The sequence below is a fragment of the Bradyrhizobium ferriligni genome (assembly GCF_056837965.1).
This window is the reverse complement of sequence record NZ_JBXEJO010000003.1, coordinates 55,507-113,177: the sequence shown is the minus strand read 5'-3', so window position 1 is coordinate 113,177 and position 57,671 is coordinate 55,507. Positions and strand designations below refer to the sequence as shown.

44 protein-coding genes and 1 pseudogene (1 of these 45 running past the window's edge) are annotated in these 57,671 nt (G+C 65.2%); 26 read left to right on the top strand and 19 right to left on the bottom strand.

Features of this window, described 5'->3' with window-relative positions:
* Nucleotides 1-933, bottom strand: partial view of a PrkA family serine protein kinase gene (locus AC1VNY_RS02510; protein WP_028342433.1) — the beginning only. It extends 1,011 nt beyond the left edge of the window; 933 of the gene's 1,944 nt are visible here — the first part of the coding sequence; its start codon is at nt 931-933; its stop codon lies off the left edge, out of view.
* 468 nt (nt 934-1,401) lie between these two features.
* Between AC1VNY_RS02510 and AC1VNY_RS02505 the strand changes: the two genes are divergently transcribed.
* The 8 genes and pseudogenes from AC1VNY_RS02505 to AC1VNY_RS02470 all read left to right on the top strand — a co-directional run bounded on the left by AC1VNY_RS02505 (nt 1,402) and on the right by AC1VNY_RS02470 (nt 10,293).
* On the top strand, nt 1,402-2,049 hold the full coding sequence (locus tag AC1VNY_RS02505) for a hypothetical protein (RefSeq protein WP_482403975.1): 648 nt from the start codon (nt 1,402-1,404) through the stop codon (nt 2,047-2,049).
* 54 nt (nt 2,050-2,103) lie between these two features.
* Nucleotides 2,104-2,549 (top strand): annotated as a pseudogene (locus tag AC1VNY_RS02500) (DsrE family protein).
* 216 nt (nt 2,550-2,765) lie between these two features.
* Nucleotides 2,766-5,612 (top strand): bifunctional transaldolase/phosoglucose isomerase, encoded by a 2,847-nt coding sequence (locus AC1VNY_RS02495; protein WP_482403974.1) that lies wholly within the window; start codon nt 2,766-2,768, stop codon nt 5,610-5,612.
* A 12-nt stretch (nt 5,613-5,624) separates the two neighbouring features.
* Complete coding sequence (gene gnd / locus AC1VNY_RS02490; protein WP_482403973.1) at nt 5,625-6,608, top strand: phosphogluconate dehydrogenase (NAD(+)-dependent, decarboxylating); 984 nt, start codon at nt 5,625-5,627, stop codon at nt 6,606-6,608.
* A gap of 120 nt (nt 6,609-6,728) precedes the next feature.
* Nucleotides 6,729-8,222, top strand: a complete 1,494-nt coding sequence (gene zwf, locus AC1VNY_RS02485) for a glucose-6-phosphate dehydrogenase (RefSeq protein WP_482403972.1) — start codon at nt 6,729-6,731, stop codon at nt 8,220-8,222.
* A 1-nt stretch (nt 8,223) separates the two neighbouring features.
* On the top strand, nt 8,224-8,976 hold the full coding sequence (gene pgl / locus AC1VNY_RS02480; RefSeq protein WP_028342438.1) for a 6-phosphogluconolactonase: 753 nt from the start codon (nt 8,224-8,226) through the stop codon (nt 8,974-8,976).
* Between the two features lie 28 nt (nt 8,977-9,004).
* Nucleotides 9,005-9,493 carry a gluconokinase gene (locus tag AC1VNY_RS02475; RefSeq protein WP_482404027.1) on the top strand — a complete coding sequence of 163 codons (489 nt, stop codon included), beginning with the start codon at nt 9,005-9,007 and terminating at the stop codon, nt 9,491-9,493.
* Complete coding sequence (locus AC1VNY_RS02470; RefSeq protein ID WP_482403971.1) at nt 9,490-10,293, top strand: Cof-type HAD-IIB family hydrolase; 804 nt, start codon at nt 9,490-9,492, stop codon at nt 10,291-10,293. The genes AC1VNY_RS02475 and AC1VNY_RS02470 overlap by 4 nt, the downstream gene beginning before the upstream one ends.
* A gap of 254 nt (nt 10,294-10,547) precedes the next feature.
* On the opposite strand, the gene AC1VNY_RS02465 is transcribed toward AC1VNY_RS02470, so the two are convergent.
* Nucleotides 10,548-12,356 carry a glycoside hydrolase family 15 protein gene (locus AC1VNY_RS02465; protein WP_482403970.1) on the bottom strand — a complete coding sequence of 603 codons (1,809 nt, stop codon included), beginning with the start codon at nt 12,354-12,356 and terminating at the stop codon, nt 10,548-10,550.
* Between the two features lie 15 nt (nt 12,357-12,371).
* Nucleotides 12,372-14,324: a 4-alpha-glucanotransferase gene (gene malQ, locus AC1VNY_RS02460; RefSeq protein WP_482403969.1), complete on the bottom strand. Its 1,953-nt coding sequence runs from the start codon at nt 14,322-14,324 to the stop codon at nt 12,372-12,374.
* A 203-nt stretch (nt 14,325-14,527) separates the two neighbouring features.
* Between malQ and AC1VNY_RS02455 the strand changes: the two genes are divergently transcribed.
* The 6 genes from AC1VNY_RS02455 to treY are packed head-to-tail and all read left to right on the top strand — an operon-like array spanning nt 14,528 to nt 28,570.
* Entirely contained in the window at nt 14,528-16,477 is a 1,950-nt protein-coding gene (locus AC1VNY_RS02455) for an alpha-1,4-glucan--maltose-1-phosphate maltosyltransferase (RefSeq protein WP_482403968.1), read from the top strand.
* A 10-nt stretch (nt 16,478-16,487) separates the two neighbouring features.
* Nucleotides 16,488-19,793 carry a maltose alpha-D-glucosyltransferase gene (gene treS, locus AC1VNY_RS02450; RefSeq protein ID WP_482403967.1) on the top strand — a complete coding sequence of 1,102 codons (3,306 nt, stop codon included), beginning with the start codon at nt 16,488-16,490 and terminating at the stop codon, nt 19,791-19,793.
* Nucleotides 19,790-21,937 carry a 1,4-alpha-glucan branching protein GlgB gene (glgB, locus tag AC1VNY_RS02445; protein WP_482403966.1) on the top strand — a complete coding sequence of 716 codons (2,148 nt, stop codon included), beginning with the start codon at nt 19,790-19,792 and terminating at the stop codon, nt 21,935-21,937. The genes treS and glgB overlap by 4 nt, the downstream gene beginning before the upstream one ends.
* 3 nt (nt 21,938-21,940) lie before the next feature.
* The gene (gene glgX, locus AC1VNY_RS02440; RefSeq protein ID WP_482403965.1) at nt 21,941-24,013 is read left to right on the top strand and encodes a glycogen debranching protein GlgX; all 2,073 of its coding nucleotides are present in this window, start codon (nt 21,941-21,943) and stop codon (nt 24,011-24,013) included.
* Nucleotides 24,010-25,782, top strand: a complete 1,773-nt coding sequence (gene treZ, locus AC1VNY_RS02435) for a malto-oligosyltrehalose trehalohydrolase (RefSeq protein ID WP_482403964.1) — start codon at nt 24,010-24,012, stop codon at nt 25,780-25,782. Before glgX ends, treZ begins: the two co-directional genes overlap by 4 nt.
* Nucleotides 25,783-25,786: 4 nt before the next feature.
* Nucleotides 25,787-28,570: a malto-oligosyltrehalose synthase gene (gene treY / locus AC1VNY_RS02430; RefSeq protein ID WP_482403963.1), complete on the top strand. Its 2,784-nt coding sequence runs from the start codon at nt 25,787-25,789 to the stop codon at nt 28,568-28,570.
* Nucleotides 28,571-28,677: 107 nt separating this feature from the next.
* Here the strand turns inward: treY and AC1VNY_RS02425 are convergent, their stop codons facing one another.
* Nucleotides 28,678-28,986: a polyhydroxyalkanoic acid system family protein gene (locus tag AC1VNY_RS02425; RefSeq protein WP_482403962.1), complete on the bottom strand. Its 309-nt coding sequence runs from the start codon at nt 28,984-28,986 to the stop codon at nt 28,678-28,680.
* A 168-nt stretch (nt 28,987-29,154) separates the two neighbouring features.
* Here AC1VNY_RS02425 and AC1VNY_RS02420 point away from each other — a divergent pair, with 168 nt between their 5' ends.
* Nucleotides 29,155-29,319 carry a DUF3309 family protein gene (locus tag AC1VNY_RS02420; RefSeq protein WP_076823921.1) on the top strand — a complete coding sequence of 55 codons (165 nt, stop codon included), beginning with the start codon at nt 29,155-29,157 and terminating at the stop codon, nt 29,317-29,319.
* Nucleotides 29,320-29,494: 175 nt separating this feature from the next.
* Here the strand turns inward: AC1VNY_RS02420 and ligD are convergent, their stop codons facing one another.
* Nucleotides 29,495-32,137 (bottom strand): DNA ligase D, encoded by a 2,643-nt coding sequence (gene ligD / locus AC1VNY_RS02415; RefSeq protein ID WP_482403961.1) that lies wholly within the window; start codon nt 32,135-32,137, stop codon nt 29,495-29,497.
* 116 nt (nt 32,138-32,253) lie between these two features.
* Here ligD and ku point away from each other — a divergent pair, with 116 nt between their 5' ends.
* Nucleotides 32,254-33,141: a non-homologous end joining protein Ku gene (gene ku, locus AC1VNY_RS02410; protein ID WP_482403960.1), complete on the top strand. Its 888-nt coding sequence runs from the start codon at nt 32,254-32,256 to the stop codon at nt 33,139-33,141.
* Between the two features lie 113 nt (nt 33,142-33,254).
* Here the strand turns inward: ku and AC1VNY_RS02405 are convergent, their stop codons facing one another.
* From AC1VNY_RS02405 to AC1VNY_RS02375, 7 genes are all read right to left on the bottom strand, one after another.
* On the bottom strand, nt 33,255-33,506 hold the full coding sequence (locus AC1VNY_RS02405; protein ID WP_482403959.1) for a DUF6496 domain-containing protein: 252 nt from the start codon (nt 33,504-33,506) through the stop codon (nt 33,255-33,257).
* A gap of 148 nt (nt 33,507-33,654) precedes the next feature.
* The gene (locus AC1VNY_RS02400) at nt 33,655-34,344 is read right to left on the bottom strand and encodes a response regulator (RefSeq protein WP_456782147.1); all 690 of its coding nucleotides are present in this window, start codon (nt 34,342-34,344) and stop codon (nt 33,655-33,657) included.
* Nucleotides 34,341-37,052, bottom strand: a complete 2,712-nt coding sequence (locus tag AC1VNY_RS02395; RefSeq protein WP_482403958.1) for a DUF4118 domain-containing protein — start codon at nt 37,050-37,052, stop codon at nt 34,341-34,343. Before AC1VNY_RS02395 ends, AC1VNY_RS02400 begins: the two co-directional genes overlap by 4 nt.
* Nucleotides 37,053-37,091: 39 nt before the next feature.
* On the bottom strand, nt 37,092-37,697 hold the full coding sequence (locus AC1VNY_RS02390; RefSeq protein WP_482403957.1) for a K(+)-transporting ATPase subunit C: 606 nt from the start codon (nt 37,695-37,697) through the stop codon (nt 37,092-37,094).
* A gap of 12 nt (nt 37,698-37,709) precedes the next feature.
* On the bottom strand, nt 37,710-39,821 hold the full coding sequence (kdpB, locus tag AC1VNY_RS02385; protein WP_482403956.1) for a potassium-transporting ATPase subunit KdpB: 2,112 nt from the start codon (nt 39,819-39,821) through the stop codon (nt 37,710-37,712).
* A 23-nt stretch (nt 39,822-39,844) separates the two neighbouring features.
* Complete coding sequence (kdpA, locus tag AC1VNY_RS02380; RefSeq protein WP_482403955.1) at nt 39,845-41,548, bottom strand: potassium-transporting ATPase subunit KdpA; 1,704 nt, start codon at nt 41,546-41,548, stop codon at nt 39,845-39,847.
* 119 nt (nt 41,549-41,667) lie between these two features.
* Nucleotides 41,668-41,757, bottom strand: a complete 90-nt coding sequence (locus AC1VNY_RS02375) for a K(+)-transporting ATPase subunit F (RefSeq protein WP_016846764.1) — start codon at nt 41,755-41,757, stop codon at nt 41,668-41,670.
* Between the two features lie 503 nt (nt 41,758-42,260).
* Between AC1VNY_RS02375 and AC1VNY_RS02370 the strand changes: the two genes are divergently transcribed.
* The 6 genes from AC1VNY_RS02370 (at nt 42,261) to AC1VNY_RS02345 (ending at nt 46,662) form a co-directional block, all read left to right on the top strand.
* Nucleotides 42,261-42,725 carry a hypothetical protein gene (locus tag AC1VNY_RS02370; RefSeq protein WP_482403954.1) on the top strand — a complete coding sequence of 155 codons (465 nt, stop codon included), beginning with the start codon at nt 42,261-42,263 and terminating at the stop codon, nt 42,723-42,725.
* Between the two features lie 13 nt (nt 42,726-42,738).
* On the top strand, nt 42,739-43,014 hold the full coding sequence (locus tag AC1VNY_RS02365; protein WP_482403953.1) for a hypothetical protein: 276 nt from the start codon (nt 42,739-42,741) through the stop codon (nt 43,012-43,014).
* Nucleotides 43,015-43,187: 173 nt separating this feature from the next.
* Nucleotides 43,188-43,442: a hypothetical protein gene (locus AC1VNY_RS02360; protein WP_069278093.1), complete on the top strand. Its 255-nt coding sequence runs from the start codon at nt 43,188-43,190 to the stop codon at nt 43,440-43,442.
* Between the two features lie 7 nt (nt 43,443-43,449).
* Nucleotides 43,450-44,379 carry a 4-hydroxy-tetrahydrodipicolinate synthase gene (dapA, locus tag AC1VNY_RS02355; protein ID WP_482403952.1) on the top strand — a complete coding sequence of 310 codons (930 nt, stop codon included), beginning with the start codon at nt 43,450-43,452 and terminating at the stop codon, nt 44,377-44,379.
* A gap of 115 nt (nt 44,380-44,494) precedes the next feature.
* On the top strand, nt 44,495-45,904 hold the full coding sequence (locus AC1VNY_RS02350) for an NfeD family protein (protein ID WP_411783518.1): 1,410 nt from the start codon (nt 44,495-44,497) through the stop codon (nt 45,902-45,904).
* Nucleotides 45,901-46,662 carry a slipin family protein gene (locus tag AC1VNY_RS02345; RefSeq protein WP_028332707.1) on the top strand — a complete coding sequence of 254 codons (762 nt, stop codon included), beginning with the start codon at nt 45,901-45,903 and terminating at the stop codon, nt 46,660-46,662. Before AC1VNY_RS02350 ends, AC1VNY_RS02345 begins: the two co-directional genes overlap by 4 nt.
* A 9-nt stretch (nt 46,663-46,671) precedes the next feature.
* Here AC1VNY_RS02345 and AC1VNY_RS02340 read toward each other — a convergent pair whose 3' ends face one another.
* Both AC1VNY_RS02340 and AC1VNY_RS02335 read right to left on the bottom strand, forming a co-directional pair.
* Nucleotides 46,672-46,836, bottom strand: a complete 165-nt coding sequence (locus tag AC1VNY_RS02340) for a hypothetical protein (protein WP_482403951.1) — start codon at nt 46,834-46,836, stop codon at nt 46,672-46,674.
* Nucleotide 46,837: 1 nt separating this feature from the next.
* On the bottom strand, nt 46,838-47,113 hold the full coding sequence (locus AC1VNY_RS02335) for a hypothetical protein (RefSeq protein WP_482403950.1): 276 nt from the start codon (nt 47,111-47,113) through the stop codon (nt 46,838-46,840).
* Between the two features lie 262 nt (nt 47,114-47,375).
* Here AC1VNY_RS02335 and AC1VNY_RS02330 point away from each other — a divergent pair, with 262 nt between their 5' ends.
* Both AC1VNY_RS02330 and lon read left to right on the top strand, forming a co-directional pair.
* Entirely contained in the window at nt 47,376-47,783 is a 408-nt protein-coding gene (locus AC1VNY_RS02330) for an Hsp20/alpha crystallin family protein (protein ID WP_028332710.1), read from the top strand.
* Between the two features lie 11 nt (nt 47,784-47,794).
* Nucleotides 47,795-50,173: an endopeptidase La gene (lon, locus tag AC1VNY_RS02325; protein WP_482403949.1), complete on the top strand. Its 2,379-nt coding sequence runs from the start codon at nt 47,795-47,797 to the stop codon at nt 50,171-50,173.
* A gap of 81 nt (nt 50,174-50,254) precedes the next feature.
* Here lon and AC1VNY_RS02320 read toward each other — a convergent pair whose 3' ends face one another.
* The 5 genes from AC1VNY_RS02320 to AC1VNY_RS02300 form a co-directional block, all read right to left on the bottom strand.
* Complete coding sequence (locus AC1VNY_RS02320; protein ID WP_028342462.1) at nt 50,255-50,503, bottom strand: hypothetical protein; 249 nt, start codon at nt 50,501-50,503, stop codon at nt 50,255-50,257.
* 153 nt (nt 50,504-50,656) lie between these two features.
* On the bottom strand, nt 50,657-52,312 hold the full coding sequence (locus AC1VNY_RS02315) for an OFA family MFS transporter (protein ID WP_482403948.1): 1,656 nt from the start codon (nt 52,310-52,312) through the stop codon (nt 50,657-50,659).
* Between the two features lie 325 nt (nt 52,313-52,637).
* A complete protein-coding gene (locus AC1VNY_RS02310) occupies nt 52,638-52,907 on the bottom strand; it encodes a sulfurtransferase TusA family protein (protein ID WP_028332714.1) in 270 nt (89 codons plus the stop codon).
* Between the two features lie 54 nt (nt 52,908-52,961).
* Nucleotides 52,962-53,507 carry a molybdopterin-guanine dinucleotide biosynthesis protein B gene (gene mobB / locus AC1VNY_RS02305; protein ID WP_482403947.1) on the bottom strand — a complete coding sequence of 182 codons (546 nt, stop codon included), beginning with the start codon at nt 53,505-53,507 and terminating at the stop codon, nt 52,962-52,964.
* A 158-nt stretch (nt 53,508-53,665) separates the two neighbouring features.
* The gene (locus AC1VNY_RS02300) at nt 53,666-53,968 is read right to left on the bottom strand and encodes a hypothetical protein (RefSeq protein ID WP_482403946.1); all 303 of its coding nucleotides are present in this window, start codon (nt 53,966-53,968) and stop codon (nt 53,666-53,668) included.
* A gap of 581 nt (nt 53,969-54,549) precedes the next feature.
* On the opposite strand from AC1VNY_RS02300, the gene AC1VNY_RS02295 reads away from it, so the two are divergent.
* Complete coding sequence (locus AC1VNY_RS02295) at nt 54,550-54,807, top strand: hypothetical protein (protein ID WP_311988559.1); 258 nt, start codon at nt 54,550-54,552, stop codon at nt 54,805-54,807.
* Between the two features lie 184 nt (nt 54,808-54,991).
* A complete protein-coding gene (locus AC1VNY_RS02290) occupies nt 54,992-57,553 on the top strand; it encodes a fused MFS/spermidine synthase (protein ID WP_482403945.1) in 2,562 nt (853 codons plus the stop codon).
* The last annotated feature ends 118 nt before the right edge of the window (nt 57,554-57,671 follow it).

The following is a 57,671-nucleotide window of genomic DNA, read 5'->3' as shown; positions in this document are numbered from 1 at the left end:
CCACTCCGCCTCGTTGGAGTGCGCGAGGATGATGCCGGTGAACGGGATCGCGCCGATGTTCTCGGTGCCGATGTAGTTGCCCTCCTGCGTCGCGGTCAGCAGCGGGTGCAGCATCTTGATCGGTGCCTTGAACATTTCGACGAACTCGAGCACGCCCTGGTTGGCGCGGTTGAGGCCGCCGGAATAGCTGTAGGCGTCGGGATCGTTCTGGGCGTAGGTCTCGAGCTTGCGGATGTCGACCTTGCCGACCAGCGAGGAGATGTCCTGGTTGTTCTCGTCACCGGGCTCGGTCTTGGCGACCGCGATCTGGCGCAGCCTTGAAGGCTGGATGCGCGCGACGCGGAATTGCGAGATGTCACCACCGAAGGCTTCGAGCCGCTTGTAGGCCCAGGGCGACATCAGCCCGCTCAGCCGGCGGCGCGGAATGCCGTACTTCTCCTCGATCATCGGGCCAAGCGTCTCGGGATCAAACAGCCCAAGCGGACTCTCGAACACCGGCGACAGCTCGTCGCCCGCCTTCAGCACGTAGATCGGATGAATCTCCATCAGCGCCTTGATGCGCTCGGCGAGCGACGACTTGCCGCCGCCGACCGGCCCGAGCAGGTAGAGGATCTGCTTGCGCTCTTCGAGGCCCTGCGCGGCGTGACGGAAGAAGCCGACGAGGCGCTCGATCGTATCCTCCATGCCGTAGAAGCCGGCGAAGGCCGGATACGACCTGATCGTACGGTTCAAAAAGATACGGCCAAGGCGTGGGTCCTTGGCCGTGTCGATCATCTGGGGCTCACCGATTGCCGCCAATAACCGCTCGGCCGCATTTGCATATCGCATCGGATCACTTCGACACGACTCCAAATACTCGGCCATCGACATGTCGGTCTGGCTTCGCGCTTCAAACGACCTTGCGAAGGCGTTGAACAAAGAATCGTTGTACATGATCCCTCTCTCCACGATATGTATCGCCGCACGACTGACACGAGTCGTAACAAGAGCGTCCTAGGATCGAATCAGCGTCGGCACGCTGGGTCTATTGGACACTCGACCGACTCAGTTCGGCAATGCACGGCGCGTGCAGCCTCTGCCTTATCAACAGGCAGGAAGCTTAATGGTTCATCAATATCCCCTTGTTTTTGGGGGTTGTAACCCCTTCGCCACATCCGTGGTTTACCGGGGCCCCGGCCTCCGAAGCGGATATCCGAGCGGGGCGACTTCCCCGTCCGGCGATGAACGTTGGGCTTCCCTGAAAAGGTGTGGCCGTCCACCCGTCGCGTCAAGATGCGCAGCTCACAGGCTGCATGAACAAACATTCAGACACCGTTGAACGTGCCTTCGTGTCGCCGCGACTAAGGCAACGAGCCCGCGCAGTTCCGCGCGGCACCATTGCCGCGCTTTAAAGATGACACCTTGGAGGCGCTGGCTATTCCCGAGGCGGTCGTGAAGCAGGCGTTCCTTGTTGTCGCACTCGCGGCCGCGGCCTGTACCGGCGCGCCGTTAACCGTCCAGGCGCAGGAAGGCGTCGACAAGGCAGCTGCGGCGGCCTTCGACAACAGGATGTTCGCCGGCCCGCCCGGCGCGAAAGCCTATGCCTGCTTTGTGCGGCGGTACGATGCAAATCATCTGGCGCACCATCCAAAGCAGAAGGTCAGCGCGATGAAGCTTCTGGTGGCAGCGGAAGACGCGCCGGAGGACAAGGCCACCAACTATTCATTCCGGCTCGGCGTCACATACCGCCACCGCTCCGGCAATTTCGACTCCAGCGGCTACTGCAATCACGTCATCGCGACCGAATCCGGACACGAAATACGCTTCGAATGCAGCGTGGATTGCGAGGGCGGCGGCATCACCGTGGCGTTATCCAGGGACAATAAGTCCGCCATTGCGCGCCTTGGCCGCATCTTGGTGTGGAATCGCAACAAGCCCGACGACGATGCGGGCGAAGCGCTGTTGGCCGGCGCCGACGACAAGATCTTTCGCGTCGATCGCGTGGACTTAGGCGAATGCGCCGAACTTGTGACCGACCGCAAGGAACTCGCCGCGCTCCGGCACAAATGATAGGTTTGCCCAAAGGGACAACACTGGGTCAACAATAGTTGCGCGAGGGACGCCATGCACCGACGCAGCATCCTGCGGGGCACCGTGTCGGCGATCGGCGCCGTCTTCGCAGCGTCACGAGCCGACGCCGCCACCGAAGCGCCGCCGCAAAAGCTGAAGGTGGTCTATCACTCGATGACCTCAACAAGGTCAATTTCGTGATCGGCAACATCCAGAACCATCTCGACGGCGTCGGCGGCCCCGGCAATGTCACGATTGCGCTGGTGGTGCACGGCCAGGCGCTGAAGGCTTTTCATTCAGCCGCCGCCAATCCCGACCTGTCAAAACATGTCAGGCAATTCACCAGGGATGGGATCGAGTTCGCCGCCTGCGGCAACACCATGAAATCGCAGAACATCGGCCTCGCCGACTTGCTCCCCGGCTTCGTCGCCGCCGTGCGCGGCGGGGTGGTCCGCCTCGCCGAGCTGCAATCCCAGGGTTACCTCTACCTGCGGCCTTGACCCGCGGTCCTGCGCCGCAACGCGTCATAAAAATGTGCCGAGATCAGGGTCTGCTCGGACCGCGTCCGAGGGGATCGAACTGTTGTGAATGGCGTTATCCCTTGGAAATGCTGATATTCCGCCCGGGGCTCCAGCCATGTTGACAATCCCCCTCCGCCCCCGAAAGCTGCCCGGGAACCCAAAAATCGACCGTCGATCGAACGAGAACAGGCACCCATGAACCCCGTCAAAGCACTCGAAAATCACCGCCAGGCCGTCTGGCTGGACTTCCTCGCCCGCGGCTTCGTCGCCAACGGCGACCTGAAGCGGCTGATCGAGACCGACGGCGTCAAAGGCGTGACGTCCAACCCCTCGATCTTCGAGAAGGCGATCGGCAGCTCGGACGAATATGACGGGGCGATCGGCAAGGCCCTCAAGAACGGCGACCGCTCGGTCGCCGACCTGTTCGAGCACCTCGCGGTCGAGGACATCCAGCACGCCGCCGACGTACTGCGCCCGGTCTACGACCAGAGCCACGGCGGCGACGGCTTCGTCAGCCTCGAGGTGTCGCCCTATCTCGCGATGGACACCAAGGGCACGATCGCGGAAGCCGAACGGCTCTGGAAGGACGTCCACCGCAAGAACCTGATGGTCAAGGTGCCGGCGACGCCCGAGGGCCTGCCGGCGATCGAGTACCTGATCGGCGAAGGCATCAGCATCAACATCACGCTGCTGTTCTCGCAGAAGGTCTATCGCCAGGTCGCCGAGGCCTATCTCAAGGGCCTGGAGAAATACGTCGGCAAGGGCGGCGATCCCTCCCATGTCGCGAGCGTCGCGAGCTTCTTCGTCAGCCGCATCGACAGCGCGGTCGACAAGCAGCTCGACGAGAAGATCGCGCGCGCCAACGATCCCTCCGAAAAGGAGCGACTTGCGGCCTTGAAGGGCAAGGTCGCGATCGCCAATGCAAAGCTCGCCTATCAGGACTACAAGCGGCTGTTCGCCGGCAGCCGTTGGGACAAGCTGACGGCCAAGGGCGCCAAGCCGCAGCGGCTGTTGTGGGCTTCGACCGGCACCAAGAACAAGGACTATAGCGACGTGCTCTATGTCGAGGAGCTGATCGGCCCCGACACCGTCAACACCGTGCCGCCGGCAACGCTCGATGCCTTCCGCGACCACGGCAAGGTCCGCGACAGCCTCGAGGAGAATGTCGAGGACGCCCGCCATGTGCTGGAGGAGCTGGAGAAGTCCGGCATCTCGCTCGATGCGATCACCGAGGAGCTGGTCAAGGACGGCGTCAAGCTGTTCGCCGACGCCGCCGACAAGCTCTACGGCGCGGTCGCCCACAAGCGCGCCACCTCGCTCGGCGGCGGCATCGACCGCCAGAAGCTCGCGCTCGGCGCCGCCATCGAGAAGGCGGTCGAGAAGAGCACCGAGGAATGGCGCGCCTCCGCCAGGATCCGAAGGCTCTGGCACAAGGACAAATCGGTCTGGACCGGCGACGACGAGGACAAATGGCTGGGCTGGCTCACCAGCGCGGCCACCGCGAACGTCGCCGACTACGAGGACTTCGCCCAGCGCGTGAAGGGGCAGAACTTCACCGACGCCGTCGTGCTCGGCATGGGCGGATCGAGCCTCGGGCCGGAGGTGCTGGCCCAGACCTTCCCGCACCGGTCCGGTTTCCCGCGGCTCCACGTGCTCGACTCCACCGATCCGGCGCAGGTGCGCGCGATGGAGGAGTATGTCGACATCGCAAGGACGCTGTTCATCGTCTCCTCCAAATCCGGCGGCACCACCGAGCCGAACGTGATGAAGGACTATTTCTTCGATCGGGTGGCGAAGGCGATCGGCAAGGATAAGGCCGGCCACCGCTTCATCGCGGTGACCGATCCAGGCTCATCGCTGCAGAAGGTTGCGATCAAGCAGGGCTTTGCCCGCATCTTCTACGGCGATCCGGCGATCGGCGGCCGCTATTCCGTGCTGTCGCCGTTCGGCCTGGTGCCGGCGGCCGCCGCCGGCATCGACGTCCGCAGCCTGCTCGGCCATACGCTCGCCATGGTGCGCTCCTGCGGTGCCGACGTGCCGCCGCAGGAGAACCCGGGCGTGCAGCTCGGGCTCGCGATGGGCATCGCGGGGCTCGAAGGCCGCGACAAGGTGACGATCTTCGCCTCGCCGGACGTTGCCGATTTCGGCGCCTGGGCCGAGCAGCTGATCGCGGAATCGACCGGCAAGGACGGCAAGGGCCTGATCCCGATCGAGGGCGAGACGATTGGCGAGGCGGCAGTCTACGACAACGACCGCTTCTTCATCGATCTGCGCACCGATAGCGAGAACGATGCCGCGCATGAGGCCAAACTCGCGGCGCTCGAGGCCGCCGGCCATCCCGTGGTTCGGATCGTGATGAAGTCGATCGACCATATCGGCCAGGAGTTCTTCCGCTTCGAGATCGCGACCGCGGTGGCCGGCTCGATCCTCGGCATCAACCCGTTCAACCAGCCCGATGTCGAAGCCGCCAAGATCAAGACCCGCGAACTGACGGCGGCGTTCGAGAAGACCGGATCGCTGCCGGCCGAACAGCCGGTGGTATCGGCGGACGGGGTCGATCTCTACACCGACGCGCAGAACGCGGAGGAGCTGCGCAAGGCCGGTGCGAACGGCGATCTCAATTCCTGGATCAAGGCGCACCTCTCGCGGTCCGGCCGCGGCGACTATGTCGCCCTGCTCGCCTATATCGAGCGCGACGGCGACACCATAGACGCGATGCAGGCGATGCGGCTGAAGCTGCGCGACGCAAGACACCTTGCGACCTGTGCCGAGTTCGGTCCGCGCTTCCTGCATTCGACCGGGCAGGCCTACAAGGGCGGGCCCGACAGCGGCGTGTTCCTGCAGGTCACGACCGACGATACGGAGGACCTGCCGGTGCCCGGCCAGAAGGCGAGCTTCGGTGTGATCAAGGCGGCGCAGGCGCGCGGCGATTTCGACGTGCTCACCGAGCGCGGCCGGCGGGCGCTGCGCGTGCACCTCAAGGGCGATCTCACCTCCGGGCTCGCGGCGCTCGATGCCGCGATCTCGGCTGCACTGAACTGACGGAGGCGAGGGATGCAACTCGGCATGATCGGCCTCGGGCGGATGGGCGGCAACATCGTCCGCCGCCTGATGACCCAGGGCCACACCACCGTGGTCTACGACAAGGATCCGAAGGCTGTCGCGGCGCTCGTCGCCGACAATGCCACCGGGTCCTCGTCGCTGGAGGATTTCGTCCTCAAGCTGGAGGCGCCGCGCACCGCCTGGGTGATGCTGCCGGCCGGCAAGATCACCGAAGCCACCATCGAGGCGCTGTCGAAGCTGATGCAGCCCGGCGACGTCATCATCGATGGCGGCAACACCTTCTGGCAGGACGACGTCCGCCGCGGCAAGGCGCTCAGGGAGCGCGGGCTGCATTACGTCGATGTCGGCACCAGCGGCGGCATCTGGGGCATCGAGCGCGGCTACTGCATGATGATCGGCGGCGACAAGAAGGTGGTCGACCGGCTCGACCCGATCTTCAAGACGCTGGCGCCCGGCATCGGCGACATTCCGCGCACCTCCGGCCGCGAGGGCCGCGATCCGCGCATTGAACAGGGCTACATCCACGCCGGTCCAATCGGAGCCGGGCATTTCGTCAAGATGATCCATAACGGCATCGAATACGGCCTGATGCAGGCCTATGCCGAAGGCTTCGACATCCTGAAGAACGCCAATATCGAGGCGCTGCCGCCGGAGCATCGCTTCGACCTCGACATCGCCGACATCGCGGAAGTCTGGCGGCGCGGCAGCGTGATCCCGTCCTGGCTGCTCGACCTCACCGCATCGGCACTGGCTCAGAACCACACGCTCGACAACTATTCCGGCTTTGTCGAGGATTCCGGCGAAGGCCGCTGGACCGTCAATGCCGCGGTCGACGAAGCCGTGCCGGCCGAGGTGCTGACGGCCGCGCTCTACACGCGCTTCCGCTCGCGCAAGGATCACACCTTCGCGGAGAAGATCCTCTCGGCGATGCGCGCAGGTTTCGGCGGCCACAAGGAGCCGCCGAAAAAAGCTTAAAAAGCGTTTTCAAGCGAAGTGGGCACCGGTTCGCGTAAAGAAAACGCGTCAAAACAAGAATCGAGAGCTCCGTTCCGATACAATCGGAACGGAGCTCTCGAGATAACCGCGGAAGGTCACGTGCAGAAGAAACCCGATCCTTGCTCCTTCATCATCTTCGGCGCCACCGGTGATCTGACGCACCGGCTGGTCGTCCCGGCGCTCTACAATCTCGCCGCCGGCAATCTGCTGCCGGACAAGTTCTGCGTCGTCGGCATCGCCCGCAAGGGCATGTCGAGCGACCAGATGAAGGACAGCCTGATGCAAGGGCTGCGCAAGTTCGCGACCCGGCCGCTCGATGAGGCGGTCGTCACGCGGCTGTTCGAATGCGTCACCTCGATCGAGGCCGATCCGAGCGATCCGCCCTCCTTCGATGCCATGAACGAACGGCTCGACAAGCTCGAGAAGGCGCGCGGCACCGGAGGCAACCGGCTGTTCTATCTCGCGACCCCGCCGAGAGCGTTCCTGCCGATCAGCCAGCAGCTCGGGCGCACCGGCATGCTGGAGGAGAACGGCGCCTGGCGCCGGCTGATCGTCGAAAAACCGTTCGGCACTGATCTGGCATCGGCCAAGGCGCTGAATTCAGCGCTGCTGAAGCTGATGGACGAGCACCAGATCTACCGGATCGATCACTATCTCGGCAAGGAAACCGTCCAGAACATCCTGGTGCTGCGCTTCGCCAACGGCATGTTCGAGCCGATCTGGAACCGCAACCACATCGACCACATCCAGATCACCGTGGACGAGAAGCTCGGCGTCGGTCATCGCGGCAGCTTCTACGACGCCACCGGCGCGTTGCGCGACATGGTGCCGAACCATCTGTTCCAGCTGCTGTCGCTGGTGACGATGGAGCCGCCGGCGCGCTTCGACGCCCATGCGGTGCGCTCCGAAAAAGCCGAGGTGCTGAGCGCGATCCAGACCCAGAGCGAACAGGAAGCGCTGCACAATTCGGTGCGCGGCCAGTATCGCGCCGGCCGGATCGGCGACACCGAGATCGAGGACTTTCTCAAGACGCCCGACGTCAGGCCCAACAGCTCGACCGAGACCTACGCCGCGCTGAAGCTAACCATCGACAATTGGCGCTGGGCCGGCGTGCCGTTCTACCTGCGCACCGGCAAGGCGCTCACCACCAAGCGCACCGAGATCGCGATCAAGTTCAAGCAGGCGCCGTTCGCGATGTTCCGCGATACCGCGGTCGACCGCCTGTCGCAGAACTACCTCGTCATCTCCACCGAGCCGACCGAGGGCATCGAGCTGCAGTTCAACACCAAGGTACCCGGCCCGACCATCAACATCGACGGCGTCGAGATGAAGTTCCGCTACAAGGACTACTTCAAGGCCGAGCCGTCGACCGGCTACGAGACGCTGATCTATGACTGCATGATCGGCGACAACATCCTGTTTCAGCGAGCCGACAGCGTCGAGGCCGGGTGGCAGGCGGTGCAGCCTTTCCTCGACGCCTGGAAGAGCGCCGGCAGCCGCGGCCTGCAGCCCTACAAGGCCGGCACCGAAGGCCCGGAGGCCGCCAACGCGCTGCTCACCCGCGACGGCCGCAGCTGGCGGAAGCTGGGCTGACATGACCGCGAGCCGCGAGCGCCAGATCATCACGGTCGCCGATCCGGCGGCACTGGCGCAGGCGGCCGCCGAGCGGATGATCGCCAGGATCGACCAGAACAGCGGCCGGATCGCCGTGTGCCTCACCGGCGGCTCCAGCCCCAAGGCGCTCTATCAGCTGCTGGCGACGCCGGACTATCGCCAAAGGATTCCGTGGGACCGCATCGACTGGTTCATCGGCGACGAGCGCCTGGTGCCGCGCAAGGACAAGCTGCACAACATGAGCATGGCGCGCCAGGCCTTCCTCGACCGCTGTGCGCCGGCCGCAAATGTCCATCCGATCGCGACCGACACCGCCGATCTCAGGGATCCCGACGTCAGCGCGGCGCTGTACGAGAACGAGCTGATGGCATTCTACGGCGCCGAACAGCTCGATCCGAAGCGGCCGCTATTCGACCTGGTGCTGATGGGCATCGGCCCCGACGGCCACACAGCTTCGCTGTTTCCGGGTTATCCCGCGGTCGAGGAAACGCAACGCTGGGTGGTCGGCGTGCCGAAGGCCAATGTCGAGCCGTTCGTTCCGCGCGTGTCGCTGACCCTGCCCGCGCTCGCCTCGTGCCGCGAGATGCTGTTCGAGGTGGCGGGCGAGAACAAGCGCGCGATCTTGACGCGCCTGTTCGCAGGCGAGAACCTGCCGGCAAACCGCGCGCGATCGCAGGGCGAGACCGTCTGGCTGATCGATCAGGCCGCGCTGCCGGAGGACTTTCGTGGGTGACGGACAAAACCCCTGCGCACTGGTCGTGATGGGCGTCTCCGGCTCGGGCAAGAGCACCGTCGCCGACCGCCTGGCGATCAGGATCGGCTGGCGCTTCGAGGACGGCGACAGTTTTCATCCGCCAAGCAATGTCGCCAAAATGCATTCGGGACAACCGCTCACCGACGAGGATCGCTGGCCCTGGCTGCGCGCGATCGCCGACGAGATCGACCGTACCTGCGGCGTTCGCGAACGCGCCGTCATCGCCTGCTCGGCGCTGAAGCGCGCCTATCGCGACATCCTGGTGCATGGCCGCGACGATATCCGCATCGTCTTCCTCGACGGCTCGCAGGAGCTGATCGCCACGCGGCTCGGCGCGCGCAAGGGCCATTTCATGCCGCCGGGGCTGCTCGCCAGCCAGTTCAAGACGCTGGAGCCGCCGACACCGGAGGAACGCCCGATCACGGTTGCGATCGACCGCCCGGTCGAAATCATCGTCGAAGACATCGTCACTCAACTGAAGCTGGACCGCCCATGACCCGCATCGCCCTTGTCGTATCCGATGTCGACGGCACGCTGCTCACCAAGGACAAGACCTTGACCGACGGCGCCAGGGCAGCGGTGCGCAGGCTGCATGAAGCCGGCATCGGCTTCACCATCGTCTCCAGCCGGCCGACGATCGGGATGGGTTTCCTGATTGCGCCGCTTGCGATCACGCAGCCAATTGGTGCCTTCAACGGCTCCTCGATCGTCGATCCGCAGCTCAAGCCCCTCGAGCAGCATTTGATCCCGGCAGCGGTCGCAAAACGCTGCATCGACATGCTGCACGAGCGCGGCGTCGATATCTGGCTGTTTACCAGCGATCGCTGGCTGACGCGCAACCCTGACGGCGAGTATACCGCCCACGAGCAGCACACGATCAAGCATGATCCGACCATCGTCGGCGATTTCGCTCCCTATCTCGACCAGGCCTGCAAGATCGTAGGCGCGAGCTCGGATGCAGCCCTGCTGCAACGCTGCGAGGCGGAGATGCAGCAGATGGTCGGCCGCGATGCCACCGCGGTCCGCTCGCAGACCTACTATCTCGACGTCACCCCGCCGGGACACGACAAGGGCACCTTCGTCGAGGGCATCGCGAAGCGCCTTGGCGTGCCGCTGGAGAATGTCGCCACGATCGGCGACATGCAGAACGATCTGCCGATGTTCGCTAGGAGCGGCGTCTCCTTCGCGATGGGCAATGCCAGCGATGACGTGAAGGCGCGCGCCACGCATGTCACCGAAACCAACGAGCACGACGGTTTCGCACGCGCGATGGACACGGTGTTGCAGCTTCGCTGAGGCGTGCGGACGATCGCCCCACCCGTGATCGAGCGCGGGCCCCAGCGTGATCGCCGCTTGCACGATTTCGGAATATTGGAAATATACTTCTGATTTGCCCGACATGTCAAGTTGACTCGTCGAACGCCGGCAGCGGCTCCTTTGCATGGGGTTGTTTTCGATATTTTGGCAGCGCGCACCTGCGGCGGTCCCGCAAGCGGAAGACAGAGGGCGGCATCGCCGCGGTCGCGGGTTCAACTTAACTTCATCGCGCTTTAGGTCGACCGCTGCACCGCGGGCTTCTCGGCGTCGGCCCTGGCGGCGCTGAGATTGTGCGCGGTGTTGATCAACGCGATATGGGTCAGCGCCTGCGGGAAATTGCCGGCCTGCCGGCCGGCGCCGGAATCGAACTCCTCGGCCAACAGTCCGAGATCGTTGGCGACCGCGACCACGCGGTCGAACATGGTCTGCGCCTTGTCGACATCTCCCGCCAGCACATGAGCGTCGGCAAGCCACAGGCTGCAGGCCAGGAACGCGCCCTCGATCGGCTGGATCTCATCGGACACCTCGCGCGGATCGTGCCGCAGCACGAAGCCGTCGCGCATCATGTGCCGCTCGACCGCGTCGATCGTGCCGCGGATGCGCGGATCGGCCGGCGGCAGGAAGCCGACCGACGGCAGCAGCAGCAGGCTGGCGTCGAGCAGCCTTGAGCCATAGCTCTCGACGAAACTGTTGAGGTCAGGGTCGAAGCCGCGTTGGCAGACGTCGCGATGAATGGCCTCGCGCAGCACCCGCCATTTGACCAGCGGCCCCTTGAAACCGAACCGCTCCGCGCTCTTGATGGCGCGGTCGAAGGCGACCCAGCACATCACCTTGGAGAACACGTAGTGTCTGGGAGTGCCGCGGCGCTCCCAAATGCCGTGATCCGGCTGATCCCAGACATCGGCGAGATGGGTGACGACGGTACATTCCAGCGACCAGTTCTCTTCGTCGAGCTTCAGCTTGGCCATGCGGGACTGGTGGAAGGCGTCGATCAGCTCGCCATAGACGTCGAGCTGAAGCTGCGCATGCGCGGCGTTGCCGGCGCGTACCGGCTGCGCCCCTTCATAGCCGGACAGCCACCCGGCCTCCCATTCCAGGAGGCGCCGCTGGCCCAGGATGCCGTACATGATCTGCATGTTGGCCGGCGCGCCGGCTGCGGCCCGCAGCAGCCAGTTGTGCCAGGCCGCCGCTTCCTCGGTGTAGCCCGAATTCATCAGGGCCAGCAGCGTAAAGGTGGCGTCGCGCAGCCAGCAGAACCGGTAGTCCCAATTGCGCGCGCCGCCGAGCTTTTCCGGCAACGACGTGGTGGGTGCCGCGACGATGCCGCCGGTCGGCCTGTAGGTCAGCGCCTTCAGCGTGATCAGCGAGCGTATCACGAGGGCGCGTTGATAGCTGCCGTCATAGGTCGAACGGCTGCACCATTCCCGCCAATATTCCTCGGTGTCCTTCAGCGCAGCCTCAGGGTCGATCGCCTCCGGCACCGGGTGATAGGACGGTCCATAGGTCAGGACGAACGGCACGGTGTCGCCCTCGCCGACCTCGAAATCGGCGTACGTGGTCAGGTCCTTGCCGCGGGTTTCGACCGGCGTGCGCAGCACGGTCATGTCCTGCCCGCTGATCGCCAGAAGTCCGTCGCCATCCGGATTCTTCCGCACCCAAGGGACATCGACGCCGAAGCCGAAGCGGATCACCAGCTCCATGCGCATCTTGACGCGGCCGCTGATGCCGCGAACGAGGCGGACCACATCGGAGGCGTTGCCGCGCGGCGGCATGAAATCGATCAGCGCGGCCGCGCCGCCTTCGGTCTCGAACCGGGTCTCCAGGATCAGCGTATCGTCCCAGTAGCGCCGCGCGGTCTGCCTGATCTCGCCGGCGGGCGCCAGCAGCCAGCGGCCATTCCTCGACGTGCCAAGCAGCGCCGCGAAGCAGGGGTCGGAATCGAACGCGGGCCAACACAGCCAGTCGATCGAGCCGTCGCGGCCGACCAGGGCTGCGGTCTCGCAATCTCCAATCAGCCCATAGTCTTCGATACGAGAGGCCACGCGCTGCGCTCCGCGTTACCCGGTGTGCGAGCGCTCGCGGGTCGCGCGCTTGAGCGCGTCGACGTCGATCGCCGACGCGAGATGCTCGATCGAGACCGGGAGCCGCCGCTTCCAGTTCGGATGCTCGTAGACGGTGCCGGGGATGTTCGGCTGCTCGACAATGCCGAGCAGGTCCTCCATCGACACCGCCATCATCCGCGACCGCGTCCGTGCCAGGAAGCTCGCCACCGAATAGAAATCGTTGGCGTGGATGTCGTGCCGGCGCAGCACGTCGTCGAGCTGGCCGAGCGCGTGCCAGCGGCCCTCGTCGGTCTCGCCGGGATCGATCCCGAGCGCACGCTTGGTCTTGAGGTCGCTGAACGAGCGCCAGCCCGCATAGGTCGAGAGGTCGTGGGTGTTGAAGGTCACCAACGCATCCGGCAAATAATAGTCGGCGTTGCGGAAGACGCCCTGGTCGTCGGTCTCGAACATCATCACGAGATAGGACCAGATGCCCCAGCCGTTCATCTGCTCGCGGAACCCCGGAGGTACGGTGCCGAGGTCCTCGCCGATCACGACGCAGCGGCTCGCCACGCTCTCCTGCGCGGTCGCCGCCAGCAGCGCCTCGAACGGCATCAGCACATAGGCGCCATTGGCCGGCCCGAAGCCGCGCGGCACCAGATAGAGCCGCTTCAGCCCGAACGCGTGGTCGAGCCTGATCGCGCCGGCGTGGCGCATCGAGGCGCGCAGCATCTGCCTGAACGGCTCGAACGAGCGCTGTTCAAGGCCCGCGGCATTGAAGCCGGCAAGCCCCCAGTCCTGGCCCGCCGTGTTGAGCGGGTCCGGCGGCGCGCCGACGCCGAGATGGCGCGAGATGGCGGTCTGCTCATTCCAGGCGTCGAAACCGTCCGACTGCACGCCGACGGCAACGTCGAGATAAAGCCCGACCCGCATGCCGAGCTTGTGCGCAAGCGCCTGGCAGGCGCCGAGTTGACGGTCCGCGGTCCATTGCACGAATTCGACGAACTCGACCTCGGCGGCGGAGTCGCGCGCACGGCGCAATTTGGCGCAAGCTGCATCGCTCGGCTGCCGCCATTCGTCCGGCCATTCCCACCACGGCGTGTTGAATTTGTGCCGCATCACCTCGAAGCAGGCGAAGCGCGACAGCAGTGTGCCCTGCTCGTTGCGATAGGCCTCGAAATCCTGCCAACGGCCGAGGCCGGGATTGGCCTTGAAGGCCGCGAACGCCGCGCGCAGCGCGGGCCATTTCTGCGCGGCGACGCCGACATAGTCGACCATGTCGTGGCTGCGGAGTTGTGCCAGCGCGGCCTTGGTCTCGGCGTCGACGCGGAATTCGGGAATCTGCTCGACGTCGATGTAGAGCCCATTGAGGAACAGCCGGCTGTTCGGCGAGTACGGGCTGCAATCGCCGGGCCGATCGTCGAACAGCGCATGCAGCGGATTGAGCCCGACGCCGTCGGCGCCGAGCCGGTGGGCGAATTCGAGCAGGTGCTGCAGGTCGGTGAAGTCGCCGATGCCCCAGTTGCGCGCGGACCGCACGCCGTAGAGCTGGACCGCGATCACCCAGCAGCGGTCGAACTCGCCGCCGAACGCGCCGTGCGGCGCCACCAGCAGCGGCAGCTCCTCGCTGGCGCCCGATGCGTCCGACAGTTGCAGCCGATGCACGCCTTCGGGCAGACCGGACGGCCACGTCACACTTCGCTCACGCGCCTCGCCCTGCGCGAGCACCCCGGTGCCATTCGCAAGCTTCCATTGCACCGGAAGCCGGGCAACCTCCGAGAGTTGCGTTTGCGCGGCCCGGCCGCCTCTGATCACCACGGGATCGGCGATGATCCGACGGGGCGCCTGCGGCGGCAGCGCGTCGAGGATCGCCGTGAGCGCCTCGGGGGTTGTCACACGGCGGTGACCGCTGCCATCGATATACTCGGTCTGGATTCCCAGGGTCTGGGCTTTGGCGTAAAGGTCCATTCGGCACGCTGCCTGCTCGCAACGGTAGGTGTATCGTTGCTAAATTGTACAGATAAGGGAAAGGGATAGTTGATGTTCAACGCTCTACCCTATCCGGCGTTCCCACCGGGAACCATTGCCCGGCGAGCGGCTTTCTATATGGGTCTGGCGCGCCTCCTTCCCGGCGCCGGGACGTCATTTGCATTTTTAATGGCGGCATCACCGTGAACAAAACCCTCCGGCCTGTCGAGAGCGCCCATGGCACTTTTCATATCACCGATGTCTATCCGTCGGTTGATGGCGGCCGCTTTCCGGTCAAGCGCATTGTAGGCGAACCTGTCGAGGTGTGGGCCGACATCTACCGTGCCGGACATGACGTGATATCGGCGGCATTGGTGTGGCGGCGCGAGGGCGACGGCGAATGGCAGGCCGCGCCGATGACGCCGCACAGCGACGACCGCTGGGGCGGCGCCTTCGTGCCCGACAAGCCCGGCCGCTACGCGTTCGCGATCGAGGCCTGGACCGATGAATTCGCCAGTTGGCGGCATCGTTTCGAGCAGAAGGCGCGCGATGGCAGCGACCACACGCTGGACGCGCTCGAAGGCGCGGGCATGCTGACCCAGGCGAAGGCCGGCAGCCCGGCGGCGGCGGCCGTTATCATCAGGCAGTGCGAGATCTTTCTGCAGACCGGCGAACCAGGCGCGCTGCTCGCGCCCGAATTGCGGGAGGCGATGGCCGGCAGCCAGTTTCGCCGCGATCTGATGCGATCGCAGCTCTACCCCCTCACCGCGGACCGCCCGCGGGCACGCAACGGTGCATGGTACCAGATGTTTCCGCGCAGCCAGGGCAAGGCACCGGGCATGCATGCAACCTTCAACGACTGCATCGCGCGGCTTCCCGACATCGCCGCGATGGGCTTTGACGTCGTCCTGCTCGCGCCGATCCACCCGATCGGCCGGCAGCACCGCAAGGGCCGCAGCAATGCCGCGATCGCACAGGCGGGCGATCCCGGCAGCCCTTATGCGATCGGCGCAGCCGAGGGCGGCCACGACGCCGTGCATCCGGAACTCGGCACGCTCGACGACTTCCGCGCCTTCGTGGCGGCATGCCAGGCGCATGGCCTCGAGGTCGCGCTCGATTTCGCCGTGCAGTGCTCCCCCGATCATCCCTGGCTGAACGAGCATCCAGACTGGTTCAAGCGGCGCCCGGACGGATCGATGCACACGGCCGAGCATCCACCGCAGCGCTGGGATGATGTGGTCAATCCGGATTTTGGGTCCGAAGACGCCGGCGCCTTGTGGCGCGCGCTGCGCGACGTCGTGCTGTTCTGGGTCGAGCAGGGCGTCAGGATCTTCCGGGTCGACAATCCGCACACCAAGCCGCTGGCGTTCTGGGAATGGCTGATCCGCGAGGTGCGGGACCGCGACGCGGACGTGCTGTTCCTTGCGGAAGCCTTCGCGCGCCCGAAACTGATGAAGGGCCTCGCCAAGCTCGGCTTCACGCAATCCTACAGCTATTTCACCTGGCGGACGCAGCGCTTCGAGCTCGAACAATATCTCGGCGAGTTGACCTCCTATCCCGAGCGTGACTTCTTTCGGCCGAATTTCTTCGTCAACACACCGGACATCCTGCCCTTCCACCTGCAAAGCGGCGAATCCTGGATGTTCAAGTCGCGTCTCGCGCTGGCCGCGACGCTTTCAAGCAGCTATGGCATCTACAGCGGCTTCGAGTTGCTCGAGCACACGCCGGTCCCCGGCCGCGAGGAATATCTCAACTCCGAGAAGTACGAGATCAGGGTTCGCAACTGGGAGCAGCCGGGGAACATCAAGCCCTATGTCGCGGCTCTCAACCGGATCAGACGCGGCAATCCGGCCCTGCAACAATTCGCCAATTTGCGCTTTATCAGTGTCGATGACGGCGGCGTGATCGGTTTCATCAAGGAAGCGGTCGATCAGAGCAATGTGATCGCGGCCGCGATTGCATTGTCAGCCGAGCTGCGTGAGGTCTGGCTGCCGCTCGGCGACGTCACGGTCGGCCGTGGCGATGCCCGCCGCCCCGTCTCGGCAGTGGAAGACCTTGTCACCGGCGAGCGCCACGCGCTCGAATGGGGAGGCATCCGCCTACGTATCGATCCTGCGCGCGATCCCGCGTTGCTGCTACGCTGTATCGCCTGAAGGAGCCGTCATGAACGTATTCTCCAACGTCGACATCAAGGAGAAGGTCGCAACCGAGACTGCGGACCAGCTGTGGTACAAGGACGCGATCATCTACCAGCTGCATGTCAAGGCATTTGCCGACAGCAACAATGACGGCATCGGCGACTTCGCGGGGCTGACGGAGAAACTCGGCTATCTGCAGGAGCTTGGCGTCACCGCGCTGTGGCTGTTGCCGTTTTATCCCTCGCCCGGCCGCGACGACGGCTACGACATCGGCGACTATGGCGACATCAATCCCGATTTCGGGACGATGAAGGACTTCAAGCGCTTCATCCAGGAGGCCAAGAGGCGCGGCCTGCGCGTCATCACCGAGCTCGTCGTCAACCACACCTCGGACCAGCATGCGTGGTTCAAGCGCGCGCGCCGCAGCCCGCCGAATTCGAGCGCGCGCAGCTGGTATGTCTGGAGCGACACCGACCAGAAATACCTCGATACAAGGATCATCTTCACGGATACGGAGAAGTCGAACTGGACCTGGGATCCGGAAGCCGGCCAGTTCTACTGGCATCGCTTCTTCTCGCATCAGCCGGACCTGAATTTCGACAATCCGCGCGTGGTGCGGGCTATCGTGCAGGTGATGAAGCGCTGGCTCGACACCGGCGTCGACGGTTTCCGGCTCGACGCCATTCCCTATCTGTGCGAGCGCGACGGCACCAACAACGAGAACCTGCCGGAGACGCATGCCATCATCAAGCGGCTGCGCCAGGAGCTCGACGCCTATGCCAAGGGCAAGATCCTGCTGGCCGAAGCCAATCAATGGCCGGAGGACGTGCAGGAATATTTCGGCCATGGCGACGAATGCCACATGGCCTATCACTTCCCGCTGATGCCGCGCATCTACATGGCGATCGCCCAGGAAGACCGCTTTCCGATCACCGACATCCTGCGGCAGACGCCCGACATTCCCGCCGCTGCGCAGTGGGCGCTGTTCCTGCGCAATCACGACGAGCTGACGCTGGAAATGGTCACCGACGTCGAGCGCGACTATCTGTGGTCGACCTACGCCAACGACCCGCGCGCCCGCATCAATGTCGGCATCCGTCGCCGCCTTGCGCCGCTGATGGACAACGACAGGCGCAAGATCGAGCTGATGAACTCGCTGCTGCTGTCGTTCCCGGGCACGCCGATCATCTATTACGGCGACGAGATCGGCATGGGCGACAACATCTATCTCGGCGACCGCAACGGCGTGCGGACGCCGATGCAGTGGTCGCCGGACCGCAACGGCGGCTTCTCGCGCGCCGATCCGGCGCGGCTCTACGCGCCGATGATCATGGACCCGGTCTACGGCTATGAATCCGTCAATGTCGAGGCGCAGTCGCGCAGCCTGTCGTCGCTGCTTTCGGCGACCAAGCGGCTAATCGCGGTGCGCAAGTCGACGCTTGCCTTCGGGCGCGGCACCATGACCTTCATCCGCCCGGAGAACCGCTCGGTGCTGGCCTATGTGCGCCAGTACCAGGGTGAGGCGATCCTGTGCGTCGCCAATCTGTCGCGGTCGGCGCAGGCCACCGAGCTCGACCTCTCCGCCTTCAAGGACCGCATTCCGCTCGAGATGCTCGGGCGCACGCGCTTCCCGGCGATCGGCGAGCTGCCCTACATGATCACGCTGGCGCCGTACGGCTTCTACTGGTTCCAGCTGCAGGAGCGCGACAAGTCCGAGCCGGTGACACCGCGCGCGGTGCCGGAATTCGAGACGCTGGTGGTGCCGCTGAATTCGACCTGGATGTCATTGGCGCGCACCCGCGGCGTGTTCGAGCACGACGTGCTGCCCGGTCATCTCGCCCGCACGCGCTGGTATCCGGAGCGCTCGGCCAGCGCGATCCAGCCGATGCTGGTCTCCGCGATCCCGTTCTGCGACATCGGCGACAACCGGCCGTGGCTTGCCTTCTTCGAGACCACGCAGCGCGGCACCACCAGCCGCTACGTGCTGCCGATGCAGATCGAGTGGGTACGCTTCGACCGCGAGCGCTACAATCCGCGCGCGTTCGCCGCCATACGCCAGGGCGCGCGCGAGGGCACCTTGCTCGATGTCGCCACCGACCAGATCTTCACCGGCCTGTTCCTGCGCAACTTGCGGGAAAACCTCACGGTCGACGAAGGCGAGCAAGGCCTCAAGCTCGAATTCCGCCCGACCAGCCGCTTCTCCGACCGGCCGGTGCGGCAGCCCGAGCGCATCCGGGTGTTCGAGAACGATCAGCCGCATTCGACCGCGCTGGTCGACAACGAATATGTCACCAAGATCTACCGCAAGCTCGAAGTCGGCATCAATCCGGAGATCGAGATGGGCCGCTTCCTCACCGAAGTGGTCAACTTTCCGAACACTCCTGCCTTGCTCGGCACCGCCGAACTGATCGAGGGCGACAAGCGCAGCGCCATTGCCGTGCTGCATGCGATGGTCGTCAACCAGGGCGACCTCTGGACCATCGCAGGCGCACACCTCGACCGCCTGGTCGAACGGCAGCGCCTGCTCACGGTGAGCGAGCACCCCGTGGAGAACGGCGACCAGGCGACCTATCTGCGCCACATGTCGCATAGCGGGAAGCGGCTCGCCGAGCTGCATATCGCGCTCGCCAGCAACCGCGACCTGCCGGACTTCGCGCCCGAGCCGACCAAGCCCGACGACCTGCAGCGCTGGGCCGACGAGATCATGGCGCGGGCCGAGCGCGTATTCGATACGCTGAAGCAGCGGCGCGGCTCCCTGAAGGAGGCCGACCGGGTGCTGGCCGATCAGTTGCAGGCCCAGCACGACACGCTGCCGGAGCGGCTCAAGACACTGCTGCCGCGCGAGACCGATGGCTTCAACATCCGCCATCACGGCGACCTGCATCTCGGTCAGTTACTGGTGGTCAAGGACGACGTCTTCATCATCGATTTCGACGGCGGACCGGGCCGCACCATCGCCGAGCGGCGGCGCAAGGCACCGCCGGCGCGCGACGTCGCCGGCCTGATCCGTTCGATCGACTATGCGGCGACCGCCGCGCTGGAACGGACGCTCAAGGTCTCCCCCGACGAGAGCGGCCGGCTGAGCCTCGCCTTGGCCGAATGGCGCGACCAGGCCGCGGATACCCTGTTGGCGGCCTATCGCGAGACGGTGGCCGGCCAGCGGCTGTGGCCCGCCGACGCCAAGACGGCCGATCGCCTGCTCAATTTTTTCCTGCTTGAGAAAGCCTTCTATGAGATCGAGTATGAGCTGGCCAACCGGCCGGATTGGCTGCGGGTGCCGCTCACCGGCCTGCTGAGGATCCTGGCGCAACAGCCGCATGAGGTTGCATGAGCAAACTGCCCGCCGAGGCCTATGCCATCATCGAGGGCCGCCACTCCGACCCCTTCCACTATCTCGGGCTTCACCCCGAGGGGGACCGCAACGTCGTGCGCGCCTTCCTGCCCGATGCCAGCAATGTCGAGGCGATCGGCGAGCATGGCGAGACGGCGCCGCTGGCGCGGATCCATGACGCCGGCCTGTTCGCAGGCCCCCTGCCGAACGGCTCGACGCGCTACCAGCTCCGCGCCCGCTTCGGCGACAACGTCGTCGAGCTGGAGGATGCCTACCGCTTTCCGCCGATCCTGAGCGATTTCGATCTCTACCTGCTCGGCGAAGGCACGCATCAGCGCGTCTACGATACGCTCGGCGCGCATCCGATGACGCTCGACGGCGTCGACGGCATCGGCTTCGTGGTGCTGGCGCCGAATGCGCGGCGGGTCAGCGTGGTCGGCGACTTCAACTTCTGGGACGGACGGCGGCATCCGATGCGCGTGCGCGGCCCGGGCTACTGGGAACTGTTCATCCCGCGTGCTCGCGTCGGCGACCACTACAAGTTCGAGATCATCGGGCGCAACGGCCAGCATCTGCCGCTGAAGTCCGATCCCCTGGCGTTCGCCGCCGAGGTGCGCCCGAAGACCGCCTCGATCGTGATCGACGAGCGCAGGATCCCGCATCCGCGCCCGGCGCCGGATCGCGTCAATGCGCTGAGCTCGCCGATGTCGATCTACGAGGTCCATCTCGGGTCGTGGCGGCGCAAGGGCCGCAATGAGTGGCTGACCTATCGCGAGATGGCGGAGCAGCTGCCGGCCTATGCCAGCGACATGGGCTTTACCCATGTCGAATTCCTGCCGATATCAGAGCATCCGTTCGACGGCTCCTGGGGCTACCAGCCGACCGGCATGTTCGCGCCGACCAGCCGCTTCGGCTCGCCGGACGATTTCGCCGCGCTGATCGACGCCTGCCACGGCGCTGGGCTCGCCGTGCTGCTCGACTGGGTGCCCGGGCATTTCCCCGACGATCCGCACGGGCTCGGCAGCTTCGACGGCACCGCGCTCTACGAGCACGCCAATCCGCTGCAGGGCCGTCACCTCGATTGGGGCACGCTGATCTACAATTACGGGCGCACCGAGGTCACCAACTTCCTGGTGTCGAACGCGCTGTTCTGGCTTGATCGCTACGGCATTGACGGGCTGCGCGTCGATGCCGTCGCCTCCATGCTCTATCTCGACTACAGCCGTCCCGCCGGCGGCTGGATCCCGAACAAATATGGCGGCCGGGAGAACATCGAGGCGATCGACTTCCTGCGCCGCTTCAACACCGAATTGTTCGCGCACTTCCCGCAGGCGACCACGGCGGCGGAGGAATCCACGGCGTGGCCGCAGGTGTCGCGCCCGGTCGAATATGGCGGGCTCGGCTTCGGCTACAAGTGGAACATGGGCTGGATGCACGACACGCTGAAATATATCGGCAAGGATCCGATCCACCGCAAATTCCATCACGGCGACATCCTGTTCGGCCTGCACTACGCCTTCTCGGAAAATTTCATCCTGCCGCTGTCCCACGACGAGGTGGTGCACGGCAAGCGCTCGATCCTCGGCCGCATGCCCGGCGACGACTGGCAGCGCTTTGCCAATCTGCGCGCCTATTACAGCTTCATGTTCGGCCACCCCGGCAAGAAGCTGATGTTCATGGGCTGCGAATTCGGCCAGGAGCGCGAGTGGAATCACGACTATTCGATCGATTGGCATCTGCTGCAACAGCCGAGGCACAGCGGCATCCAGAACCTGGTCCGCGACCTCAACCGGCTCTATCGCGCGTTGCCGGCGCTGCACGAGCTCGACTGCGACCAGGCCGGCTTCGAATGGGTCATCACGGACGATGCCAACAACAATGTGTTCGGCTGGATCCGCAAGGGCAATGCTGAGCGCGCACGCTGCCTCGTGGTCGCGAACTTCTCGCCCAACGTCTATCGCAACTATCGCGTCCGGGTGCCGTTCGCGGGCAAGTGGCACGAGGTGTTCAACTCGGACTCCGCGCATTACGGCGGCACCAATGTCGGCAATGTCGGCGAGGTGCGCGCATCGGAGGGCCCCACGCCCGAACTGAGCCTGACGATTCCGCCGCTGGCTGCGATCTTCCTCGTACCGGAAAGCTGATTGATGCGACTGACCGGGGGTACGTCCGCGCGGCTCGGTGCAAGCTGGGACGGCAGAGGCACCAATTTTGCGCTATTCTCGGCGAATGCGGAGAAGGTCGAGCTGTGCCTGTTCGACGGCCAGGGCCGCCGCGAGCTCGAGCGGATCGAGATGCCGGAGCGCACCGAGGACGTCTGGCACTGCTACCTCAACGACGTCTCGCCGGGCCAACTCTACGGCTATCGCGTCTACGGGCCCTACGCACCGGAGCGCGGCCATCGCTTCAACGCCAACAAGCTGCTGCTCGATCCCTACGCCAAGCGGCTCGCCGGCCGGCTGGTGTGGAGCGATGCGCATTTCGCCTACCGCACCGGCAGCGCGCGCGAGGACCTCTCCTTCGACCGGCGCGACAATGCCCGCGGCATGCCGAAGGCGGTGGTGGTCGACGAGAGCTTCAACTGGGGCCGCCGCGAGATCCGGCCGCACATTCCCTGGGAAGACACCATCATCTATGAGGCCCACGTCAAGGGCCTGACGCAGAAGCGCGAGGACGTGCCGCCGAACCTGCGTGGCACCTATGGCGGCCTGTCGTCACCGGCGATGATCGACCACCTCAAGCGGCTCGGCGTCACCACCATCGAGCTGTTGCCGATCCACGGCCTGATCGACGACCGTATCCTGGTCGAGAAGAAGCTGGCGAACTACTGGGGCTACAACACCATCGCCTTCTTCGCGCCGGAGGCGCGCTACGCCCAGGACAATGCGCTCGATTCCTTCCGCACCACGGTGGCGCGGCTGCACGATGCCGGCATCGAGGTGCTGCTCGACGTCGTCTACAACCACACCGCCGAGGGCAACCATATGGGCCCGACGCTGTGCTTCCGCGGCATCGACAATGCCTCCTATTACTGGCTGAACCGCGAGAACCCGCGCTTCTACGACGATTTCACCGGCTGCGGCAGCTCGGTCAACCTCACCCATCCGCGCGTGCTGCAGATGGTGATGGATTCGCTGCGCTACTGGGTCGAGGTCTGCCATGTCGACGGCTTCCGCTTCGACCTCGCAACGACCCTGGCGCGCGGGCCGAACGGGTTCGATCGCAACCACCCCTTCCTCACCGCGATCCGCCAGGACCCGGTGCTGGCGACCGCGAAGATGGTCGCCGAGCCCTGGGACCTCGGTCTCGGCGGCTACCAGGTCGGTGCGTTTCCATCGCAATGGTCGGAATGGAATGACCGCTATCGCAGCGCGATGCGGCGCTACTGGAGCGGCGAAGGCAGCCTGATCGGCGATATTTCGGGCCGCATGACCGCGTCCTCGGATCTGTTTCACCACGACAATCGCGCGACCCGCGCCAGCGTCAACCACATCACGGTGCATGACGGTTTCACGCTCGCCGATCTCTTCAGCTACAACGAGAAGCACAACGAGGCCAACGGCGAGGACAATCGCGACGGCTCCAACGACAATCACAGCAACAATTGCGGCCATGAAGGCCCGACCGACGATCCTGCCATCATCGCGCTGCGCCGCCAGCTCAGGAAGAATGCGCTGGCCTGCCTGCTGCTGGCGCAAGGCACACCGCTGATCCTCGCCGGCGACGAGGTCGCGAACACGCAAGGTGGCAACAACAACGCCTATTGCCAGGACAACGAGACCGGCTGGATCGGCTGGGAGAACCTCGGCACGGACGACGACGCCATCGATTTCATCGGTCACCTGACCGCGCTGCGGCGTCGCTTCGGCCAGATCCGCTGCCAGAGCTGGCTCGACGGCCGCCGCACCGACGGCAGCTACGGCGTGCTCTGGTTGACGCCCGCGGCGGAAGAGATGAAGGAATCCGACTGGAAATTCCCGGAGAGCCGATTCCTCGCCTATGTGCTGGGGCCGATGGAACCAGGACAGGCGCCGATCTTTATCGTGCTCAATGCCGCACCGCAGGAGATCGTGTTCAGGATGCCGAGGATGGCGGAATACAGGACCTGGCAGCAGGTCCTGAACACGACCAAGGCCGAGCAAACGGCTGAGCAATTCGCATCCGGCGCCGATACCAAGGCACCCCCGCGCTCGGTGCTGGCATTTGCAGGCTCCACATGAATAGACAGCATTTCGGCGCCGAGCTGACACCTGACGGCACGCGCTTCCGGCTGTGGGCGCCGGCGGCCAAGCGCGTCGACCTCCTGATCGACCAGCCGCATACGCGAGGCCGCGAAGCGCATGCGCTCACGCGCGACGCCGCCGGCTGGTACGTCGGCGAGATCCCGGGCGCGCGCGCCGGCACGCGTTACAAATTCCGCGTCGATGACGAGGTCGATGTGCCGGATCCCGCCTCTGCATTCCAGCCGGACGACGTGTTCGGCCCGAGCGAGGTGATCGACCACGCCGCCTTCAAATGGCGCGCCACCGACTGGCGCGGACGTCCCTGGCACGAGACCGTCGTCCTCGAGGCCCATGTCGGCACCTTCACCCGAGAGGGCACCTATCGCGCCATGATCGACAAGCTCGATCATCTGGTCGCGACCGGCATCACCGCGCTCGAGCTGATGCCGCTGGCGGATTTCGCCGGGGAGCGCAACTGGGGCTATGACGGGGTGCTGTGGTACGCGCCCGACAGCGCCTATGGCCGGCCCGACGACCTCAAGACCCTGATCGACGAAGCGCATCTGCGCGGGCTGATGGTGATGCTCGACGTGGTCTATAATCATTTCGGCCCCGAAGGGAATTATCTCGGCCGCTATGCGCCCGCCTTCTTCAGTGACGCGCATACCCCGTGGGGCAGCGCGATCGATTATCGCGTGCCCGAGGTGCGCGCGTTTGCGATCGGCAGCGTGACGAGCTGGTTGCGCGACTATCGCTTCGACGGGCTGCGGTTCGATGCGGTCAACACCATCGTCGAAGCCGGCGAGATCGCCGTTATCCATGACTTCAGCAAGGCCGCCGGCAAGCTCGCCACCGAGACCGGCCGCTACATCAACCTCGTGCTCGAAAACGGCGACAACATTGCAAGCTTGCTCGATGCCGCCGAAGATCCGCCGCACGGCAAATTCCGCGGCCAGTGGAACGACGACTATCATCACGCCTGGCACGTGCTGCTGGCCGGCGAGACGCAGGGCTATTATGGCGACTACCGGGCGCCGAAGCAGGACCTCGCACGCGCACTGTCGTCCGGCTACATCTACCAGGGTGAAGTCTCGGAGTTCTGGGGCGGCAAGGCCCGCGGCGAGCCGAGCGGTATGCTGTCGCCGACCTGCTTCATCAACTTCCTGCAGAACCACGACCAGATCGGCAACCGGCCGCTCGGCGATCGTCTCGTCAGCATTGCCAGGCCGGAGGCGGTCGCGGCGGCGCTGGCAGTGACGCTGATCGCGCCGACCACGCCGATGCTGTTCATGGGCGAGGAATGGGGCGCGACGACGCCCTTCCCGTTCTTCTGCGATTTCAAGGGCGATCTCGCCAACGCTGTCCGCGCCGGACGGCGCAAGGAGTTCGCCTGGGCCTATGCCAAATATGGCGACGACATTCCCGACCCGCTTGCCGAGGCGACGGTGCGATCGGCCGTGCTCGACTGGGCGGCCCTCGGCCATGATCCGGCGCGCGCACGGCTTGCGCTGGTGCGCGACCTCCTCGCCGTGCGCCGGCGGGAGATCGTGCCCCGGCTCAGAGGGTGCCGCCTCGGCGACGCCACCGTGGCAGGCGACCTGTTGACGGCGCATTGGCAGATGGGCGACGGCAGCACGCTGCGGCTGACCGCCAATTTGTCCGATCGCGACATCCCCGATGGACCGAAGCCGAAGGGAACTGCGATCTGGGGCGGCGCGTTGTCGAGCGACCTCCCCGGCTGGGCGGTGCGCTGGCACATCGGATAGCATAATGCCTCCGGCGATCCCGATCGCAACCTACCGTCTGCAACTCACTGCCGATTTCGACTTCGATGCCGCCGCCGGCGTGGCGCCGTATCTGAAGGCCCTCGGCATCAGCCATGTCTATGCGTCGCCCTTCATGAAGGCGCGCAAGGGGTCGACCCATGGCTATGACGTTGTCGATCACACCAAATTCAATCCTGAGCTCGGGGGCGAAGAGGGCTTTGCGCGGCTGAGCGACGCATTGAAGCGCCATGATCTCGGCCTGATCCTGGATTTCGTGCCGAACCATGTCGGCGTTCACTTCGCCGACAATCCGTGGTGGCTCGACGTGCTGGAATGGGGACCGGTGTCGCCGCACGCGGTCTCCTTCGACATCGACTGGGACCAGTTGCCCTATCGCGCGCGCGGCGGCGTGCTGCTGCCGATCCTCGGCTCGTCCTATGGCCAGGCGCTGGAGCGCGGCGACATCGAGCTGCGCTATGACGCGAACGAAGGCAGCTTCTCGGCCTGGTATTTCGAGCACCGCCTGCCGATCGCGCCGGAGCGCTATGGCGAGGTGCTGCGCACCGTCGTCCGCGAGGCCGCTGCCGAACAGAGCATCGCCGGACACGCGATGCTCGAGCTCGCCGTGCTATACCGGGGGCTGCGTCATCCCAACCGCGTCGAGGCGCCGGCGCTGAAGGCGGCGATCAAGGCGATCGAGGGCGGCGCCGACATCATCGCACGCGGCCTCGATGCCTATCGCGCCGGTGAGGACCGCCCGACCCAGACGCTGGCGCTGCACCATTTGCTGGAACGCCAGCACTACAAGCTCGGCCACTGGCGGCTGGCGTCCAGCGACATCAACTATCGCCGCTTCTTCGACGTCAACACGCTGGCCGGCCTCAGGGTCGAGGACGCCGCCACCTTCGAGGCGAGCCATAGCCTTGTGAAGCGGCTGATCGCCGAAGACCGGCTGCAGGGCTTGCGGCTCGACCATATCGACGGCCTGCGCGATCCCGCGCAGTACTTCCAGCGGCTGCGCCGCCTGATCCGCGCCGCGCAGGGCGCGAAAGCCAGACCGTTCTACATGGTGATCGAGAAGATCCTCGGCGAGGACGAGAAGCTGCCGAGATTCAGCGGCGTTCACGGCACCACCGGCTATGAATGGATGAACACGATCAGCCAGGCACTGGTCGACGGTCGCGGCCTCGATCCGCTCAACGAAATCTGGCGCCAGATCAGCAACCAGTCGCCGAACCTGACGCCGGTGTTGCGCGAGGCCAAGCAGCGCGTGCTGGAGACGCTGCTCACCAGCGAATTTACCGTGCTGGCGCGGCTGCTCGCGCGCATTGCCAGCGGACACTACTCGACCCGCGACTTCTCCGGCGACAGTCTGCGGCAGGCGCTCGAGCTCTATGTGCTGCACTTTCCGGTCTATCGCACCTATCTCACCGCCTCCGGCCCAGCCGCGCACGACCGCGCGCTGATCCGCGAGACCATCGAGCGCGCCCGCGCCGACTGGTTCGCCGCCGACGAAGGCATCTTCGATTTCCTGCGCGACGCCTTGACCATGGACCTTTTGCAGCCCGGCCGGCCGCCGCATGGCGCGCCGCGGGTCCGGCGCTTCGCGCTGAAGGTGCAGCAATTCACCGGGCCGATGATGGCGAAGTCGCTGGAGGATACCGCCTTCTATCGCTATCACCGGCTGCTAGCGCTCAACGAGGTTGGCGGCGATCCGGCGGCGGGCGCGATCGCACCCGAGGCCTTCCACGCCATGATGCAGGCCCGCGCCCGCGAATGGCCGCACGGCATGACGGCGACCGCGACCCACGACACCAAGCGCGGCGAGGACGCCCGCGCCCGCATCATGGCGCTTGCGGAAATCCCCGGCGAATGGACCAGCGCGGTGGCGCGCTGGAAGGTGCTGAATGCGCCGCATCTCGTGCTCGACGGCGAGATGCGCGCGCCATCGGCGACGTTCGAATACATGCTGTATCAGGCCCTGCTCGGCGCCTGGGATCCCGATGATGCCTCGCTCGCCGCCCGCATCCAGGCCTACGCGCTGAAGGCCGCGCGCGAGGGCAAGCAGGAAACCAGCTGGCTCAATCCGCACCAGCCTTACGAGGCCGGCGTGAAAGCCTTTGTCGAACGAATCCTCGATCGCAAGACCGCACCCGAATTCCTCGATGCGCTGGGGACGCTGGCGCGGCGCACCGCGCTGATTGGCGCGCTGAATTCGCTCAGCCAGATCACGCTGAAGGCAACCATGCCGGGCGTGCCGGATTTCTACCAGGGCACCGAAGGCTGGGATCTTTCGCTGGTCGATCCGGACAACCGCCGCCCGGTCGACTTTGCCGAACGGACAGGAATGCTCGCCGCACTGGAGACGCCGGATTGGGATGCCCTGGCGCAAGACTGGCGCGACGGCCGTCTCAAATTCGCATGGACGCGGCATCTGCTCCGGCTCCGCAACGAGATGGCCGATGTGTTCACCAGCGGCGACTACGTGCCGCTCGCGGTCAGCGGCCCGCACCGCGATCACGTCATTGCCTTCGCGCGGCGCCATGGCCGCGAGGCGGCCATCGTTGCGGTGGCAAGATCATTCGCCCCATTCACGCAAGGTGGCCGCAGCTGGCCGCGCCCCGAAGCTTTTGAGGGTGAACTCGACGCGGCTGGATATGCACTCAGGGATGGCGCAACCAGGATTCAGCTCCCGGCGCTGTTCGCCAATCTTCCGGTCGCGGTGCTAAAGGCCAAGGCCGCAACGGCGTCGAAACCAACCTCAAAACGAGCGCGCTCGCATGCCTAAAGCGCGATGAGATTGGGTTGAATCCTCATCGCGCTTTAGCTCCTTTGAGCATGATCTTTTCGGAAAACCGCTTCACACTTTTCCGGATCATGCTTTAGCGTCCTGCTTCAGCGCTTGGTCAGCAGCAATTTCCCGCGCTTCTGGATCGCCACCTGCGCGACCTCGGCGAACCGTTGCAGCAGCCACGGCAGCGTCACCTCGACGCGCACATGAGTATCCTCGACATCGACATGCCCGGCCGCGACCTGCCCCAGCGCCCGGATGCGAAAGCTCATCCGGTTGCCGTCCCAGCGCTCCTCGTCGACGCTCATGACCGGCAGGTTCGCCGTCGCGCGCGACAGGCCCGTTTTCAAGCGGCGCATCGCCTCGTCGCGGCCGAGGCTATGGGGTATCGAAACGATCAGCGGCGCCGACATTGCGATGCACTCCTCTGTGGATTTCGTTGATGTAGTTCTGTTCCAAGGCAAACGGAAGAACCACACAGTTTTATCGCGCCGCCAACTCCGGAACCTTCACAGTTACGGGTTGTTTTCCTTCCCGAAGGGCAGAAACGAGACGAGCCCGCGGGGCTGAGGAGACGGTAGATGTCAATTGGAACGATCATTCTCATCATTCTGGTCATTGCGCTGCTTGGCGGCTTCAGCGGCATCGGCGGCGGACCGTTTTACGGCACCGGCTATTACGGCGGCGGCGGGCTCGGCCTGGTCGTCGTGATCCTGCTGATCCTGCTCCTGATGGGACGACTGTAGCGCGTGGCGGCACTGTGCCCGATCCACATCAACGACTGTCATCACCCGCGCAAGCGGGTGATCCAGTATTCCAGAGACGCTTGCGATTGAACCGATAAGCCGCGGCGTACTGGATACCCCGCTTCCGCGGGGTATGACGAACCAAGCCAGCGGCACGAGTCGTGCCCAACCGTTTCTACTGCGCCGCGAGCTTCTTCATCGCCGACTTGATCGACGAGGCCGCGTCCTCGTAGCCATCCCAGGCCTTCGTCTTCGCGAGCAAGGCCGGCACGGCGCGTAGCGTGAATTTCTTCGGATCGAGATCACCGCGCAGCTGCGGCCAGGTCAGCGGCATCGACACCGTCGCTCCCGGACGCGCCCGCGGCGACAACACCGCGACCGCCGTCGACATCCTGTCGTTGCGCAAATAGTCGAGGAAGATTTTTCCCGTGCGCTTGGCCTTGGACATGTTGATCAGATAGCGCTCGGGATCGTCCTGCGCCATCCACTGGCAGACCGCCTGCGCGAACGCCTTGGCCTCCTTCCACGTCACCTTGTCCCTGCTGCCTGCGAGCAGCGGTGTGACGACGTGCAGCCCCTTACCGCCGGTGGTCTTGCAGAAGCTTTCGAGACCGACCGCGGTCAGCCGCTGCCGCATGTCCTTGGCGGCATCGATCACGTCGGTGAATGCGACATCGGGCGCGGGATCGAGATCAAACACCAACCGGCCCGGCGTGTCATAGGCATCGGGCGCGCAATTCCAGGGATGCAGCTCGAGGCCGCCGGCCTGCGCGACCGCCGCCAGGCCCTCAACCTGGTCGATCTGCAGATAGGGTTTGCGGTCACCCGAGACCTTCGCAAGCTTGAGGAGTTTTGATGTGCCGGCCATCGCATGACGCTGGAAGAAGGTCTCGCCCTTGATGCCGTCGGGCGCACGCACGATCGAGCACGGCCGGCCCTTGAGATAGGAGATCATCCATTCGCCGACCGCCTCGAAATAGTTGGCGAGGTCGAGCTTGGTCACCGGCTCGCCATCGCCCGCATCAGGCCACAGCGCCTTGTCCGGATGCGAGATGACGACGCCCATCACCTCGCTGGACGCCTTCCCGGTGCCCTTCTTCGCCACGCCCTTGGCCATCGGCTTCACCACTTTGGTTACAACCGGCCGCTCGGCCTCGACTTCGTGCGCCGGCTTGTCCTGGCGCAGGCCCTTGAAGGCGGCCTGGCGGATATTGCCGGCGTCGGTCCAGCCGGCGAACTCGATCTCGGCGACCAGCTCCGGCTTCAGCCAGTGCACGTCGCGGGTCTTCTTCGGCGCGTCCTTGCCGCCGAACGGGCTCTCGTCCGCCTCCGCCGCCTTCAGCGCCGGCATGATGCGGCGGACGGTGTCCTGGCCGAAGCCGGTGCCGACGATACCGACAAACGCCAGATGATCGCCGCGATAGACGCCCGCCATCAGCGAGCGGAATTTTCCATTAGTGGTCTTCCAGCCGCCGAGCACCACCTCATGGCCGGCGCGGATTTTTGCCTTGGTCCAGTCGTCGGAGCGGCCGGAACGGTAGGCACCGTCGAGCCGCTTGGAGACGATACCTTCGAGGCCGAGCTTGCGCGCGGATTCCAGCACCGCCTCGCCGCGCTGCTCGAAATGTTCGACATAGCGGATCAGAGGGTTCTTGCCCTTGCGCGCCGCGAGCAATTGCTTCAGCCGCGTCTTGCGCTCGGCGAGCGGCAGCGGGCGCAGGTCCTCGGTGCCGGCGAACAGCAGGTCGAACGCGTAGAAGATCAGCCGATCCGTCTTGCCGTCGGAGAGCGCGGCCTGCAGCGTCGAAAAATGCGGCGTGCCGTTCTTGTCGAGCGCGACGATCTCGCCATCGATCAGCGCGTCGGGCAGCTTCTCCGCCTCCTTCACGATCGCGCCGAACTTGGCGGTCCAGTCGAGCCCCTTGCGCGTCTTCAGCACGGCCTCGCCGTCTTCGACACGGAGCTGCACGCGGTAGCCGTCGAACTTGATCTCGTGGCACCAGCCCGTGCCATTTGGTGGAGACTCGACCGCGGCGCAGAGCTGCGGCGCGACGAAATCGGGCATCTCCGATACCTGCTTCGGTTTCGCCTGCCGCGCCACTTTCAGCCGCTCCTTGGGCGCCGGCGCCTTGGTCCTGGCGCGCGCGTCCGCAGCCATGCCGTGGTTGGACTGCCAGACCGCGTCAGCCTTGGCCTTGCCGTTACCCTTGGCCAGCATGAACGGCTTCGGCGCCCGGCCCTTGCCGGCCGCGATCTGCGCCATCGAGCGTCCGGAGGCGACCGAACGGTCCTCGTCGAGGATCTCCTCGCCGTTGCCGTCAACGGCATATTCGTCGCGGTGCTTGATCAGGAGCCAGTTGGTGCGCTTGCCGCCGAAGCGGTCGCCCTTCATCCGCACCAGCACCCAGCTGCCGTGCAGCTTGTCGCCCTCGAGCGTGAACTTCAGGTCGCCTTTCTTGAAGCCGCGTTCGGGATCGTCCGATTCCCAGGTGCCGCGATCCCACAGTTGCACCGTGCCGCCGCCATACTGGCCGTCGGGAATGGTGCCTTCGAAATCACCATAGTCGAGCGGATGATCCTCGACCTCGACCGCCAGTCGCTTGTCATGCGGATCGAGCGAGGGCCCGCGCGTCACCGCCCAGGACTTGAAGACGCCGTCGAATTCGAGCCTCAGGTCGTAATGCAGCCGCGTCGCGTCGTGCTTCTGGATGACGAAGCGCCGCTGCTTGCTAGGTGCGACCTTGACGTCGCCCGCCGGCTCGCTGGTCTTCTCGAAGTCGCGCTTCTTGCGATAGGTGGACAGGTTTCTCAGCGACACAACAAACCTCGGCAAACCCTCGGCGCAAACGACGGCCGCCGCCTCCGTGCGGCCATCAGGAACCAAAACCCACGGTATCCGTTCAAGTTCCAAACTCAAGCTGTTTGGAGGCGATCATGGCCGCTCCCCGCGCCTACTGGAAAGGCACGCTCAAGCTCTCGCTGGTGTCATGCCCGGTGGCGCTCTACCCGGCCTCGACCGCGGTCGAGAAGACCCGCTTCCACATGATCAACCGGGAGACCGGCAACCGGCTGAAGCAACAGATGGTCGATACCGAGACCGGCGACGTCGTCGAGGGCGATCAGAAGGGCCGCGGCTACGAGGTCAGCAAGGGCAAATATGTCGAGATCGAGAAGGACGAACTCGAAGCGGTCCAGATCGAGAGCAACCATACCATCGACATCGACAGCTTCGTGCCCGAGGGCGAGATCGACAAGCGCTATCTCGACCACCCCTATTATATCAGGCCCGACGGCAAGGCCGGCGTCGACGCGTTCACGGTGATCCGCGATGCCATGAAGGATCAGGACCGCGTCGCGCTGGCGCGGATCGTGCTGACCAACCGCGAGCATGTGATCGCGATCGAGCCGCTCGACAAGGGTATGCTCGGCACCACCTTGCGCTACCCCTGCGAGCTGCGCGATGCCGACGATTATTTCGACGACATCAAGAGCCCGAAGGTCACGAAGGACATGATCGAGCTCGCCGGCCATATTCTCGACAGCAAGGCCGCGCATTTCGATCCGTCGAAATTCAAGGACGAGTATGAGACCACGCTGAAGGCCCTGGTCCGCCGCAAGGCGGCCGGCAAGCCGATCAAGGCCGCCGAGCGCGAGGAGAAGCCAAGCAACGTCGTGAGCCTGATGGACGCGCTGCAGCAGAGCCTGAAGGGCGGCAAGAGCGGCGCACGGCGCTCGCGCTCCACCGCGCGCCGCCCGACCGCGCATCGCCGCGCCGCCAAGAAGGCGCACCGGTCAAGCGCGCGGCGACGCAAGGCGGGGTAAGTCGGATTTTAAGCATCATGCCCGGGCTTGACCCGGGTATCCATCGACTTGGTCAGAACGACGTGGATGGTCGGGTCAAGCCCGGCCGTGACGAAGCAGGCAGCCTAGCCCTACTACTTCTTCGAGCTCTTCCGCTTCTTGGCCGTCTTGTTGGCAGTCTTGCGCTTCTTCGCCGTCTTCTTCTTGGACGCCTTCTTCGGCACCTTCTTGCCCTTGGCGCGCGCCTCGGACAGGCCGATCGCGATCGCCTGCTTGCGGCTCTTCACCTTCTTCTTGGAGCGGCCGCTGCGCAGCGTGCCGGCCTTGCGTTTCTTCATCGCGCGCTCGACATCACGCGATGCCTTCCGCGAATATTTCCTGGCCATGGGTTGTCTCCCGCTAACGGAAAACAAGCCTCGATGGCAGCGAAAGTTCCGTTTGGTGTCGTCGGGCGACGGCACCAACGTAGCCCGCATGAGCGCAGCGACATGCGGGAGATGCCCCGGATATCGCTTCGCTCATCCGGGCTACATGTTAGTCCGCTGCGCGCAGCCGATAGCCGATGCCGGTCTCGGTCAGCACGAATTGCGGACGCTCCGGGTCGGCCTCGATCTTCTGGCGAAGCTGGCGCACATAGACCCGCAGATATTGCGCGTCGGTCAGCTCGTCCCACAATTCCTTCAAGAGGAAGCGGTGGGTCAGCACCTTGCCGGCATGCTGCACCAGCACGCGCAGCAGGTCATATTCCTTCGGCGACAGCTTGATCTCCTTGTCGCCGACCTTGACGATCCGGCGCACCAGATCGACCGAGAGATCGCCGGATCGGAACACCGGCCGCTCGCCCTGCACCTGCAACTGATGGCGCAGCGCCGCGCGCAGCCGCGCCAGCAATTCGTCCATGCCGAACGGCTTGGTCAGATAGTCGTCGGCGCCGAGGTCGAGCGCCTGCACCTTGCCGGCCTCGTCGCCGCGGCTCGACAGCACCACGATCGGCACGCTCTCGTTGCGGCCGCGGATCATGCGCAAGAGATCGTGGCCCTGGATGTCGGGCAATCCGAGGTCGAGGATGATCAGCGCCGGCCCCTCGGCCAGCATCTCCAGCGCCAGCTTGCCGTTGGATGCCTCGAGAATGTCGTAGCCCTGCGTGCTCAGCCCCATCCGCAGCAGCTTGCGGATCGGCGGCTCGTCGTCGATGACCAGGACCTTGATCGGCGTGGCGTTCATGCAGCAGTGTCCAGCGCGTTGGTGTCGGCGGGGATCGGCAGGCGGATGGTGATGACGGCGCCGCTGCGGTCGGCGCGGTTGGCCGCCGCGATCGTGCCGCGCATCGCCTCGACGAAGCCGCGCGAGATCGCAAGCCCTAGGCCGGTGCCGGGACGAACGTGGTCGCCCTTCTCGGCGCGATAGAATTTGTCGAACACGCTTTCGAGCTCGGCCACGGGAATCCCGTTGCCCTCATCGAGGATCTGCAGCGCGATCGTGTCGCGGTCGCGGGCGCCGCGGATCGAGATCGTGGTGTCTGATGGGGCGTATTTGGCGGCGTTGTCGAGCAGGTTGAACAGCACCTGCTCGAACAGCACGGCGTCGAGCTCCAGCATCGGCAGGTCGGCCGCGAGCTCCAGCGACACCCGGTGATGCACCAGGATCTTGCTCGCCCGTCGCAGCGCGCTGCCGACGATCTCGCCGACGTCGTGCCGCGCCGTGTTGGGCACGATCGCGCCGGATTCCAGCTTGGTCATGTCGAGCAGATTGGCGATGAACCGATTCAACCGCTCGGACTCGTCGATCACGGTGGCGAGCAGATCATGCTTCTGCGCATCGCTCAGGTTGGCGCCGAGGTCGCGCAGCGCCGACGCCGAGCCGAGCACCGAGGCCAGCGGGGTCTTGAGATCGTGCGAGATCGAGGTCAGGAGCGCGCCGCGCAGCCGGTCGGATTCCACCGTGCGCTTGACGCGGTCCATGTCCTCGACCAGCAGCACGCGCTCGATCGCCAGCGCGCCCTGGTCGACCAGCGCATCGAGCAGCCGGCGCTGGTCCGGTGTCAGCAAGGGCCCGGTGCGGTCGTCATCGATGCCGATCACCCCGATCGGACCGCGGCCGGTGCGCATCGGCAGGAACAGCCGTTTTCCCCCCGGCAGCGTGTCCGAGCCGCGGCCGGCCGGGCGATCGTTGCCCCAGGCCCAGTTGGCGGCGGCGAGATCGGCCTGATCGAGCTGATCCTCCGGCGGATAGCCGCTCTTGACGGTCAGCATCCCGTCCTCCGGCAGCAGCAGCACCACGCGCACCTTGAGCATCAGCGCGATCTGGTAGGCGGTCGCCCACAGCACGTCGTCCAGTGTCGCGGTGCCGGCGAGCTTGCGGCTGAAGGCGTAGAGCGATTCGGTGGTGCGGACGCGGCTGATCGCGGTGTCGGCCTGGGTGCGCACGCGCGCCGCGACGTTGGAGACCAGAAGCGCGATCAGCATGAAGAAGAAGAACGCCGCGACATTGGTCGGGTCGGTGATGGTGAAGGTATAGACCGGCGGCAGGAAGAAGAAATTGTAGCACAGCGAGGCCGCGACGCTCGCCAGCAGCGACGGCCCGAGGCCGTAGCGCGCCGCGGCGCCGACCACGGCGGTGAGGAAGACGAGGTCGACATTCTCGATGCCGAAAAACGGCTGGATCAGCTTGGCCGCGCCGAGCCCGAGCGCCGCCAGCAGCAGCGCCATCAGATAGGGCCGCGGATTGAACGCCTCCTGCCGCTGCGCGGTCTGCACCGCCGCCTTGCCGACCGGCAGCTCGTCGCCGGCGATCACGTTGACGCTGATATTGCCGGCGCGGCGCACCAGATCGTGCACGACGGATCCATGCGTCAGTTCGAACCAGCGCGAGCGCGTCGACTTGCCGATGATGATCTGGGTGACGTTGTTGGCCTGGGCGAAATTGATGACGTCGTCGGCGATGCGGCGGCCGACGCCGGGAAGCGTCAACGCCTCGCCGCCGAGCGATTCCGCGAGCCGCATGGTGTCGGCCAGCCGGTCGCGCTGCTCGTCGCTCAGTTGCAGGCTGCGTCGCGTCTCGATGCTGACCGCGGTCCATTGCGCATGCAGCCGGTCGGCGAGACGCTTGGTGTAGCGCACGAGGCCGGCCGCGCGCGGATCCTCGCTCAGGCACACCAGGATGCGCTCGCCGGCGGCCCAGGGTCCGGCAATCGCATTGGCCTGCATGTGGTTGAGCAGCTGCTCGTCGACCCGCTCGGCGGTGCGGCGCAGCGCCAGCTCGCGCAGCGCGGTCAGATTGCCTGGCGAGAAATAGTGTTCCAGCGCCCGCTCGGCTTGTCTCGGCACATAGACCTTGCCCTCCTTCAGCCGCTGGATCAGATCGTCGGGCGTCAGGTCGATCAGCTCGATCGCATCGGCGCGATCGACCACCGAGTCCGGCACCGTCTCGCGCACCCGCACATGGGTGATCTGCGCGACGACGTCGTTGAGGCTCTCGATGTGCTGGATGTTGATCGCGGTGTAGACGTCGATGCCGTGCGACAGCAGTTCCTCGACGTCGAGATAGCGCTTGGGATGCCGGCTGCCCGGCGCGTTGGTATGGGCGAGCTCGTCGACCAGCGCCAGCTGCGGCCGCCGCGCGATCAATGCGTCGAGGTCCATCTCCTCGAGCGTCTGGTCGCGGTAGGCCAGCCGCTTCCGCGGCAGCACTTCGAGACCCCTAAGCAACGCCTCGGTCTCGATCCGGCCGTGGGTCTCGACGACGCCGACCACGACGTCGACGCCCGCCTTGAGGCGGGCGTGAGCGCTCGAGAGCATCTCGTAGGTCTTGCCGACGCCGGGGGCGGCGCCGATGAAGATCTTCAGCCGTCCCGATCGATCGGTCTCCCGGCGCGCCGCCTCCAGCAGCGCATCCGGCGAGGGTCGTTTGTCAGGGTCGCGCTGATTGGCCATACCGCAATATAGTCATCCTGCGAGAGACAGCCTACTCCCCTATTTTGCGTTTGCCGCGTCGAGCGCCAGGTTGAGCGCAAGAACGTTAACGCGGGGCTCGCCGATCACGCCGGCGAAGCGGCCCTTCGTGTTCTGCGTCACCAGCTCGCGCACCGCGTCCTCGGACATGCTGCGCGCCTTGGCGACCCGCGGGACCTGGAACAGCGCGGCGTCCGGCGAAATATCCGGATCGAGCCCGCTGCCCGACGTGGTCACGAGATCGACCGGCACGCGGGCGGACGGGTTCTCCGCCTTCAGCTTCTCGACATCCTCCTTGACCCGGTCGTTCAGCGCCTTGCTGGTCGGACCGAGGTTGGAGCCGCCGGAATTGGCCGCGTTATAGGGCGCCGGCACGGTCTTCGTGGAGTCGTTCGGATCGGGCGCGACCGTCGCCGACGGCCGGCCGTGGAAATATTTGTCCTCCTTGAACTCCTGCCCGATCAGGGCGGAGCCGATCACCTTGCCGTCCTGTTCGATCAGGCTGCCTTGCGCCTGCCGCGGAAAGATGACGCCGGCAATCCCGGTGATGGCGAGCGGATAGGCAAGGCCCGTAATCGCGGTCAGCAGGACCAGCACGAGGATGGCGGGGCGGATTTCTCTCAACATGATTGCGGCTCCTTAAGCCAGGCCCAAAGCGGCGACGACGAGATCGATCGCCTTGATGCCGATGAACGGGATGATGATGCCGCCCAGGCCGTAGATCATCAGGTTGCGGCCGAGCAGCGCGCCGGCACCGACCGCGCGATACTTGACGCCCTTCAGCGCCAGCGGGATCAGCGCGATGATGATCAGCGCGTTGAAGATGATCGCCGACAGGATCGCGCTCTGCGGGCTCGCCAGGTGCATCACGTTCAGCACCTGGAGCTGCGGATAGAACGCGAGGAACATCGCCGGGATGATCGCAAAGTACTTCGCGACGTCGTTGGCGATCGAGAACGTGGTCAGCGCGCCGCGGGTCATCAGCAGCTGCTTGCCGATCTCCACCACCTCGATCAGCTTGGTCGGATTGGAATCGAGGTCGACCATGTTGCCGGCTTCACGGGCAGCCTGCGTGCCGGTGTTCATGGCGACGCCGACATCGGCCTGCGCCAGCGCCGGCGCGTCATTGGTGCCGTCGCCGCACATCGCGACCAGCTTGCCCTTGGACTGCTCGTCGCGGATCAGCTTGAGCTTGTCCTCGGGCGTTGCCTGCGCCAGGAAGTCGTCGACGCCGGCCTCGGCCGCGATCGCCGCCGCGGTCATCGGGTTGTCGCCGGTGATCATCACGGTGCGGATGCCCATGCGGCGCAGTTCGGCAAAGCGCTCGCGGATGCCGCCCTTGACGATGTCCTTGAGATGCACGACGCCGAGCAGCTTGCCGTCCTTGGCGACGGCCAGCGGCGTGCCGCCGGCCTTGGCGATCTCGTCGGCGATCGACTGGATCTCGCGCGCTTCGGCGCTCATCGTCGCCGCGACCGCGCGGACTGTGTTGCCCGAGGCGACGGTGCGGGGCGAGCCGCCGTCGACATAGGCGAGGATGGCGTCGACCGCGCCCTTGCGGACCGACGAGGAGCCTGCATCGATGCCGCTCATGCGGGTCTGCGCGGTGAACGGCACGAAGGTCGCGGCCAGCTCATGCATGTCGCGGCCGCGAATGCCGTATTTCTCCTTGGCCAGCACCACGATCGAGCGGCCTTCCGGCGTTTCGTCGGCGAGCGAGGCGAGCTGCGCCGCGTCGGCGAGGTCCTGCTCCGAGACGCCGCGGATCGGACGGAATGCGGTCGCCTGGCGGTTGCCGAGCGTGATGGTGCCGGTCTTGTCCAGCAGCAGCGTATCGACGTCGCCGGCAGCCTCTACCGCGCGGCCGGACATCGCCAGCACGTTGAAGCGCACCAGGCGGTCCATGCCGGCGATGCCGATCGCCGACAATAGCGCGCCGATCGTGGTCGGGATCAGCGTCACGAACAGCGCCACCAGCACCACGACCGAGATCGAGCCGCCGGCATAGGCCGCATAGCTCGGGATCGTCACCGTGGCGAACACGAAGATGATGGTGAGACCCGCCAGCAGGATATTGAGCGCGATCTCGTTCGGCGTCTTCTGCCGCTCGGCGCCCTCCACCAGCCTGATCATGCGGTCGATGAAGGTCGAGCCTTGCGCTGCGGTGATGCGGACGCGGATCCAGTCCGACAGCACCTGGGTGCCGCCGGTGACCGCGGAACGATCGCCGCCGGACTCGCGGATCACAGGCGCGGATTCACCGGTGATCGCCGCTTCATTCACCGAGGCCACGCCCTCAATCACCTCACCGTCGGACGGGATGTTGTCGCCGGCCTCGACCAGCACGACGTCGCCGACCTTCAGCGAGGTGCCGGGCACCATGCGATAGGTCCGGTCGGTGCCGGTGAGCAGCTTGGCCTGGCTCTCGGTGCGGGTCTTCTTCAGCGATTCCGCCTGCGCCTTGCCGCGGCCCTCAGCGACGGCCTCGGCGAAGTTGGCGAACAGCACCGTGAACCAGAGCCAGAGGATGATCTGGAAGGTGAAGCCGAGATTGGCGCTGCCGGTGACGAGGTCGCGGACGAAGATCACCGTGGTCAACGCGGCCACGACCTCGACCACGAACATCACGGGATTCTTCGCCATCAGGCGGGGATCGAGCTTGACAAAGGCCGAGCGGATCGCCGGCACCAGGATCTTCGGGTCGAACATGGTCGACGCCGTCACCTGCTTTTGCAGTCTTGTGGTTTCCATGGTTGTCACTCCGGACAATTCGATCAGAACAGGGTGTTGGCGTTCATCGCGAGGTGCTCGACGATCGGCCCGAGCGCCAGCGCCGGGAAGAATGTGAGACCGCCGATGATCAGGATCACGCCGATGACGAGGCCGACGAAGAGGCCGCCGGTGGTCGGGAAAGTGCCCGCCGAGGCCGGGATCGACTTCTTCTCGACCAGCGAACCCGCGATCGCCATCGCCGGCACGATCATGAAGAAGCGGCCGACGAACATCGCGGAGGCGAGCGTCAGATTGTAGAACAGGGTGTTGCCGGTCAGGCCCGCGAAGGCCGAGCCGTTATTGCCGGTCGCCGAAGTAAAGGCGTACAGCACCTCAGTGAAGCCGTGCGGGCCGGAGTTCGCCATCGAGGCCACCGCCGACGGCAGCACCACGCCGACCGCGGTCCAGCCGAGATACATCAGCGGCAGCACCAGGATCGCGAGCATCGCCATCTTGACCTCGCGCGCCTCGATCTTCTTGCCGACATATTCCGGGGTGCGGCCGACCATCAGGCCGGCGACGAAGATCGCCAGCACGACGAACAGCAGCATGCCGTAGAAGCCGGCGCCGACGCCGCCGATGATGACCTCGCCGAGCTGCATGTTGATCAGCGGGATCATGCCGCCGAGCGCGGTGAAGCTGTCATGCATGGCATTGACCGCGCCGCAGGAGGCCGCGGTGGTGACGACGGCGAACAGCGAGGATGCGACGATGCCGAAGCGGACCTCCTTGCCCTCCATGTTGCCGCCGGTGAGGCCGAGCGCGTGCAACGCAGTGGTGCCGTTGGCTTCCGCCCAGTAGGTGACGGTGACGCCGGCGACGAACAGGATGCCCATCACGGCGAAGATCGCCCAGCCCTGACGCTCGTTGCCGACCATGCGGCCGAACACGTTGGTCATCGCGGCGCCGAGCGCGAAGATCGAGACCATCTGCACGAGATTCGACAGCGCCGTCGGGTTCTCGAACGGATGCGCGGCGTTGGCGTTGAAGAAGCCGCCGCCATTGGTGCCGAGCATCTTGATCGCGACCTGCGAAGCCACCGGACCGAGCGCGATGGTCTGCTTGCCACCCTCCAGCGTGGTCGCGTCGACATAGGCGCCAAGCGTCTGCGGCATGCCCTGCCAGACCAGGAACAGCGCATAGACGATGCAGATCGGCAGCAGCACGTAGAGCGTGCAGCGCGTGACGTCGACCCAGAAATTGCCGACCGTGCGCATCGACGAGCGGGTGAAGCCGCGGATCAGCGCCATCGCCAGCGCGATGCCGGTCGCCGCCGACAGGAAGTTCTGGTGGGTCAGGCCGACCATCTGGACCAGATAGGACAGCGTGCTCTCGCCGCCGTAGTTCTGCCAGTTGGTGTTGGTGATGAAGGAGATCGCGGTGTTGAAGGAGAGATCCTCCGATACCGCCGACTGTCCGGCTGGGTTGAACGGCAGCACTGCCTGCAGCCGCATCAACCCGTAGATGATGGCGAAGCCGCCGACGTGGAACAGCAGCATGGCGACCGTATAGGTCAGCCAGTGCTGCTCGCGCCGCTCGTCGACGCCGCCGACCCAGTAGATGCCGCGCTCGACCGGGCGCAGCACGGGCGATAGGAAGGTGCGCTCGCCATTGAACACGCGGGTCATGTACCAGCCGAGCGGTTTGACCAGCGCGGCAACGATCGCGCAAAACAGAATAATTTGAATCCAGCCGATGACGGTCATTGCGTCAAACCTTTCGAATGGGAGCGAAGCGCAGCATCGACGCGAACAAGCCGAGCAACAGCCCGGTCAGCATCGCGTCGGCTAACAGAATTGTGCAAAGCGTGAGCATCGCGGGCCGCCTAGAAGCGTTCGGGCCGCAGCAATGCGTAAGTGAGGTAGAACAGCAGGCCGAGCGAGACGAGGCCGGCGAGCGAATAATCGAAGATCATCGCCGCCTCCATTACAGCCGTTCGCAGGCGTAGGCGTAACCGATGCCGGCCGCGAAGAAGCCGACCGCAAGCGCCGCCATGAGAATGTCCATCATGAGTGACTCCTATGCATCCGAGGGAGCGCGGGGCGACCGTATAAGCGCTCCGCGCCGGATGGCCGTGAGGTGCCATCCGGGGCATAGGTTTTCGAGAGGTGGCGAATAAGGACGTTATAGGAATCGTATAAAGGCGGCAGGCGACTCTCCGCAGTCGTCCTGGCGAAAGCCAGGACCCATAACCACAGGTCCGAGTTTTGCGATGGCTGGGGCCCCAACCTGATCTCACAAGCAGATTCGGAGGTAATGGGTCCTGGCTTTCGCCAGGACGACAACTTGGCCTTTATGGAATCCCTATATCTCCGTCCCTCGCCTCATCTCGTTTTCAAATGGCGGTCCGGCCATTTTTGGCTTGCGGCCAATGCCTTGAGCTTCAATTTCCTGGGCCGCGCAAGACGAGATGACGCCATGTCAGTGCTTTCCCAAAACACCTCCATCGATCTCGGCGAACGGCTGCGCGATGCCTATGCGGTGACAGCCGAATTCATGGCCGACATCATCAGCCAGACCTGCCGGCGCTTCCCGTCGGTCGGACAGAGCGGCAAGACCCACCGCGTCGAGCGCCTGATCCAGTCGGGCGCCTGGACCGACGCCGCGATCGCGCTGCTCGATCTGGAACTGCCGCAGTGGCAGATCCGCCGTCTGGTCTATGACGAGGGCGAGTGGCACTGCGCGTTGTCGCGCGAACGCGAGCTGCCCGATTGGCTCGACCAGTCGATCGAGACCCGCCACGCCGATCTTGCGCTCGCGATCCTCAGCGCCTTCGTCGAGGCGCAGCGGATCTCCTCACCCGATAGCCGAACCAGCGTGCCGACCGTCCGTCGCGACACGCCCGCGCTGTACGAGCCGCTGTTCGTCGACAATATCGGCTGAAGGCGGCGCGGCCGTGGATACCAAACAACCGCCGCGGCAGCTGCAGTCGGTCCAGGTCATGGTCCGGTTCGGCTTCCGGCTTGCCATCATGATCGGCTTTGCCGTGTTCGCCGGTGTCGGCTTCGGCAAGGGCCTCGTCACGCTGTTGTGGATGTCGGCCATGATCTGCGCCTTTGCCGGGATCGCCAAGCGCGAAATGCCGTTTGCCGCAAACCTCAACCACTGGGACGAGATGACCGCCTATGTCGCGCTGTGCGCGCTCGGCACCGGCATCGTCCAGCGTCTCTGAATCCATCCCGGAAAATCCTATGCCGCTCCTATGAAGTCGGCCGTCCTTCGCGCTCGATTTCATATCCGGCAAATCAGACATTGATCGCGTGACTGTGACTGAAGCGTTTTCGAGCGAACCGGATACCGGTTCGCGTTCGGAAAACGCGTCAGAACGAAAGAAGGACTACAACCGTGAAACTCGTCGAACCTCCCTCGTGTAGCGCCGCATCCACCATCGTCTTCATCGGCCGCAACCATCGCGGCCAGTGGGTCGCCCAGCAACAGAACGGCCTCTATGGCGGCCTGTTCGTCAACCGCGCCCAGGCCGTCAAATACGCGCTGTTCGAGAATGGCCAGCATCCCGAAATGATCGTCGAGCTGTCGCGAGAGATCGAGCTCGATATGCGCGGCGAGACCGCGAGCCTCCCCGCAAGCCGCGTGGCGTGAGCCGCCCATGACCTGGCAAACGGCTGCGAAAGCCGACACGGCCGCATGGCTGTCGGGCTTCATCCCCGATCTTCCGACCCCCTTCAGCCATCGGGGCGAAATCGACGCGGAAGCATTCAGCCGGCTGTGCGAACGCCAGATCGCGGCGGGTGCCACCGCGCTGGTGGTCGGCGAGACCGCCGGTGAAAGCGCGACGCTTGAGCCCGCGGAACGCGCGCAGCTCGTGCGTATCGCCGCAGGCGTCGCGCGCAAGCGGGTTCGCATCATCGCCGGCGCCGGATCGAACGCGACGGATCGCGCCGTCACATTCACCCGGTCCGCGGAAGCCGCCGGTGCCGACGCAGTCATGTCGGTCGTGCCCTATTACAACAAACCGATGCCACGGGGCACGGCGGCGCATTTCCGCGCCGTCGCCGCGGCCACCACGCTGCCCGTCATCCTGCACGACATTCCGTCGCGCACGGTGAAGCGCCTTGCCGACGAGACGCTGCTCGAGCTCGCCGCATCGCCGCGCTTCGTGGGATTGCGCGACGGCAGTGGTGACGTTGCCCGGCTGGCGCGCCTGCGCTCACGCCTGCCGGCGACATTCCGGATGCTGACCGGCGACGACGCCGCGTCGCTGGCCTGGCTCGCCGCCGGTGGCGATGGCTGCATCTCTGCCGTGACGAACGTCGCGCCCGATCTGTATGTGGCCGTTCACAGGCATTTCCGCGAGGGACGGTTGTATCAGGCGCGGGAGTTGCACCAGCGGCTGGTGCCGCTTGCGACCTTGCTGGAGCGCGAGCATCCCGCCGTATTGAAGTTCGCGCTGGCGCTTCTGGGATTCATGCAGCCGGCGACGCGGCTGCCGATCGTGCAATTGAACGGGTCGGCAAAGGCCGAGGTCTCGCAAGCGATGGCTGAGCTTGCCGACCAGTACCTCGCAGCCGCGCATTGAGATTTTGCCGACCCGACATAAGCCATCGCAATGCACAATGCGATCAGCACACGGTGCCCGTGACACGACGCCAACTTGAGGTTCCGAAACGGCGCCCCATATCCACGGCAAGGGAGTGCTTGCCGTGCACACCACCTTCAAGGCGGCCCTCGTTGTTGCGACCGTCCTGGTCGCTCTGGTTGTCTCCATCCGTCCCGGTCCGGCCGCGGACAACAGCCATCTTGCCCTGACCATTTCAATCGACGGGGCAATCGGGCCGGCAGCGGCCAGCTACGTCAAGGACGGCCTGGCCAAGGCCGCCGAGCGTCGCGCCGAAATTGTCATCCTGCGTTTGAATACGCCGGGCGGTCTCAGCACCAGCATGCGTGAGATCATCGCCGACGTGTTGGCCTCGCCCGTTCCCGTGGTCGGCTACGTTGCGCCATCCGGCGCCCATGCCGCGAGCGCCGGGACCTACATCCTCTATGCGACCCATCTCGCGGCCATGGCGCCCGGCACCAACATCGGCGCCGCGACGCCGGTGCAGATTGGCGGCCCGATACCGGGGCTGCCGGGCAGCACACCGGACAAGGGCGGCAAGGACCAGAAGGACGGCGGCCATCCGTCCGAAACCAAGGATGCCATGACGGCGAAGGTGACGAATGATGCCGTTGCCTTCATCCGCAGCCTCGCCGAATTGCGTGGCCGCAATGCCGACTGGGCCGAGAAGGCGGTGCGCGATGCCGCCACCCTCTCCGCCAACGCCGCGCTGCAAGCTAACGTCATCGATCTCACCGCACGCGATCCGGCCGATCTGCTCAGGCAGGTCGATGGCCGGACCATCGAGCTTCCCGGCGGCAAGACGCAACGCCTGGCGACCAGGGAAGCCGCGATCGAGGCCATCGATCCCACCTGGATCGCGCGCGCGCTCGCGGTCATCACCGACCCCAACATCGCATTCATTCTCCTGATGGTCGGCATCTACGGCCTGATCTTCGAGTTCATGTCGCCCGGTGCCGTGGCGCCGGGGGTTGTCGGGACGATCTGCCTGCTGCTCGGTCTCTACGCGCTCAACATGCTGCCGATCAACTACGCCGGCTTCGCCCTGATGCTGGTCGGGATCGCGCTGCTCGCAATCGAAGCCTTCAACCCGACCGTCGTGATCGGCCTCGGAGGAATCGTCGCCTTCGTGCTTGGAGCAGCCATGCTGTTTCGGATCGAGGCGCCCGGATACCGGCTATCATGGCCGGTCATCGGCATCGTCGCCGCGATGTTCACCGGGCTCATTCTCGTCGTGCTCGGCGCGCTCCGCCGCGCGCGCAAGGGCCCGGTGCGGATCGGTGCGCAAGCCATGCGCGGGCTATCGGCCGAGGTGCTCGACTGGTCCGAGACCACGGGTCACGTCTTCACCAACGGCGAACGCTGGCAAGCGCGCAGCACCGAGACGTTCACGGCGGGAGACACGGTCGAGGTCGCCAACATCATCGATTTGACGCTGGTGGTACGGCGCGCGCCGGCCTCCCCCGGCGAAGGAGGTACAGCATGATGCTTGATTATTTCACCTATGCGGCGATCGCGCTGCTGATCATCGTATTCCTGACCCAGGCCGTGCGCGTGCTGCGCGAATACGAGCGCGGCGTCATCTTCACGCTCGGCCGTTTCACCGGGGTGAAGGGCCCGGGCCTCATCATCCTGATTCCGGTGGTGCAGCAGCTGGTGAAGGTCGATCTCAGGGTGGTGGTGCAGGTGGTGCCGCCGCAGGACGTGATTTCGCGCGACAACGTCTCGGTCAAGGTCAACGCCGTGCTCTACTTCCGCATCGTCGATCCCGAGCGCGCCATCATCAAGGTCAGCGACTACATGGCTGCGACCAGCCAGCTTGCGCAGACCACGCTGCGCTCGGTGCTCGGCAAGCACGAGCTCGACGAGATGCTGGCGGAGCGCGACAAGTTGAACGCCGACATCCAGGAGACTCTCGACAGGCAGACCGACGTCTGGGGCATCAAGGTCACCGGGGTCGAGATCAAGGATATCGATCTCAACGAAACGATGGTGCGGGCGATCGCCAAGCAGGCCGAGGCCGAGCGGCTGCGGCGCGCCAAGGTGATCAACGCGATGGGCGAGCAGCAGGCCGCCGAGAAGCTGGTCGAGGCCGGCAGGATCCTTGCCCAGGAGCCGCAGGCGATGCAGCTGCGCTACTTCGCAGCGCTGCACGACATTGCCGGCGAACGCTCCTCGACCGTGGTCTTCCCGCTCCCGATGAACCTGCTCGATCATCTGGCGCCGCGACGTGAAGCGACGTGAACCAGGACCCTAGCTCCCGCGATGCTTGGCCCGCCACGCAGGTCCCGGACCGCGCATGTAATGCGCCTCGGGCCGGTAGCTGCTGATCGGCTCCTCGCCGATCCAGGCAAGAAATGTGAGCAGCCCTTCTGCGGCGCGGCGCGGCAGGGCAGCGATGAACGAAGCCGCGCGCATCTCAGTAGTCCCACTTCTCGCCGAGCACGACCGGCGCCCGTGGATATCTCTCGGCGTCGCCGCCGAGCATGCCGACATTGAGATGGGTCCGCGCCCAATCCTCGTGGCCGCGATGCAGCAGCAGCTCATTGCGCAGCCGATGAATCTTGGCGGCGGCGATCGCGCGGTGAACAGTCCTGAAGACGAGGCCGATCCGCCGGAACGTTCGCCGCAGCATCAAGGGCATGGCGCCGGCCGAACCGTGCGGCCGGGCATCGTGGTAATGGAGCAAGGTCATGTGCCACCTTCCCGTTTGGCGGCGCGCGCGAGCGCACCGCATCACGGCAAAAGATGCAGGGAAGGCCGTAGGAATTCGAGAGCAGCCGCAGCCCTGTCACATAGCCGCGGCATAAGCGTCCGGTCGCGGTCCGTGCACCGCGGCCATGCCGCAAATCGCGACATTTCGGACAATTTTACCCTAATCGGCCGCGTGAGGGGCCGGTTTACGGTCGGCGGCAAGACCGGTAACCTCGCCTCCCAATGCGACGTGGAGAGTACCCATGCGGCCCAAGGATCAGATCAACTGGATGCTGTCGGATGCGATCGAGGCGCTCGCCCGCGCCGAACGGTTGCACCAGAGCTTCCTCAATTTGCACCCGCGCGCCGGAAGCACCGAGCCGAGCTGGGAACCGCCGACCGACGTGATCGAGACCGAGGATGAAATCCTGATCCTGGTCGCGTTGCCGGGGGTCGATCCTGACGAGGTCGAGGCCGCGCTCGACGGCGGCACGCTGGTGATCTCCGGCCGCCGCACCCTGCCCCCTGAACTCCGCAACGCCCGCATCCTGCGCCTCGAACTGCCGCAGGGCCGGTTCGAGCGCCGCATCGCGCTGCCGACCGGCCGCTACACCATCAGCCGCTTTGCCGCGCATGGCTGCGTCGGCCTGCGGCTCGGAAAGTCGAGCTAAAGGATTTCGACATGGCTGCCTCAGACGTTTCAAGCCCAGCATCGACTTCGACGCCGATCCCGAGCGACGCGCTGATCATCGTCCCGGTGCGCAACACCGTGCTGTTTCCGGATGTCATCATTCCGATCACGATCGCGCGCGCGACGTCGATCGCCGCGGCCCAGCAGGCGGTGCGCGAGCAGCGGCCGATCGGCATCCTGCTGCAGCGCGATCCCGAGACCAACAATCCCGGTCCCGACGGGCTTTACCGCGTCGGCACAACAGCCAACATCGTGCGCTACATCACCGGCGCCGACGACACTCACCACCTGGTCTGCCAGGGCGTGCAGCGCATGCGCGTGCTCGACTATTTGCCCGGCACGCCGTTCCTCGCCGCCCGCGTGCTGCAGATCCCGGAGCCGACCACCACCTCGCCCGAGATCGAGGCGCGCTTCCTCAATCTGCAGCGCCAGGCGCTGGAGGCCGCGCAATTGCTGCCGCAAGTGCCGCAGGAGCTGATCGCTGCGCTGCAGGGCACCACCTCGCCGGCAACCCTCGCCGACCTTGCGACGTCCTACATGGACATCAAGCCGTCGGAGAAGCAGGACATCCTGGAAACCATCGATCTCGTGGCGCGGATGGACAAGGTGTCGCGTCACCTCGCCGAGCGCATCGAGGTGCTGAGGCTGAGCCAGGAGATCGGGCAGAAGACCAAGGCCGTGTTCGACGAGCGGCAGCGCGAGGCGATCCTGCGCGAGCAGATGGCAACGATCCAGCGCCAGCTCGGCGAAGGCGACGGCAAGGCTGCGGAAGTCGCCGAGCTGACCAAGGCGATCGCCGATGCCAAGATGCCGCCGGAGGCCGAAAGCCAGGCGCAGAAGGAATTGCGCCGCTACGAGCGGATGCCGGAGGCCGCGGCCGAGTCCGGCATGGTGCGCAGCTATCTCGACTGGCTGATCGACCTGCCCTGGAGCCTTCCGGAGGAGAAGCCGATCGACATCGCGGAGGCGCGCAAGATCCTCGACCAGGACCATTACGGCCTTGAGAAGATCAAGAGCCGCATCATCGAATATCTGGCGGTGCGCAAGCTCGCGCCCGGCGGCAAGGCGCCGATCCTGTGCTTCCTCGGCCCGCCCGGCGTCGGCAAGACCTCGCTCGGCCAATCGATCGCACGCGCGATGTCGCGGCCGTTCGTTCGTGTTAGCCTTGGCGGCGTGCATGACGAGGCCGAGATCCGCGGCCATCGTCGCACCTATATCGGCGCGCTGCCCGGCAACATCATCCAGGCGATCAAGAAGGCCGGTGCGCGCAATTGCGTCATGATGCTCGACGAGATCGACAAGATGGGCCGCGGCATCCAGGGCGATCCGTCGGCCGCGATGCTCGAAGTGCTCGACCCCGAACAGAACAGCACGTTCCGCGACAATTATCTCGGCGTGCCGTTCGACCTCTCGCGCGTCGTGTTCATCGCCACCGCCAACATGCTCGACGGCGTGCCCGGGCCGCTGCTCGACCGCATGGAGCTGATCAGCCTTGCCGGCTACACCGAGGACGAGAAGCTCGAGATCGCCAAGCGCTACCTGGTGCGGCGCCAGCTCGAGGCCAACGGAATCAAGGTCGAGCAGGTCGAGATCGATCTGGATGCGCTGCGGCTGATCATCCGCAGCTACACCCGCGAGGCCGGCGTGCGCAACCTGGAGCGCGAGATCGGCAAGGTGCTGCGCAACGTCGCGGTGCAGATCGCCGAAGGCAGCACCAGCCACGTCACGATCGCGCCGAAGGACATCGTATCGCTGCTCGGCCAGCCGAGGTTCGAGAACGAGATCGCGATGCGCACCAGCATTCCCGGCGTTGCCACCGGCCTCGCCTGGACCCCGGTCGGCGGCGACATCCTGTTCATCGAGGCGTCGCGCACCCCGGGCCGCGGCGCGCTGATCCTCACCGGCCAGCTCGGCGAGGTGATGCGCGAGAGCGTGCAGGCCGCGCTGACCCTGGTGAAGAGCCGCGCGTCCCAGCTCGGCATCGATCCCGGCGTGTTCGAGAAGAGCGACATCCACGTCCACGTTCCCGCCGGCGCGACGCCGAAGGACGGCCCGAGCGCGGGCGTTGCGATGTTCACCGCCCTCACCTCGCTGCTGACCGACCGCACGGTGCGCAGCGACACCGCGATGACCGGCGAGATCTCGCTGCGCGGCCTCGTGCTGCCGGTCGGCGGCATCAAGGAGAAAGTGGTTGCCGCCGCGGCTGCCGGTCTGACCCGCGTGATGCTGCCGGCGCGCAACAAGCGCGACTTCGACGACATCCCCGCCGGCGCCCGCGCCAAGCTGGAGTTCATCTGGCTCGAACGGGTCGACGAGGCGATCGCAGCAGCGCTGGAGGCCGCCAAGACGACGCCCGCCGCCGCGGAGTGATCGCGTCTCAAACGCAACAAGAGGGCGTGACGGCGATCGCTGTCACGCCCTCTTGCGTTGCAGATACCGGAGCGGTGCCGCTCAGCTCTTCCCCATGCATTCTTCGATGTAGAACCAGCGGTCGTCGCCGGTCAGGCCTTTCGACTTCACCTCGGCGCGGCAGGCCTTCAGCTTGGGCTTGTTGGCCTTCCACTTCGCCTTCATGTCCTTCAGCTTCTGCATGGTGAGCTTGACCTTCGACGGCTTGGCCTCGGTGGTCTGGGCTGACGCGGTGTGCAGCGAGCCGGCGAGAAGCAAGGCGGCCACAAGACAGCTTGCGGTACGAAACATGACTGAAATGTCCCTTGATTATCTGTTGAATTGAACGGCGTAGAGCTTCTTGTCTGGCGCGTTTTCTTCACGCGAACCGGCATCCACTTCGCCCGAAAACGCTTCGGGCCGCGCGCGGGATGCCAGATGTCCCGCGCGCGGCCCGGTCTGCGATCAGAGGATTTTGACCGCGCTGAGCAGCGTCATGTAGACGCCCCACGCCAGCGGAATGCCGACGAACAGCCAGAACAGCGCCGCCTTGGCGTCGAGCCCGCCAAACCCGATTCCGTAGGAACCGTGCGGTCCGGCCGCCGCGGCGCTGGCGCTCGCATCCTGCAGTTTGGCGACCTCGGCGTCGCTCATATGCCATTTCGGATCGACCGGCTTGATCAGGTAGTTGCAGATCAGGCCCGCGATCAGCATAGCGCACAGGATGTACATCGTGGTGTTGTAGAGCTGGTCGCGCGGCACGCCGGCGGCCAGCTGGAACTCGCGAATGTAGTTCACCACGACAGGACCGATGATGCCGGCGGTGGACCACGCCGTCAGCAGACGGCCGTGGATGGCGCCGACGAACTGGGTGCCGAACATGTCGGCGAGATAGGCCGGCACGGTGGCGAAGCCGCCGCCATACATCGACAGGATGATGCCGAAGCCGAGCACGAACAGAAGCTTCGATCCCATCGCGGCGAAGGTCGGCGCCAGCGCGTAGAGCGCGATGCCGAGGATGAAGAACGTGTAGTAGGTGTTCTTGCGGCCGATCTTGTCCGACAGCGACGCCCAGAAGAACCGGCCGCCGATGTTGAACAGCGACAGCAATCCGGCAAAGCCGGCCGCGATCGCCGCAATCTGCGCCTTCTGTCCGGCATCGAGCTGGTTGAAGCCGACATTGGGCAGGCCGATCAGCTTGCCCGCGAAGATCTCCTGCAGCATCGGCGAGGCCATGCCGATCACGCCGATGCCCGCCGACACGTTGAGGCAGAGCACCCACCAGATCAGCCAGAATTGCGGCGTCTTGTGCGCGTTGTCGAGATGGACGTGCTTGCTCGAGATCATCGCGTTGGCCTTCGTCGGCGGCGTCCAGCCCTCGGGCTGCCAGCCGGCCGGCGGAATGCGATAGCGGAACGCGCCGATCATCATGCACACGAAATAGATCGCGCCCATGGCGAGGAAGGTCTCCCAGACGCCGACCGAGGTCGGGGTCTTGAAGTAATTCATCAGCCTGTCGGCGAGCGGGGCGCCGATCATCGCGCCGCCGCCGAAGCCCATGATCGCCATGCCGGTCGCCATGCCGCGCCGGTCGGGGAACCATTTCACCAGCGTCGACACCGGCGAGATGTAGCCGAGGCCGAGGCCGACGCCGCCGATCACGCCGGAGCCGAGCCACATCAGCCAGAGCTGGTGTGTGTAGACGCCGAGCGCGCCGATCACGAGACCGCCGGCCCAGCACAGCGCCGCGACGAAGCCGGCCTTGCGCGGACCGACCTTCTCAAGCCAGCCACCCCAGATCGCGGCGGAGACGCCGAGGAGCACGAAGAACAGCGTGTACATCCACCCCAGGCTCGCGACCTTCCAGTCGCAGGTGGTGGTGAACAGCTCCTGCACCAGCGAGATGTCGGGGCACGCCTTCGGCGCGGTCAGGCCGATCGCGCGCGACAGCGGCAGCCAGAACACCGAGAAGCCGTAGGCCATGCCGATGCACAGATGGATGCAGAGCGCGGCCGGCGGCACCAGCCAGCGGTTGAAGCCGGCGGTCGCGATTGTATGTTCCTTGTCGAGGAAACCTGCACCTGACGCGGATACGCGTCCGGCGCTGCTCACTGTGGTCATTGACACCTCCCCTGCAGCCGCCATTACGACAGGCGCATCTGCGTCTTCGATCCCGTCTCAGCCCATTGCGGCCAGCGTCAGCCGGCTGCGCCGCACATTTCCTCAATGCGCCGGGACCAACCACGCACATTCCGGAAATGCTAACCCCCAATACGACCGGATATGCCCGGCCGTGCAGCCCGTGATCTGGACACAGGCCCAGTCGTTGTCCGTCGATGCGCCCACACTCGAGCACAACTCCATCACCACAACCCGGCGGACATTATCAATTCGCGCAGAATGGAAAATAGGTGTCGATAGGCAAAAGGTAGATATCAAGCTGCATCTAGCTGGTACGCGGCAACGCAGCATTCGAATTGCCTATCGCTCCATTGATCTTCTCGATCAAGAAGACGATCCGGGCGTCGCTGCGTTCGGTGATCTCGACCTTGTCGCCGGTCTCCTGGATCAGGGCCGGGATATCGATCACCGAAAGCGGATCGGTGCAATGCACCTCGAGGAAATCTCCCGCCGTCACGCTCCTGAGGGCCTTGCGCGTCTTCAGCGCCGGCAGCGGGCATTTCAGGCCGGTGAGATCGAGCTTCGTCGTTGTCATGGTTCGACCATGGCGAAGCCGTCCTGCATCGTCAACGCTGCCTCCTCATCCACTTCAGCCCACGGCCGGAGCCTGCGCGAGCACGTCGTCGACAGGGATCGCGGCGCGCAGCATCAATTCGGCAACGTCCTCGATGTCGTCGAGATGCGCGACCGGCAGCGTGGTTGCAACGGCGACGTCGCTGGCGATCCCGACCACGCGCGGGTCGTCGGGAAACAGCAGCGGCTTGCCGTTGGCGGCGCGGTACACCTCGATCTTGCTGACCGGCTCGCGCTTGAAGCCTTCGACCACGACCAGATCGACCTGCGCCATCTTGGCGAGCAGCTCGGGCAGCCGCGGCTCATCTGCGCCGCGCAGCTCGTGCATCAGCGCCCAGCGCCGCGTCGACGACACCAGCACCTCGGTCGCACCGGACTGCCGGTGCACCCAGGAGTCCTTGCCGGGCACGTCGACATCGAATTCATGGTGGGCGTGCTTGATCACGGAGACGCGCAGGCCGCGGCCCAGCAGGCAGGGGATCACCCGCGACAGCAGGGTGGTCTTGCCGGCACCGCTCCAGCCCGCGAGGCCAATCACTTTCATACGCGTCTCCGAAGACATACCAATCGTTAGGGCATCCACGCCTGCTGTTCCGCCCGACATGGATGGCCGGGACCAGCCGTGACGACGGAAGCCGCGACTTGCGCCCAACGCTGCTTATATCAGCCTTGGAGCAATGTCATGCCAGGCTTGCCGGCGGATGCGGATCGACTGGCTCGCTAGAGGACGGCCCTCGGAAACTCCTGCAGCAGCTGTGCCCACAGCACCGCGAACGCGATCAGGCCACAGGCCCCAAGCGCCGCGGTGAATCTCGGCAATCGGCCGATGGCGACGAGCAGCCAGGCCGGCAGGAAGAACAGGCCGAACACCATGCCGAGCGGAAACACCGCCAGCCACTGGAAGCCGGTGCCGTCGCCCGGCGGCACATGGGCGATGGCGTAGAAGGTGTAGAGCCAGAACAAGGTGCCGGCAGCCGCGATGAGCGCGGCGACTTTGCGAAAATTGACGGTGTCGAGTGCCATGACGGTTTGGTCGCCGCAATCGGCGAACCAGTTCACGAGCCGCCGCGCAAGTCCGGCTCGCCGAAGTCGGGCTCACCAAGTGCGGCTCGGCAGCGTCGGGCTGGCCCCGCGCGGCGCGCTATCCCGCAGGATCAGCCGGTCCGTTGACTGACCGGCCGCCCTGGCTTGGCAAGCCTTGCCGATCGGCTCTCTCTCGGGGGCTGGTCACGCATCCGCAGCCTCTTCCGCGGCCGCTGCGTATCGACTGCCAGCACTTCTTCCAGCGTTGTATTCCTAAAACGAAGCCTTCTTAACATCGCTCCGCTCCTCGAGCGGGTGGGAGCCCCATCGGTCGCTCAACCACCGACATCCGCAACAGGGCCCATGTCGGTGATAAGAGATAACCGGCGACGGGACGCTTTGCTCCAAGGCAACCACTGCATCCTTCGTCTGACGGCGCGCGATCCCGCTATCCACCGGATTTACCTCAAAATTTCCAATGCGCAGAGCGATTGGAACACGATAATGTGCACCGTGGAGGACCATGTATGCCTCGCTCACCTTCGATTGTGCCGCATTCAATCGACCACGACACCTATCTGGTGCTGAACGATTTTGGCCGACTGGGTCGTGCCTGGAGCGAAACCGATGAGGAAGGCACCGACCGGAAAACGCTGATCCGGCGCCTTTTGGACGATCAGTACAGCCGTCCGGTCCGCATCGTGGCCTTCAATACCAATGAAGGATGGTCGCGCGACGTCACGACCGACATTGCCGACGAGCTTCGGCGCCGTTTCGTCGAATACGAAGAGGTCCCGCGCTCCGTGCTGGAGTTCGTGGAGACGGCCATGCGGCACTGAGCTGGATCCGCAACGCACAGGCCCTCTCACAGCGCGATCGTTCGGCCCCGGCAAGCATGCGCCAAACGACAATTTTCCTAGCAATCTCAACGCGATTCGGCTGCCGCGCAGCGCCGCTCCGCCATAAGGCAATATTAAGAGCATTTGCCTTACCTGTTCTCCCGTTCAACGGGAGACCGGTCCAGTGCGCAATCGTGGTGGCGTTCGAGATGCCGTAAGCCTGACAAACCGGATTCTGGTCACGGCGATCTTTTTGGCATCGGGCGCGGCATCGCTGATCCTGCAGGTTCTCTGGTTCAAGCAACTGCAATTCGTGCTGGGAAGCGCGACCGTCTCCGTCAGCGTCACGGTGGCAAGCTTCTTTTTCGGTCTCTCGCTCGGCAGCGCCCTGGGAGGCCGGATCGCCGACACCGTCAGCCGCCCCCTGAAAATCTACGGGTTTCTCGAACTCGCCCTCGCCTTCGTTTCTCTCGCGGTCACCGCATTGCTGTCGCATTGGCCGACATGGGTGGGCTGGCTGTCACCGATGCTGGACCTGGAGTCTCCATTCCGGCTGCCTCTCATGGTCGCCGTGTCGCTCGCCATCTTGTCGCTGCCGACGATGTTGATGGGCGCGACCCTGCCCTTCCTGGTGAAATTCCTGACCCGCACACAAACCGACCTCGCCAATCGCATCGGTCTGCTCTACGGGTTCAACACGCTGGGCGCCGCCATCGGCACCCTGACTGTCGGCTTTGTGCTGATGGGCCTTTGGGGCATCGCAGGATCGAGCCTGGTTGCCGCAGCGCTGTATATCTGCGTCGGCGTTGTGGCCCTGTTCGTTGCGCGCGGCGCAAGCCCGCTCTTGCCGGTTGCGGCACGGGCGCCGGTGCAAACCGCCGCGACCGCGCGTGACAGGACGTCGATCCTAATCTGGATTTTCGCGTGCTCCGGTTTTGTGTCGATCGCCTATGAGGTCGTCTGGTTCCGATTCCTGACCAATGTCAGCACCTCGAGTGTCTACGCGTTCTCGGGCATGCTCGGCGTTTACCTGCTGGGGCTCGTGATCGGCGCCCTGATCTGCGCCAGGCTGCTCGCTCCCCGCAAGGATCAATTGCTGCGATACTTCGCCGTGACGCAGCTGCTGATCGCGGTTGCGGCCACGCTGACCGTCGGAATACTCGGCAAGGCGCGGACCATGGGAGTAGCGCTGTCTCCCGTCGTATCGGGCCTGCTTCCAGTCCCGGTGCAGGAGCTCTTGGGGGGTGACGTTTCATTCTTCTTGGTCTGCGCTGTTGCCCTGTTGCTGCCGACGACGCTGATCGGCGTCAGCTTTCCGCTGGCCAGCGAACTGACCGTGATGCAGATGAGCGCGCTGGGCCGCAGGATCGGCACGCTCTACGCCTTGAACACGATTGGCGGCGTCGTCGGCTCGCTGGCGGCGGGTTTTCTGCTGATCCCCTGTCTGGGCAGCCAGGGCGCGCTCACCGCGCTGATTGTCGTGAACGTCCTGCTTTTCGTCGCGACGACCGTGTCGCAGCCGGATCTTCTGAGGGAAAGGAGCCTGTGGCGGCAAGGGACGATCGCCGCGAGCGTCATCGCCGTAGCGCTGCTGCTCTTCACCCCACACTATCTGGAGCGGGTCCTGACCGCGATCGAAGGCGCCAATGTGCTCGAGTTGCGGGAAACCCGGCAAGCGACGTTTGCGGTGGTCGAGTATCGCGAGAAGGCAGCGGGCACGTATCAGCAGTTGGTGGTGAATTCGAAGAGCTATGCCAACAACCGTCCCGAGGGCAGACGCTACATGGCCGCGATGGGGCACTATCCCATTCTGCTGCACCAGGGCCCGGTTGAAACGGCTGTCGTCATTTGCATCGGGACCGGGACCACGGTGGGAGCGGTCAGCACCCATGAGGAATTGCAATCCATCGACGCGGTCGATCTGGCATCGACGGTTTTCGAATTCGCGCCCCACTTCGTGCCGATCAACAAGCAGTTCTATCAAAATCCCAAAGTTCATCAGATCGTCGCGGACGGGCGCCACTTCCTGCTGGGGACCAAGGAGACATTTGACGTCATCACGCTCGAGCCGCCACCGCCTCATGATGCCGGCGTCATCAACCTCTACACGGAAGAATTCTATGCGCTGGCAAAGCAGAAGATGCGTCCCGGCGGCGTTCTCGCGCAATGGGTGCCGCTGGATTTCAACCGCGGCATTCTTCCGAAGATGATACTCAAGGCCATGATGGGCCAGTTCAAGCATGTCTCGCTGTGGCTGCCGTCCAGAATGGAAGGCGTGGCGATCGCCTCAGATGAACCGTTGAACATCGATCCGCGCGAGCTCGCCATGCGTATGTCGAAGCCCGCGGTGGCTGAAGACCTGACGGCAAACGGCCTCGGCTCGCCCGAGGATTTCCTGGCGACATTCATCGCCGCCGATGACAAACTCGCGGCCTTTGTCGGGGATGTGCCGAGCCTCACGGACGATCGGCCGCGTCTCGAATATTACAACTGGTATCCGCTGAGTTCGGTCAGCGTGGACGAACTGAAGCGCCTCCGCGAGCCGGTGGAAGCCTATCTTGCCGACCGGTCCATCGACAGGTCCCGTCTCGACACCGCGCGCACGGTGGCCAACGCGATCCTGGATGAGCACAAGGCCACGGCCGACGGCGACAAGTCCGCCGCCCGAGCAGCGCTTCGCCTGGCCGTCAAACTGGACCCGGACAATTCCTACGTCGACTTCCTGGACCGCAAGCTGAGCGAGTGATCAGGGTGCCTTCGGCAGGACAATTCATGTCGCGAGAACGCGGATGTGTGATCCTCTGGCCGCACAACGTATTCAGTGCCCTGCGAGAGCAGGGACCCATAACCACAAATGCAAATTG

What these genes read in the sequence shown, in the direction of transcription:
- kdpA (WP_482403955.1), bottom strand. Translation starts at nt 41,548, where the DNA reads ATGACCGTCATCGGCTGGATTCAAATTATTCTGTTTTGCGCGATCGTT.
- glgX (WP_482403965.1), top strand. Translation starts at nt 21,941, where the DNA reads ATGCGACTGACCGGGGGTACGTCCGCGCGGCTCGGTGCAAGCTGGGAC.
- pgl (WP_028342438.1), top strand. Translation starts at nt 8,224, where the DNA reads ATGACCGCGAGCCGCGAGCGCCAGATCATCACGGTCGCCGATCCGGCG.
- dapA (WP_482403952.1), top strand. Translation starts at nt 43,450, where the DNA reads ATGACCTGGCAAACGGCTGCGAAAGCCGACACGGCCGCATGGCTGTCG.
- treZ (WP_482403964.1), top strand. Translation starts at nt 24,010, where the DNA reads ATGAATAGACAGCATTTCGGCGCCGAGCTGACACCTGACGGCACGCGC.
- AC1VNY_RS02345 (WP_028332707.1), top strand. Translation starts at nt 45,901, where the DNA reads ATGATGCTTGATTATTTCACCTATGCGGCGATCGCGCTGCTGATCATC.
- AC1VNY_RS02330 (WP_028332710.1), top strand. Translation starts at nt 47,376, where the DNA reads ATGCGGCCCAAGGATCAGATCAACTGGATGCTGTCGGATGCGATCGAG.
- AC1VNY_RS02470 (WP_482403971.1), top strand. Translation starts at nt 9,490, where the DNA reads ATGACCCGCATCGCCCTTGTCGTATCCGATGTCGACGGCACGCTGCTC.
- kdpB (WP_482403956.1), bottom strand. Translation starts at nt 39,821, where the DNA reads ATGGAAACCACAAGACTGCAAAAGCAGGTGACGGCGTCGACCATGTTC.
- AC1VNY_RS02420 (WP_076823921.1), top strand. Translation starts at nt 29,155, where the DNA reads ATGTCAATTGGAACGATCATTCTCATCATTCTGGTCATTGCGCTGCTT.
- AC1VNY_RS02400 (WP_456782147.1), bottom strand. Translation starts at nt 34,344, where the DNA reads ATGAACGCCACGCCGATCAAGGTCCTGGTCATCGACGACGAGCCGCCG.
- AC1VNY_RS02340 (WP_482403951.1), bottom strand. Translation starts at nt 46,836, where the DNA reads ATGCGCGCGGCTTCGTTCATCGCTGCCCTGCCGCGCCGCGCCGCAGAA.
- treS (WP_482403967.1), top strand. Translation starts at nt 16,488, where the DNA reads ATGAACGTATTCTCCAACGTCGACATCAAGGAGAAGGTCGCAACCGAG.
- AC1VNY_RS02370 (WP_482403954.1), top strand. Translation starts at nt 42,261, where the DNA reads ATGTCAGTGCTTTCCCAAAACACCTCCATCGATCTCGGCGAACGGCTG.
- AC1VNY_RS02335 (WP_482403950.1), bottom strand. Translation starts at nt 47,113, where the DNA reads ATGACCTTGCTCCATTACCACGATGCCCGGCCGCACGGTTCGGCCGGC.
- AC1VNY_RS02390 (WP_482403957.1), bottom strand. Translation starts at nt 37,697, where the DNA reads ATGTTGAGAGAAATCCGCCCCGCCATCCTCGTGCTGGTCCTGCTGACC.
- AC1VNY_RS02310 (WP_028332714.1), bottom strand. Translation starts at nt 52,907, where the DNA reads ATGACAACGACGAAGCTCGATCTCACCGGCCTGAAATGCCCGCTGCCG.
- lon (WP_482403949.1), top strand. Translation starts at nt 47,795, where the DNA reads ATGGCTGCCTCAGACGTTTCAAGCCCAGCATCGACTTCGACGCCGATC.
- AC1VNY_RS02320 (WP_028342462.1), bottom strand. Translation starts at nt 50,503, where the DNA reads ATGTTTCGTACCGCAAGCTGTCTTGTGGCCGCCTTGCTTCTCGCCGGC.
- mobB (WP_482403947.1), bottom strand. Translation starts at nt 53,507, where the DNA reads ATGTCTTCGGAGACGCGTATGAAAGTGATTGGCCTCGCGGGCTGGAGC.
- gnd (WP_482403973.1), top strand. Translation starts at nt 5,625, where the DNA reads ATGCAACTCGGCATGATCGGCCTCGGGCGGATGGGCGGCAACATCGTC.
- AC1VNY_RS02425 (WP_482403962.1), bottom strand. Translation starts at nt 28,986, where the DNA reads ATGTCGGCGCCGCTGATCGTTTCGATACCCCATAGCCTCGGCCGCGAC.
- AC1VNY_RS02300 (WP_482403946.1), bottom strand. Translation starts at nt 53,968, where the DNA reads ATGGCACTCGACACCGTCAATTTTCGCAAAGTCGCCGCGCTCATCGCG.
- AC1VNY_RS02395 (WP_482403958.1), bottom strand. Translation starts at nt 37,052, where the DNA reads ATGGCCAATCAGCGCGACCCTGACAAACGACCCTCGCCGGATGCGCTG.
- glgB (WP_482403966.1), top strand. Translation starts at nt 19,790, where the DNA reads ATGAGCAAACTGCCCGCCGAGGCCTATGCCATCATCGAGGGCCGCCAC.
- malQ (WP_482403969.1), bottom strand. Translation starts at nt 14,324, where the DNA reads ATGGACCTTTACGCCAAAGCCCAGACCCTGGGAATCCAGACCGAGTAT.
- ku (WP_482403960.1), top strand. Translation starts at nt 32,254, where the DNA reads ATGGCCGCTCCCCGCGCCTACTGGAAAGGCACGCTCAAGCTCTCGCTG.
- treY (WP_482403963.1), top strand. Translation starts at nt 25,787, where the DNA reads ATGCCTCCGGCGATCCCGATCGCAACCTACCGTCTGCAACTCACTGCC.
- AC1VNY_RS02495 (WP_482403974.1), top strand. Translation starts at nt 2,766, where the DNA reads ATGAACCCCGTCAAAGCACTCGAAAATCACCGCCAGGCCGTCTGGCTG.
- AC1VNY_RS02315 (WP_482403948.1), bottom strand. Translation starts at nt 52,312, where the DNA reads ATGACCACAGTGAGCAGCGCCGGACGCGTATCCGCGTCAGGTGCAGGT.
- AC1VNY_RS02375 (WP_016846764.1), bottom strand. Translation starts at nt 41,757, where the DNA reads ATGATCTTCGATTATTCGCTCGCCGGCCTCGTCTCGCTCGGCCTGCTG.
- AC1VNY_RS02405 (WP_482403959.1), bottom strand. Translation starts at nt 33,506, where the DNA reads ATGGCCAGGAAATATTCGCGGAAGGCATCGCGTGATGTCGAGCGCGCG.
- AC1VNY_RS02475 (WP_482404027.1), top strand. Translation starts at nt 9,005, where the DNA reads ATGGGCGTCTCCGGCTCGGGCAAGAGCACCGTCGCCGACCGCCTGGCG.